The 57671-nt window shown below is 59.5% G+C and carries 51 protein-coding genes; 30 read left to right on the top strand and 21 right to left on the bottom strand.

Going from position 1 to position 57671, the window contains the following annotated elements; genetic code table 11:
• Window positions 1–76: 76 nt before the first annotated feature.
• The 3 genes from GKA01_RS10100 to GKA01_RS10090 all read left to right on the top strand — a co-directional run bounded on the left by GKA01_RS10100 (window position 77) and on the right by GKA01_RS10090 (window position 2284).
• Window positions 77–415: a P-II family nitrogen regulator gene (locus tag GKA01_RS10100; protein ID WP_174694216.1), complete on the top strand. Its 339-nt coding sequence runs from the start codon at window positions 77–79 to the stop codon at window positions 413–415.
• Entirely contained in the window at window positions 415–1689 is a 1275-nt protein-coding gene (locus GKA01_RS10095; RefSeq protein ID WP_146862333.1) for an ammonium transporter, read from the top strand. The genes GKA01_RS10100 and GKA01_RS10095 overlap by 1 nt, the downstream gene beginning before the upstream one ends.
• 73 nt (window positions 1690–1762) lie before the next feature.
• Window positions 1763–2284, top strand: a complete 522-nt coding sequence (locus GKA01_RS10090) for a hypothetical protein (RefSeq protein WP_146862330.1) — start codon at window positions 1763–1765, stop codon at window positions 2282–2284.
• 94 nt (window positions 2285–2378) lie between these two features.
• Here the strand turns inward: GKA01_RS10090 and GKA01_RS10085 are convergent, their stop codons facing one another.
• The 3 genes from GKA01_RS10085 to GKA01_RS10075 all read right to left on the bottom strand — a co-directional run bounded on the left by GKA01_RS10085 (window position 2379) and on the right by GKA01_RS10075 (window position 4830).
• Window positions 2379–2900: a DUF1543 domain-containing protein gene (locus GKA01_RS10085; protein ID WP_228119927.1), complete on the bottom strand. Its 522-nt coding sequence runs from the start codon at window positions 2898–2900 to the stop codon at window positions 2379–2381.
• 62 nt (window positions 2901–2962) lie between these two features.
• Complete coding sequence (locus GKA01_RS10080) at window positions 2963–3880, bottom strand: retroviral-like aspartic protease family protein (protein ID WP_146862327.1); 918 nt, start codon at window positions 3878–3880, stop codon at window positions 2963–2965.
• Window positions 3877–4830 (bottom strand): tyrosine recombinase XerC, encoded by a 954-nt coding sequence (locus tag GKA01_RS10075; protein ID WP_146862397.1) that lies wholly within the window; start codon window positions 4828–4830, stop codon window positions 3877–3879. Before GKA01_RS10075 ends, GKA01_RS10080 begins: the two co-directional genes overlap by 4 nt.
• Before the next feature lie 45 nt (window positions 4831–4875).
• Between GKA01_RS10075 and GKA01_RS10070 the strand changes: the two genes are divergently transcribed.
• Window positions 4876–7116: a primosomal protein N' gene (locus tag GKA01_RS10070; RefSeq protein WP_146862325.1), complete on the top strand. Its 2241-nt coding sequence runs from the start codon at window positions 4876–4878 to the stop codon at window positions 7114–7116.
• A gap of 10 nt (window positions 7117–7126) precedes the next feature.
• On the opposite strand, the gene GKA01_RS10065 is transcribed toward GKA01_RS10070, so the two are convergent.
• The 3 genes from GKA01_RS10065 to ykgO all read right to left on the bottom strand — a co-directional run bounded on the left by GKA01_RS10065 (window position 7127) and on the right by ykgO (window position 8258).
• Entirely contained in the window at window positions 7127–7369 is a 243-nt protein-coding gene (locus tag GKA01_RS10065) for a hypothetical protein (RefSeq protein WP_146862322.1), read from the bottom strand.
• Between the two features lie 92 nt (window positions 7370–7461).
• A complete protein-coding gene (locus tag GKA01_RS10060; protein WP_194265852.1) occupies window positions 7462–8091 on the bottom strand; it encodes a tetratricopeptide repeat protein in 630 nt (209 codons plus the stop codon).
• 41 nt (window positions 8092–8132) lie between these two features.
• Window positions 8133–8258, bottom strand: coding sequence for a type B 50S ribosomal protein L36 (gene ykgO, locus GKA01_RS10055; protein WP_007281615.1), 126 nt, complete (start codon window positions 8256–8258; stop codon window positions 8133–8135).
• 135 nt (window positions 8259–8393) lie between these two features.
• Here ykgO and GKA01_RS10050 point away from each other — a divergent pair, with 135 nt between their 5' ends.
• From GKA01_RS10050 to GKA01_RS10035, 4 genes are all read left to right on the top strand, one after another.
• The gene (locus tag GKA01_RS10050) at window positions 8394–8912 is read left to right on the top strand and encodes a hypothetical protein (RefSeq protein WP_228119926.1); all 519 of its coding nucleotides are present in this window, start codon (window positions 8394–8396) and stop codon (window positions 8910–8912) included.
• Window positions 8913–9080: 168 nt separating this feature from the next.
• A complete protein-coding gene (locus GKA01_RS10045) occupies window positions 9081–11090 on the top strand; it encodes an FUSC family protein (RefSeq protein WP_146862317.1) in 2010 nt (669 codons plus the stop codon).
• On the top strand, window positions 11084–11284 hold the full coding sequence (locus GKA01_RS10040) for a DUF1656 domain-containing protein (protein ID WP_141350505.1): 201 nt from the start codon (window positions 11084–11086) through the stop codon (window positions 11282–11284). The genes GKA01_RS10045 and GKA01_RS10040 overlap by 7 nt, the downstream gene beginning before the upstream one ends.
• Window positions 11285–11322: 38 nt before the next feature.
• Window positions 11323–12273, top strand: a complete 951-nt coding sequence (locus tag GKA01_RS10035; protein ID WP_146862313.1) for an efflux RND transporter periplasmic adaptor subunit — start codon at window positions 11323–11325, stop codon at window positions 12271–12273.
• A gap of 108 nt (window positions 12274–12381) precedes the next feature.
• On the opposite strand, the gene GKA01_RS10025 is transcribed toward GKA01_RS10035, so the two are convergent.
• Window positions 12382–14493, bottom strand: coding sequence for a S9 family peptidase (locus GKA01_RS10025; protein ID WP_146862391.1), 2112 nt, complete (start codon window positions 14491–14493; stop codon window positions 12382–12384).
• A 265-nt stretch (window positions 14494–14758) separates the two neighbouring features.
• Here GKA01_RS10025 and GKA01_RS10020 point away from each other — a divergent pair, with 265 nt between their 5' ends.
• Window positions 14759–15271: a DUF2501 domain-containing protein gene (locus GKA01_RS10020; protein WP_146862307.1), complete on the top strand. Its 513-nt coding sequence runs from the start codon at window positions 14759–14761 to the stop codon at window positions 15269–15271.
• Between the two features lie 167 nt (window positions 15272–15438).
• Here the strand turns inward: GKA01_RS10020 and GKA01_RS13630 are convergent, their stop codons facing one another.
• The 8 genes from GKA01_RS13630 to GKA01_RS09985 all read right to left on the bottom strand — a co-directional run bounded on the left by GKA01_RS13630 (window position 15439) and on the right by GKA01_RS09985 (window position 24109).
• On the bottom strand, window positions 15439–15603 hold the full coding sequence (locus GKA01_RS13630; RefSeq protein ID WP_167506355.1) for a hypothetical protein: 165 nt from the start codon (window positions 15601–15603) through the stop codon (window positions 15439–15441).
• Window positions 15604–15696: 93 nt separating this feature from the next.
• A complete protein-coding gene (gene mdoH, locus GKA01_RS10015) occupies window positions 15697–17883 on the bottom strand; it encodes a glucans biosynthesis glucosyltransferase MdoH (RefSeq protein ID WP_146862305.1) in 2187 nt (728 codons plus the stop codon).
• Window positions 17859–19412: a glucan biosynthesis protein gene (locus tag GKA01_RS10010; protein WP_146862302.1), complete on the bottom strand. Its 1554-nt coding sequence runs from the start codon at window positions 19410–19412 to the stop codon at window positions 17859–17861. The genes mdoH and GKA01_RS10010 overlap by 25 nt, the downstream gene beginning before the upstream one ends.
• 163 nt (window positions 19413–19575) lie before the next feature.
• Window positions 19576–20241 carry a dethiobiotin synthase gene (bioD, locus tag GKA01_RS10005; RefSeq protein WP_146862299.1) on the bottom strand — a complete coding sequence of 222 codons (666 nt, stop codon included), beginning with the start codon at window positions 20239–20241 and terminating at the stop codon, window positions 19576–19578.
• A complete protein-coding gene (locus GKA01_RS10000) occupies window positions 20238–21029 on the bottom strand; it encodes a methyltransferase domain-containing protein (protein WP_146862296.1) in 792 nt (263 codons plus the stop codon). Before GKA01_RS10000 ends, bioD begins: the two co-directional genes overlap by 4 nt.
• Window positions 21016–21642 carry an alpha/beta hydrolase family protein gene (locus GKA01_RS09995; protein WP_146862293.1) on the bottom strand — a complete coding sequence of 209 codons (627 nt, stop codon included), beginning with the start codon at window positions 21640–21642 and terminating at the stop codon, window positions 21016–21018. Before GKA01_RS09995 ends, GKA01_RS10000 begins: the two co-directional genes overlap by 14 nt.
• A complete protein-coding gene (locus GKA01_RS09990) occupies window positions 21639–22817 on the bottom strand; it encodes an aminotransferase class I/II-fold pyridoxal phosphate-dependent enzyme (RefSeq protein WP_146862290.1) in 1179 nt (392 codons plus the stop codon). The genes GKA01_RS09995 and GKA01_RS09990 overlap by 4 nt, the downstream gene beginning before the upstream one ends.
• Window positions 22814–24109: an adenosylmethionine--8-amino-7-oxononanoate transaminase gene (locus GKA01_RS09985; protein WP_146862287.1), complete on the bottom strand. Its 1296-nt coding sequence runs from the start codon at window positions 24107–24109 to the stop codon at window positions 22814–22816. The genes GKA01_RS09990 and GKA01_RS09985 overlap by 4 nt, the downstream gene beginning before the upstream one ends.
• A gap of 297 nt (window positions 24110–24406) precedes the next feature.
• On the opposite strand from GKA01_RS09985, the gene GKA01_RS09980 reads away from it, so the two are divergent.
• Complete coding sequence (locus GKA01_RS09980; protein WP_146862284.1) at window positions 24407–24613, top strand: hypothetical protein; 207 nt, start codon at window positions 24407–24409, stop codon at window positions 24611–24613.
• Between the two features lie 28 nt (window positions 24614–24641).
• Here GKA01_RS09980 and GKA01_RS09975 read toward each other — a convergent pair whose 3' ends face one another.
• On the bottom strand, window positions 24642–26096 hold the full coding sequence (locus GKA01_RS09975; protein ID WP_146862281.1) for a protein adenylyltransferase SelO: 1455 nt from the start codon (window positions 26094–26096) through the stop codon (window positions 24642–24644).
• Between the two features lie 402 nt (window positions 26097–26498).
• On the opposite strand from GKA01_RS09975, the gene GKA01_RS13985 reads away from it, so the two are divergent.
• The 7 genes from GKA01_RS13985 (at window position 26499) to GKA01_RS09940 (ending at window position 38099) form a co-directional block, all read left to right on the top strand.
• Window positions 26499–26633 carry a hypothetical protein gene (locus GKA01_RS13985; protein ID WP_264789655.1) on the top strand — a complete coding sequence of 45 codons (135 nt, stop codon included), beginning with the start codon at window positions 26499–26501 and terminating at the stop codon, window positions 26631–26633.
• 419 nt (window positions 26634–27052) lie between these two features.
• On the top strand, window positions 27053–29203 hold the full coding sequence (locus GKA01_RS09965; protein WP_146862388.1) for a peptidase domain-containing ABC transporter: 2151 nt from the start codon (window positions 27053–27055) through the stop codon (window positions 29201–29203).
• A gap of 2 nt (window positions 29204–29205) precedes the next feature.
• Window positions 29206–30666 (top strand): HlyD family type I secretion periplasmic adaptor subunit, encoded by a 1461-nt coding sequence (locus GKA01_RS09960; RefSeq protein ID WP_194265851.1) that lies wholly within the window; start codon window positions 29206–29208, stop codon window positions 30664–30666.
• 106 nt (window positions 30667–30772) lie between these two features.
• The gene (locus tag GKA01_RS09955) at window positions 30773–32545 is read left to right on the top strand and encodes a tetratricopeptide repeat protein (RefSeq protein ID WP_146862278.1); all 1773 of its coding nucleotides are present in this window, start codon (window positions 30773–30775) and stop codon (window positions 32543–32545) included.
• Between the two features lie 110 nt (window positions 32546–32655).
• Entirely contained in the window at window positions 32656–35514 is a 2859-nt protein-coding gene (locus tag GKA01_RS09950; RefSeq protein WP_146862275.1) for a glycosyltransferase, read from the top strand.
• Window positions 35515–35697: 183 nt separating this feature from the next.
• Window positions 35698–36732, top strand: a complete 1035-nt coding sequence (locus GKA01_RS09945) for a hypothetical protein (protein WP_146862272.1) — start codon at window positions 35698–35700, stop codon at window positions 36730–36732.
• Window positions 36733–36866: 134 nt separating this feature from the next.
• A complete protein-coding gene (locus GKA01_RS09940; protein WP_146862382.1) occupies window positions 36867–38099 on the top strand; it encodes a glycosyltransferase family 4 protein in 1233 nt (410 codons plus the stop codon).
• 34 nt (window positions 38100–38133) lie between these two features.
• On the opposite strand, the gene GKA01_RS09935 is transcribed toward GKA01_RS09940, so the two are convergent.
• A complete protein-coding gene (locus tag GKA01_RS09935) occupies window positions 38134–39279 on the bottom strand; it encodes a glycosyltransferase family 32 protein (RefSeq protein ID WP_146862269.1) in 1146 nt (381 codons plus the stop codon).
• A 191-nt stretch (window positions 39280–39470) separates the two neighbouring features.
• Between GKA01_RS09935 and GKA01_RS09930 the strand changes: the two genes are divergently transcribed.
• Window positions 39471–39920 (top strand): hypothetical protein, encoded by a 450-nt coding sequence (locus GKA01_RS09930; protein ID WP_146862266.1) that lies wholly within the window; start codon window positions 39471–39473, stop codon window positions 39918–39920.
• Between the two features lie 65 nt (window positions 39921–39985).
• Here GKA01_RS09930 and dps read toward each other — a convergent pair whose 3' ends face one another.
• Window positions 39986–40525, bottom strand: a complete 540-nt coding sequence (gene dps / locus GKA01_RS09925; RefSeq protein WP_146862264.1) for a DNA starvation/stationary phase protection protein Dps — start codon at window positions 40523–40525, stop codon at window positions 39986–39988.
• A 356-nt stretch (window positions 40526–40881) separates the two neighbouring features.
• On the opposite strand from dps, the gene pstC reads away from it, so the two are divergent.
• Genes pstC through GKA01_RS09890 form a run of 7 tightly spaced genes read left to right on the top strand, consistent with a single transcriptional unit; the run spans window position 40882 to window position 48462 of the window.
• Window positions 40882–41862 carry a phosphate ABC transporter permease subunit PstC gene (gene pstC / locus GKA01_RS09920; protein WP_146862261.1) on the top strand — a complete coding sequence of 327 codons (981 nt, stop codon included), beginning with the start codon at window positions 40882–40884 and terminating at the stop codon, window positions 41860–41862.
• Window positions 41859–42731, top strand: coding sequence for a phosphate ABC transporter permease PstA (gene pstA / locus GKA01_RS09915; RefSeq protein WP_146862258.1), 873 nt, complete (start codon window positions 41859–41861; stop codon window positions 42729–42731). The genes pstC and pstA overlap by 4 nt, the downstream gene beginning before the upstream one ends.
• A 38-nt stretch (window positions 42732–42769) precedes the next feature.
• Window positions 42770–43558, top strand: a complete 789-nt coding sequence (gene pstB / locus GKA01_RS09910; protein WP_146862379.1) for a phosphate ABC transporter ATP-binding protein PstB — start codon at window positions 42770–42772, stop codon at window positions 43556–43558.
• 6 nt (window positions 43559–43564) lie between these two features.
• Window positions 43565–44299, top strand: a complete 735-nt coding sequence (gene phoU / locus GKA01_RS09905; protein WP_146862255.1) for a phosphate signaling complex protein PhoU — start codon at window positions 43565–43567, stop codon at window positions 44297–44299.
• Complete coding sequence (locus GKA01_RS09900) at window positions 44296–45018, top strand: response regulator (protein WP_146862252.1); 723 nt, start codon at window positions 44296–44298, stop codon at window positions 45016–45018. Before phoU ends, GKA01_RS09900 begins: the two co-directional genes overlap by 4 nt.
• A gap of 3 nt (window positions 45019–45021) precedes the next feature.
• The gene (locus GKA01_RS09895; protein WP_244289197.1) at window positions 45022–46323 is read left to right on the top strand and encodes a sensor histidine kinase; all 1302 of its coding nucleotides are present in this window, start codon (window positions 45022–45024) and stop codon (window positions 46321–46323) included.
• A 36-nt stretch (window positions 46324–46359) separates the two neighbouring features.
• Complete coding sequence (locus GKA01_RS09890; protein WP_228119925.1) at window positions 46360–48462, top strand: prolyl oligopeptidase family serine peptidase; 2103 nt, start codon at window positions 46360–46362, stop codon at window positions 48460–48462.
• A 71-nt stretch (window positions 48463–48533) separates the two neighbouring features.
• On the opposite strand, the gene GKA01_RS09885 is transcribed toward GKA01_RS09890, so the two are convergent.
• Together GKA01_RS09885 and GKA01_RS09880 are read right to left on the bottom strand one after the other, a co-directional pair.
• Window positions 48534–49949, bottom strand: a complete 1416-nt coding sequence (locus GKA01_RS09885; protein WP_146862249.1) for an amino acid permease — start codon at window positions 49947–49949, stop codon at window positions 48534–48536.
• A gap of 187 nt (window positions 49950–50136) precedes the next feature.
• Window positions 50137–51354 carry a transglycosylase SLT domain-containing protein gene (locus GKA01_RS09880; protein WP_146862246.1) on the bottom strand — a complete coding sequence of 406 codons (1218 nt, stop codon included), beginning with the start codon at window positions 51352–51354 and terminating at the stop codon, window positions 50137–50139.
• A gap of 63 nt (window positions 51355–51417) precedes the next feature.
• Between GKA01_RS09880 and GKA01_RS09875 the strand changes: the two genes are divergently transcribed.
• From GKA01_RS09875 to GKA01_RS09855, 5 genes are all read left to right on the top strand, one after another.
• On the top strand, window positions 51418–51891 hold the full coding sequence (locus GKA01_RS09875; RefSeq protein ID WP_146862243.1) for a flagellar basal body-associated FliL family protein: 474 nt from the start codon (window positions 51418–51420) through the stop codon (window positions 51889–51891).
• The gene (gene fliM, locus GKA01_RS09870; protein ID WP_244289196.1) at window positions 51888–53006 is read left to right on the top strand and encodes a flagellar motor switch protein FliM; all 1119 of its coding nucleotides are present in this window, start codon (window positions 51888–51890) and stop codon (window positions 53004–53006) included. Before GKA01_RS09875 ends, fliM begins: the two co-directional genes overlap by 4 nt.
• 14 nt (window positions 53007–53020) lie before the next feature.
• Window positions 53021–53518, top strand: a complete 498-nt coding sequence (locus GKA01_RS09865; RefSeq protein WP_146862240.1) for a DUF6468 domain-containing protein — start codon at window positions 53021–53023, stop codon at window positions 53516–53518.
• A 5-nt stretch (window positions 53519–53523) separates the two neighbouring features.
• Window positions 53524–54234 (top strand): MotE family protein, encoded by a 711-nt coding sequence (locus GKA01_RS09860; protein ID WP_146862238.1) that lies wholly within the window; start codon window positions 53524–53526, stop codon window positions 54232–54234.
• 683 nt (window positions 54235–54917) lie between these two features.
• Entirely contained in the window at window positions 54918–56780 is a 1863-nt protein-coding gene (locus tag GKA01_RS09855) for a tetratricopeptide repeat protein (protein WP_146862235.1), read from the top strand.
• A 6-nt stretch (window positions 56781–56786) separates the two neighbouring features.
• Here GKA01_RS09855 and GKA01_RS09850 read toward each other — a convergent pair whose 3' ends face one another.
• Window positions 56787–57395, bottom strand: coding sequence for a TetR/AcrR family transcriptional regulator (locus GKA01_RS09850; RefSeq protein WP_228119938.1), 609 nt, complete (start codon window positions 57393–57395; stop codon window positions 56787–56789).
• Window positions 57396–57671 lie beyond the last annotated feature (276 nt).

The raw sequence follows: 57671 nt of genomic DNA, 5'->3' as shown, positions 1-57671 counted from the left end.
ATATCATTATGAGACTGGCATGATCTGGGGCATACTCTGACAAAGATTACCCGATCGCAACGAGGATATGCCGTTCGTGAAGCTCGTTACTGCCATCATCAAACCGTTTAAGCTTGATGACGTCCGCGAAGCCCTGACACCTCTGGGTGTGCAGGGCCTGACTGTTACGGAGGTCAAGGGATTCGGTCGCCAGAAAGGACAGACCGAAATCTATCGTGGCGCCGAGTATCACGTCAGCTTCCTGCCCAAGCTCAAGATCGAGGTCGCCGTTTCCAACGCGATCGTCGAAGACGTGATTGAAGCCATCATGACCGCGGCCCGGACGGGCAAGATCGGTGACGGCAAGATCATGGTCTCCAGCCTCGATCAGCTCATCCGGATCCGTACGGGAGAAACCGGCGAGGGCGCACTGTAATGCGGACGCCCATCGATACGGGCGATACGGCCTGGATGCTCGTTAGCACGGCTTTCGTGCTGATGATGACCATTCCCGGCCTCGCGCTGTTCTATGGCGGCATGGTCCGCAAAAAGAACGTGCTGGCCACGCTGATCCAGTCTTTCATGATCTGCTGCATCGGTAGTCTCGTCTGGATGGTCGCGGGTTATAGCCTGGCCTTCTCGACGGGGTCGCCGTGGATCGGGGATTTGTCCCGTGTCATGCTGCACGGGGTTGCGGACAACTTCCGTGACGGCGTGGACTCAGCCTTCACGCTCGGTGCGGGTACGGCTGCCGCCGTGCCGATGACGATTCCCGAGAGCGTCTATATGATGTTCCAGATGACGTTTGCCGTCATCACCCCGGCGCTCATCACAGGCGCCTATGCCGAACGCATGAAGTTTTCCTCCATGTGCCTCTTCACGGTGGCTTGGCTGCTGCTGGTTTATGCCCCGGTCGCACACTGGGTCTGGAGCCCTACTGGATGGGTTGCGGGGCTCGGCGCGGTGGACTTCGCCGGCGGTACGGTCGTGCACATCAACTCCGGCGTGGCGGGTCTGGTCTGTGCGATCATTCTGGGCCGTCGCAAGGGCGTGGGTACGGAAGACTTGTCTCCCTTCAACCTGACCTACGCCATCATTGGCGCGTCCCTGCTCTGGGTCGGCTGGTTCGGCTTCAACGCGGGCTCCGCGCTGGGCGCCAATGGCCGCGCAGGGATGGCGATGCTGACGACGCAGGTCGCGGCCGCCGCGGGCGGCGTGGCATGGATGATCGTCGAATGGGCGCGGACGGGCAAGCCGACGGCTCTGGGCATCATTTCGGGTGCGGTGGCCGGTCTGGTTGCCATCACCCCTGCGGCGGGGTTCGTACTGCCGGGAAGCGCGGTCGTCATCGGCCTGATCGCCGGAGCAGGGTGCTTCTGGAGCGCCACATGGCTCAAGCACCGCTTCGGTTATGACGACAGCCTCGATGCGTTCGGTGTTCACGGTACGGGCGGTATCATCGGCGCGATCCTGACCGGGGCGTTCGCCTATGGTCCGCTGTCGGCCACGTCCTCCAATCCGGTCGGGACAGTCGCAAGTGTCCATCAGGTGTTGGCACAGATCGAAGCAGTCGGCGTCACCGTCGTCTGGTGTGTGATCATGACGACGGTGATCCTCAAGGTTCTGGATCTGGCGATGGGCCTGCGGGTCTCACCGGAAGAGGAACTTGAAGGTCTCGACATGGTTCTGCATGGTGAGCGCATCAACTGATTGCGCTTCTCCAGCGGTCAGGTAGCGGGAGGCCGTCCTTTCCCGCTGGTTTCAGAATGAAGGTTCTTTCTGCATGACGTTTACAAAAACCCTTTCCGGCCTCTCCCTCGCAGCCCTTCTGGCCGCAGGTCTGAACGTCGCTCCTGCCCATGCGATGACGGCCAAGGAATGCCATGCCGCATTCAAGACGGCCAAGCAGAACGGCACTTTGAACGGCCAGTCCTACAAGGCCTTCAAGGCCGCGTCCTGTGGTGATACGGCCAAGGCCGCCGCTACCACCACGCCTGCTGCGACTGCCCCCGCTGCGGCTCCAGCCACGACAGCGCCGGTAAGCGCCGCGCCTGCGGATTCGTCTCCGGCTGGTACGAAAGCCCCGATCGCTCCCAAGGCGTCTACGGCGTCCTCTGGCAATGTCGTGTTCCCGACCACCATTTCTCCGGAATTCAGCAAGCTCTCTGCTGGCCGCGCCCGCCAGAAGACCTGCGTCGCACAGTACAACGCCAACAAGGCGAATGGCGGCAACGGTTCCCTGAAATGGATCCAGAAGGGCGGTGGCTACTGGTCGCAGTGCAACGCACGTCTCAAGGGCGAATAAGGTTCGTTTTTAAACAAAAGGTGCTTTCTCTCATGGAAGCGCCTTTTTTAAACTCCCATTCCAAAGTTGTTGGAATGATGGTTTCGCGAAATCATCAGATTTTCCTATATCCTTGCCATTCTGCTGTCACGGATTCACCGTGTTCCTCATGGGTCAAATGGATATAAAATCCTCCGATCTGCTCTAAGGGGATACAGTCATCGACTTCCATGAGGTTGTCTTTGTGACGGTGAGAATGATCGGGCAAAAGAGTATTCTTGGCCTTTGATTTTGCTTGATCGGCTGTTTCAGCTACCAAGAATGCAAATTCATGCTCTTCCCTTAGGTCGCCTTTTTTGTAACCACCCATATTTATGAAATACAGTTTCTCTTTATGGGCTGGTTTTTCTTTTTCCAACGTCACCCTGAAGCCGTCAGCCCATTCCACCACGCCATAGGCATCAATGTGGAGAGAATCTCGTGTGCCGAACCAGCGTGCGGCGAGAGCGGGATAAGCGTCTTCTGTTTGTCTGGCGACGGCAAACTGGACGTCATGGACCTCGATGTTCGCTCCGGGCACTGAACCGCCGAGATAGAATATGAATAATTTCATATCGTTCCTGTAAAAAGAGAGCATGGCTCTGTCGCCTGTATTTTTAGAGCAGCGACCAGCTTAACCTTTATTGCCGCATCCGTCGTTCAGCGGAAAAACAACCACCCGCTGGCATAGGAGAGCCAGATGTCGTGATGGGCGAACCAGTCCGAGCCTAGCAGCATGTCGGCCTGATCGTGGACCGGGGCGACGGTCAGGACGGGGCGGGTCCAGACGGTGCCGCCCAGTTCGAAGCGTCTGAAATGGTGCCAGTGATACGCGCGTTCGTGCAGATCCACGCCCGAGGTCATGCCGCCTGGATCAAGGGCGAGCTGGTCGTCCGTCAGGCCGAGACGATGGGCGAAATCCGTGCTGACGATATGCGAGCGCGCGCCACTGTCCAGCAGGGCCGTTCCGCTTAGTCCGTCCAGTGTGAAAGGGAGCAGCAGGCGGTCGGAGATCCGACGGACGGGCACGCTCGTCCAGTGGCCGCTCCAGACGGGTGGGGGCTGGCAGGCATGGGAGGCCAGATGGACGCGCCATAATGTCAGGCGCTGGTGCGGGACGTCGAATTCCAGATCGTAATCCGCCAGCACATCCGCGCCGAGCAGCCCGAAAACGGGCGGTGTGATCATGGGAGAGCCGGGAAGGGTGCCGACCGCCATCGTTCCGGCCCCGAGCGCGAGTTCTCCCGAATGGGGTGTGCCGAGTTTCAAATCCTGTATCCGGACATTCGGCACGACGCGCGGGGCACCGTTCGGACCCTGCATCATTGTCCGATGCTGGGGATCGGGCGGCAGATGGAAGGCCGCAACACCTCCCGGAGTCATGAGGCTGCCTTCGGAGCCCGTATCGACGATCATCGAGGCACTGTGGCCGTTCACTGTCACCGGGACGCTCAGATAGCCGCCATCATCGCGCAGTGGTAGCACGACGGCACGTGCCATCTCGCAGACTGGAGCCGCATGCGCTGTCGTCATGCACAGGCCCAGAATCAGCGCCGTTATGGAAAGACCGCGTTTCATGCGCCGCCATCCGCACGGGGATGGGCTTTGCGCCACACGTCCAGAAGGTGTTTTTCGTCCGCCAGCGTATAGGCCTGCGTCGTGGAGAGGCTGGCGTGGCCCATGAGTTCCTGAATGGTGCGCAGGTCCGCTCCGCCCTCCATCAGATGCGTGGCGAAGGAATGGCGCAGGGCGTGGGGCGTTGCGGAATCCGGCAGCCCCTCGCCTTTGCGCCAGTTCCGCATGGCGCGCTGGGCCACACCGGGATTGAGGCGGCCGCCCCGGACGCCACAGAACAGGGGCGCATCGGGCGCGGGCGTGGGATGGGCAGCTTTCCAGTTTTCCAGTGCCTCGATCACCGCCGGAAGTAGGGGTACGAGCCGTTCCTTGCCGCCCTTTCCAACCACGCGAAGCATGTTCTGCCCCGCATTCGTCATGTCCCGGATGTCGAGCGACAGCGCCTCGCCGATCCGCAGCCCCGTGCCGTAAAGCAGTGTGAACAATGCCCGGTCGCGCAGGGCGGCCTGACTGGTCTCGGCATCGTCGGAAATACCTTCCGGGGCCGCTAGAGCCGCCTCCTGTCCCAGCGGACGTGGCAGGCGTTTTTTCGTTCGCGGCGTAGCGAGCAAAGATGGCGCAGGGTTGGAGAGATCGTGCCGCACGGCCAGATACCGGAAAAAGGACCGTAGGGCTGAGACATGCCGTGCCCGCGAGCGTGCCCGCGAGTCGGCGCTGGTAACGCGACGGGTCGGTTTTTCGCTGCGGGCCGTTTCATGCGCGAGCCAGGCGCGCAGGTCGGCAAGGGACAGCTTCCTCAGATCGGTCAGTGTCACATCCCCGCCCAGATGCTGCTGAAAAAACGTCAGCGCCAGCAGGATGTCGTGGCGATAGGCCTCGACCGTGCGCGGGCTGGAGCGCTTTTCATGCGTCAGCCATTCGGTCCAATCGCGCAGAGCATCGAGCGCCATCAGGGATGCGGTCATGGCATTTCGGAGCGGGGGAGGTTAGACACGGTCATGGCATCCAGCAGCCTATCCAAGCCTGATCTCCGGCGAAAGCCACCTTCCACCGGAACGCGCGTTTCGGTACTCGTGCCGCTGCCGTTTCCGGGGCCGCTCGACTATCTTGCACCCATGCCGCTTGAGCCGGGAGACCTCGTGACGGTCCCTTTGGGACGTCGTGAAACCGTGGGCTGCGTTTGGGAAACCGATCGTACCCTGCCTGCCGATTTCGCCTTGCCGGTGGGACGTGAACTTCCGCTCGAACGTCTGCGGCCGGTTGTTGGGAAGCTGGATGTGCGCCCGCTTCCGCAGAGCCTGCGCCGTTTTATCGACTGGGTGGCGGCCTATACGCTCACGCCGCCCGGGCTGGTTCTGGCGATGGCGACGCGCATTCATCTGAAAGATGCACCCAAACCCACTTTGGGCTGGGTGCGGACGGAAGCGCCGGAAGGCGATCTGCGCATTACGCCCGCGCGCCGGTCCGTGCTGAATTTTGCGTCTTCCATACCCATGAGCACTGCCGAACTGGGGGATCGCAGCGGGGCGAGTGCGGCCGTCATTCGCGGTCTCGCTACGGCTGGTCTGCTGCGGGAAGCCGTCATCGCTCCGGCTGCTCCGTTCGGTCTGCCGGACCCGGCGCATGGCGCGCCGAAACTTTCCGAAGAACAGGCTGAGGTCGCGCAGGAATTATGCAGCCCCGTCGAGGCTGGGCGGTTTCAGGTCACGCTGCTGGAGGGGGTGACCGGATCGGGCAAGACGGAGGTTTATTTCGAGGCTGTGGCCGCCTGTCTGGCCAAGGGAAAGCAGGTTCTGGTCCTGCTGCCGGAAATCGCGCTGTCCGCTCAGTGGACGGACCGTTTCATCCGGCGTTTTGGGGCCGAACCTGCCATCTGGCACTCCGATCTCGGGGCCAAGCGCCGGCGCGAGACATGGCGCGCCGTGGCGGAAGGCAATGCCCGCGTTGTGGTGGGGGCCCGTTCAGCACTCTTCCTGCCGTTTGCTGATCTGGGCCTCGTCGTGGTGGACGAGGAGCATGAGAGCGCTTTTAAGCAGGAAGAGGGCGTCATGTATCATGGGCGGGACATGGCGGTTGTTCGCGCCCGTCTGGCGGATGCACCGGCCATTCTCGTCTCCGCCACGCCATCGCTCGAAACGCTTGCGAATGTGGAGAGCGGACGCTACCGGCACGAACTTCTGACCGCACGGCATGGTGGGGCGACCCTACCGGATGTGTCGTTGGTGGATATGCGGGCAGACCCGCCCGAACGCGGCCTGTTTCTGTCGCCCAAGCTCTGCACTGCCATTGATGAAACGCTGGAGAAGGGGGAGCAGGCCATGCTGTTTCTCAACCGGCGCGGCTATGCGCCCCTGACGCTGTGCCGGGCCTGCGGGCACCGGATGCAGTGTCCGAACTGTTCAGCCTGGCTGGTGGAGCATAGGGCGCGGGGCATTCTGACCTGCCATCATTGCGGGCATAACGAGCGGATTCCGAAGGACTGCCCGGAATGTCACGCCGAGAATTCGCTCGTGCCCATCGGGCCGGGAATTGAGCGCATCACGGAAGAGGCCAAGCTGCGGTTTCCGGAAGCGAAACTGCTGGTGATGTCCTCTGATACGCTTGGCTCCCCGGCAGCCACGGCGGAGGCGGTTCGGAAGATTTCGGACGGGGAGGTCAATCTCATCATCGGCACGCAGATCGTCGCTAAGGGCTGGCATTTTCCAAAGCTGACGCTCGTGGGCGTCGTGGATGCCGATCTGGGGCTTGGAGGCGGGGATCTGAGGGCGGCGGAGCGGACCGTGCAGCTTCTGCATCAGGTCGCGGGCCGTGCAGGGCGTGCGGAGCACCGCGGGCGCGTGCTGCTCCAGAGTTATGTCGGCGAGCATCCGGTCATGACGGCTCTGGTCTCCAACGATTTCCAGACTTTCATGGAACAGGAAGCCGAGCAGAGACGGCCTTCGTTCTGGCCGCCTTATGGACGGCTAGCCGCGCTGATCGTGAGCGCGCCCAATGCGGATGCGGCCGACGCGTTGGCGCGTGAGATTGCGCTCTCCGCGCCGGAGCGGGAAGGGGTGCAGGTTCTGGGACCAGCGCCGGCCCCGCTCGCTGTCCTGCGCGGACGACACCGGCGCAGGCTGTTGTTACGGACGATGCGGGGCATTGCCGTACAGCCGATCCTGCGTCAGTGGCTTGGGGATATCAAACCTACGGGCGGAGCCAGGGTCGATATTGATATCGACCCCATTTCCTTCCTCTAGGGCTGGAAAATCAGCCCTTGCGCTTGCGGAAAAACTCGACCGAAGCGGTCACGACCGCGATTACGGCCAGAATCTGCTGGAAATACGGGCGGAAGCGCTTGGGTCCGAATGTCGCCATGGCGGTCATGCCGGCGAGGCCGATTTCCCGGGCGCGCGTGGCCTTCTGACAGCAGGCCTTCATTTTGGAGCAGCAGCCCTTCTTGGAGCTGACGTCTGCGATGGTGGTTTCGGGGGCGGGGGATGACTTGGTCATGGGGGATCTCCTGAAAAATGGAATCAGGGGATCAACACGCGACATTACAAGGGGTTGCCAGAGCAGTACGTGCAAGCCATGGCGCAGAGACGTCAGTCCTGCTGGCCGTCGCGGGCCTTTTCCAGTGTTTTGAGCTGTGTGTCGGAATCGGGGGATTTCGGGTTCAGAAGCAGCATCTGGTGGAACGCCCTCAAGGCGGCTTCGGGCTCGTGCCGGTCATGTTCGGCTTCCGCGAGCATGCCCCATGCGGTGGGATCGCCGGGGTCGGCCTGAAGAACGACGCCCAGATCGGTGATCGCGCCGTTATTGTCCCCTGCTGCCAGACGGATAGCTGCACGCTGACGGTAGAGGATGGGCTGGTCGGGCTGGATGGTGATGGCGGCGGTCAGGTCGTCCTGTGCCTGCTGGAAATCATGTTTTTCCAGCGCATCATGCGAATCGCTGATGAGCATCTGCACGCTGCCGGTCAGGGCGCGGCTGCGGAGGCCTTCTGCGCGTTCGGAAATTTCGCCAGCCTGTTTTTCGTTCCCGGCCATGGCGAGCGCTTTTTCCGCATCCATGAGGCGGTCATGGAGCGTCTTGCGTGGCGGGCGGGGAGAGGGGGCGGGTGTTTTGGCAGCCGGAGATGCTGCGGGGCCGGGCGCGGCAGAATGTGCGGCGGGTGCGGCGTGAACTGGCAGAAAAGTCAGGGCCGGGCTACAAAGCAGAACGGCGCCAGCCATCAGCCAGCGCCGCCTGTCCGTCATCCGGCAGACCAAGGGGTTCAGCCCTGGCGAGCCTTCATGCGCGGGTTCTTCTTGTTGATGATGTAAACGCGACCGCGGCGGCGGACAACGCGGCAGTCCTTGTCGCGGACCTTGGCGGACTTCAGGCTGTTGCGGATCTTCATGGTTGCAGGCTCTCGACGGGTAAGGCCCTTGCGGACCGGACAGCGGGCCGGAACGCCCGCGAAAGAATGGCCCCGATTACCCATCCCACCCTGTAGAGTCAAGCTAACACGCCATCCGGGTGGCGGAATTCCTTGATGCTGCCGATTTGCAACAACCTGCAACAGCCTCGTTCAGGGTCTTTGTCCGGCCCGCGTTTTCTCCTAACCTCCATTCTCATGATCAAGCGCCATTCCCGCCCCGCCCTGCTGCTGGCCCTTCTTCCTCTCGCCGTCGCCCTTGCCGCGCCCGTGGCCGCAAGAGCGGATGACGGGGACGCCAAGACTAATGACGACGATCCCACGATCAACCAGCAGGGATTCGCCATCAACAAGATTCTTCGTGTGCTCCAGACCAATCCGGATGCCGCGGGCGACTCCTGCATCAACGCGCTCAAGGAAATGCATCAGGCCCAGACGGCCCTGGGCAAGGAAGAAGGCATCGATCCCGAGCATAATCAGGATATCGGTGTGGCGCGTGACGTTCTGTCGTCGGAAATGGAAGATGTCACGAATATGTGTGGTGCTGATGCCCGCACATATTGCCGAAAGTCTGCCTCTCATGCTGATCCCAAGCTGAGCGCGGCCTGCAAGGTCCTTCCCGAGGAAGAAGACTGACACTGCCGTCGCTCGGCTGAGGCCTGAAACTTCCTTTCAAAACATGTCCGGAGAACGCGAGGGCTAACTTTTCCGCGAGAGCGCTCCTAAGGTTACCTGTCTGATTCTGGTAATGAGAGCCGTGGAACTGTTTCCGGTGATGTCTGTGCAGGGTGGGGAGCATGGCTCTTGACTGCGGCACTACAATCAGTTTTCCGCCCCGGCTGGCTCCAGTTCAGTCTCAGGACATGGTGTGCACTTGTCCTGGCGCTTGGAACGGCGTTCTGGTCCCAGCTTGACTCCCCCGCTAGTGCCGGCGTGACAGTCATGATCCTGGCCCAGCCCCTGCGTGGTCAGGCTCTCTCCAAGGCCTTCTACCGCCTGGCGGGGACCGTGCTCGGTGTCAGTGTTTCCATCATTCTCGTTGCCCTGTTCAATCAGGAACGCGCCCTGTCGCTCGGGGGTGCTGCCCTGTGGATCGCGGCCTGTGCGTTTGTAGGTTCGCTGGAGCGAGATTTCCGCTCCTACGGCGCGCTGCTGGCGGGATATACTGTTGCTCTCGTCGCCATCCCCACGATGGACGATCCGCAGAATATCTACCCTGTCAGCATCGCCCGTGCCTCTGATATTGCCATTGGCGTGGCCTCGATCGCGGTCGTCAATATCCTGTCCGGATCACCCGAGGCCTGGCGACGTCTGTCCAAGGCCATGGAGACGCTGTCGCATCGCGTGCGGCAGACCGGAAAATCCGCCATCATGGGCGAGCCGATTGCGACTCCCGAGCAGATGATCGGTTTGAGTGGCGAAATTCTTGCGCTCATGACCCAGATTTCCTACGCCCGGACCGAAGTCGAGCGCGGGCGTCTGCGGATGGCGGGAGCAAGGCTGGGCATTATTGGTATGCTGACCGTCCTGACCACGAGCCGTGCGATCGCGTGGCTTTTGGAAACGGGCGGTATTTCCGACATCCTGATCCGTCATGTCCGGGCCTGGCATGAACGGTCCGAGGACGGCACGACCCGGCTTGAGACCATGGACACGATTCTGGATGACATCCGCGCGGAAGATCCGGACTTTGTTCCCTCCGCGCGTGAAGCCTGGTTTCTGGAACGGTGCTCCACGCTTCTCAGCAACCGTCTGCATATCCGCACGGGCATGAACACGCTCCTGCGTGCTACCCCGGCGGGCGATGCACTCAAGCTGGCCCATCTCGAGAGCAATCCGGATTATGTGACGGCGTTCATCAACGCGATTCGCGTGCTTCTGGGTTTCAGTGTTGCCGCAGCGCTGTGTCTGGCGACGAGTATCCCTGCTTCTGTCACGGCCCTGTCCCAGACCGCACTCGTGCTGACGCTGGCTTCCACGGCCATCGATACGGCGGAGTTCGGCAAGGGGGCCATTATCGGAATGCCCGCGGGCATTCTCGTTGCGGCATGGCTGGACTTCATGATTCTGCCACATGTGGGCAGCATGCTGAGCCTTGCCCTCGTACTCCTGCCGCAGACCATCATCTCCTGCCTGCTGCTGATGAACCCGAAAACCAGCGCCATTGGCTTTAATTACGGCGTCTTCTTTCTGGTCTTCATCGGGCTGGGAAATCATCACAACTACGATCCGATGGCCTTCATTACACGCAACACGTTCTATGCGATGGCTGCCGTTCTGTCTTTCGTGTTGCTGGTTCTGCTGTGGCCTCCTACGGCGCGGCGGCACCGTTTCAGGCTGGCGGTGTCCATCGCCTACGATCTGGAAACCCAGCTCGCCGGACATGGCGAGAGGATGGGGCCGCCGTTGCTCAGCCGGAAATATGAGCGTCTCAGCCAGTTCCTGATGTGGACGGAGCGGATGAAGGAGCCTGGCCTGCGCTCTCGGCGTGTGTTCAACCGTTTCGTGGCGCTGGAGGATTTTTCCAGCACGATTGCGCGCGTGCGACATTATCTGGATCAGGCGGGGCATCTCCATGGCCTCAAACCAATGGTCCGCCATGTCCGGCGGCTGCTGGCCCATGATCGGCTTGGCCTTCTGGAAGCCGAGATCCCGGAACTTCAGGCCATGTTCTTCGAACGGCTGTCCGATGGAATCCGCGAGGAACAGTCCATGATCATCAACTGTATCGGTGGTCTTGAAGCCGTCCGGACCATGGTGCGTCTGAACCGCTCCGCCGTGCATCACTACGGGATAGGACGCAAACGATGGTGATGACACAGGTTGTCGATCTCGATGGCGTGCTGGTCTCGGCTTTCGTGATCAATCTGGCGCTGGCGCTTCTGACGCTGGCCATCCTGCGCTGGATCATGGGCTGGTTCGATCTGTGGCGTTTCGTCTGGGATCCGCCCCTGGCCCAGTTCGGCATCCTGATCTGCCTGATCGGCCTTTACACCCTGATCCTCTGATCCTCTTTTGTTTTGAATAAAACCAAGGTGACCGTCCCGTGCTTTCCAGTGCCCATCGCCTGATCCGCTTTACCATCACGCTATGCATTCTCGTGGTGGCGGCGCTCGTGGTCGTCATCCTGTGGGACTACTACACGGCCTCTCCCTGGACTCGGAACGGACAGGTCCGTGTGCAGGTCGCCAATATCGCACCACGTGTTTCGGGACAGATTCTTGATGTACGGGTGAAGGACAACCAGTTCGTCCACAAAGGTGACGTGCTTTACGTCATTGATCCGTTCGACTTCAAGGTGGCGCTCGATACTGCTAAAGCACGTGTGGCCGAACGCAAGGCCGACTTGGAGTTCCGTGTTGTTCAGGCCCAGTGGCGTAAAGCCATCCCCGGCACGGCCGTCTCGGTCGAGGAAAAGAGGCAGTTTGAGGCTCTGTCCCAGCAGATGCAGGCCCAGTACGATGCGGCGCAGGCTGCAGAACGTCAGGCAGCGATCAATCTGGAGCGAACGGAAGTCCGCAGTTCCATCGACGGCATCGTGACCAACCTCATCATGCGTCCAGGCGATTTCGCAACCGCTGGTGTGGTCAACATCCATATTATCGACACTAGTTCCTATTGGGTGGACGGCTATTTCGAGGAAACCAAGGTCCATGACCTCGACGAGGGGGATCTCGTCCGTATGGATCTGATGGGCTATCACGATCCGCTCTTCGGCCATGTCGAGAGCATCACCCGCGGCATCGCCACCAACAATGCTCTCGTGAACAAGCAGGGTCTGCCGACCATCGATCCGGTTTATACTTGGGTGCGTCTGGCGCAGCGTATCCCGGTGCGCGTGAAGATCGACAAGATCCCCGATGATCTGACCCTGGCCGCCGGCATGACCGCCACCGTGACCGTCGTGTCAGAGGAAGGCAACCGCCGTCACCGCTCCACCCACGCCGCCTTCCAGCATTTTGGCGACGACATCCGGCATCTGTTCGGACATAGGTAAGCGCTCTGGAATAAAAGTTTTTGGTGAAGCTTTTTTCAAAAAGCTTCGATGCTCTCCGCCTTTTTTGAAAAAAGGCGGAACCCAAAAACTTTTATTCGTCTGGTCTTTTCAGGCCCGGTTGATGGCCCAGATGGCGAAGGCCTGAACGAGGGCGACTTCTTCCAGACGTTTGAAACGGCCAGACGAGCCGCCGTGGCCGGCTTCCATGTTGATGCGGCACAGGAACGGGCCGCCGGACGTGACTTCGCGCAGTTTGGCGATCCATTTCGCGGGTTCCCAGTACGTCACGCGCGGATCGGACAGACCACCCATCGCCAGAACCGGCGGATAGGCCTTGGCGGCGATGTTGTCATAGGGCGAATAGCTGGCGATCAGGTCATACGCGGCCGGGTCTTCCAGTGGGTTGCCCCATTCCGGCCATTCCGGCGGCGTGAGCGGCAGAGAGACGTCGGACATGGTGTTGAGCATGTCCACGAACGGTACCTGCGCGGCAATGCCAGCGAAAAGCTCGGGCGCCATGTTCGTGATGGCACCCATCAGCAGACCACCCGCCGAGCCACCCTGCGCCACGATGCGTCCGGCTGAGCCGTAGCCTTCCGAGACGAGATGCCGGGCGCAGGCAATGAAGTCGATGAAGGTGTTGGGCTTCTTCGTCCCGCGACCGTCCAGAAACCAGTTCCAGCCCTTTTCGGAGCCGCCGCGGACATGGGCGATGGCGTGAATCCAGCCCCGGTCCACTAAGCTGAACACGGTTGTGGAGAAATCTGCGTCCATGGCGATGCCGTAGGAGCCATATCCATACAGAAGCAGGGGCGCTGAACCGTCCAGAACCTGACCTTTGCGCATCAGGACGGTAATCGGAACCTGCGCTCCGTCGGGCGATGTTGAGAACAGGCGACGTGTCTCGTAGCGGCTCGCATCATGGCCGGACGGAACCTCGCGGATTTTTCGGAGGGTGCGCTCGCCGCTGGCCATGTCGTAATCGTACCAGTGCGCCGGATTGGTGGGGGACTGATAGATGTAGCGCAGGATCGGGGCGTCATATTCCAGCGTGCCCAGCATCGTCAGGTCATAAGCGGCCTCGTCCATGCCGATGGCTTTCGCCTGCGCCCGGACATCGCCCTGCGTGCCTTCGGGCACTACAAGAATATGGATGTTTCCGTCCCGCCGCTCGGCCCAGGCGAGATGCCCGCGTGAGGCACTGGCGCCCAGTAGATAGTGGCCCTCACGGTAGGGCACGAAGGGCGTCCAGTTCTCGCGTCCCGTGGCCGTATCAGGCGTCTGCATGAACTGGAAGTCCACGGCGCCACCGGCGTTGGTCAGGATGATGAAGCGGTCATTCCAGTGTGTCAGGGAATAGCGCTCGCCCCGCACCAGCGGTGCTGCCACGACGGGCAGGGCCGTCGGGTCGGAAGCCGGGATGAGCAGCGTTTCGTTCGTATCATGATCGCCGCGCTCGATGACGATCCATTTGCGGGAAGCGCTGACGCCGATGCTCAGGAAAAACCCCGGATCGGTTTCGTCGAACACCAGAACATCTTCGCCCCCCGTTAGCCGGCGGCGATAGATCTTCGAAGGGCGGCCATTATCGTCGCGGTAAATCCAGAACAGCCACTGGCTGTCGGGGGAAATGGCGAAGCTGCCTGTGGTGCTGGGGACGGGTTCGGCACAGAGTGTGCCTGTTTCCAGATCCTCGACCTGAATGCGATAGACCTCGGAGCCCTGAACGTCCTCGGCATAGACGAAATAGCGGTGGTCGGGGGAATGGTCGGTCTGCGAGAGCGCGTAATAGTCATGCTGTTTGGCCAGCGCATCGGCATCGAGCAGAACCTGCTCCGCTCCGCCACCGCGTGGGGAACGCACCCTTAGCGGATGTTGGGCGCCGTCTTCGAAGCGCACGGAATACTCCCACGGGCCGTCGGGAACCGGTACCGAGGATTCCGCGGGTGGAATACGGCCGATCATTTCCTGAAGTAGCGTCTCGCGTAGTGGCTCCATCCCGGCCAGCACCGCTTCCGCATAAGCGTTCTCCGCCTTCAGATGGGTGGCGATGTCTTCGCGCAGAACGGATGGATCTCGCAGGACCTGCTGCCAGTTTTCGTCCTTCATCCACGCATAGGAATCCGTGCGCGTGCGGCCAAGCTGCGTGGTGCTCAGTGGCTCACAACGGGCGACGGGAGGAACGGGTGTGGCGGAGGGGGCATCGGGGTGCTGGGACATGGGGTGACTGTGACGCAGAAACCATGCCTGTTCAATCCGGCCTGGCATGCGAAAACAGGCTTTCCTTCAGGATAGGTAAAACCGAATCTGGAAAAAGTTCCCGCATGACGGCCATGAGGAAAAAGACTCTCTGGAGAGAAACTACTGGTGTTTTCGAATGTTACTGAAGCACGGGAGCATCCTTCAAGATGTTCCAGGCTGGATTAATTGTCGTTTTCTTTTGAAAGAAACGCCAACTAGTCCTGTATACGGAAAGAAGAGTGCCATGATTTTCAATAAATATTTCGCTGTTCTTGCTGCTGCCGGTCTGACCATTTCGGGCGTAGCCGTCGCCCAGACGGTGCCGCCCATTCCGCAGAGCAGTCCCGTCCCGACAGTCGTGCCCGGAACACAGACAACCCTGCCGTCCGCCAATCTGCAGGCTGTTTCAGGGGGCAAGAACATTCTGACGGCTGCCTCGCCTGGTACGCTGGGCGCAGATGGTTTGCCGACGATCGAGAATGCGCAGGCAGGTAACGTTGCCGGACTGGGCTATTATTGCGTGAAGCACAAGCTGGTGCTCGGAACGTCTCCGATTGTCGCCGCTCGAACCCTGGCCAAGCGTCCAGACGTTCAGAATGATCAGTTCTATTCCCTTGGCGGCAAGGGGCTGCTCCAGACGGCGGGTGGCAATGTCTTCGACATCAGCACCCTGCCCAAAGACAAGCGTGTCACGACGTGTAATGACATCGTCAAGAAAGCCCAGTCCTTCGGAAGCTCGGCTGTCGTCGGACACTGATCGCTTCTCTGACACGTTGTGTCAGAACAAGCCCCGGTCCTTACAGGCCGGGGTTATTTGTGCTGTCTCAGGTTTCTAGGCGGTATTTCTGGAGCGAGGGCGGAAAAGAAACTGTTGGGGTATGGCGAGAATCAGCGCCGCGCAGGCTCTGTCCGGATCGTAGATTGTCAGGCTCGTGCCTTTGTATCGCGGGCTTGCAACAAGCGATGAAAGAATTCTGACGACCCAGTCCCGTTCTCCGTTTCTTGGTACATCAGGTCGGTGACCTTGCCCTCAAGCTCTTCTGGACCAATGTCCAGCGCGTTGAAAATATCGATCCGGTTGCACGCCATGTGCCTGGGATGTGGCCTTTATGAGGCGGGTTTAGTCCGAGGTTCGAGGGCGCAAGGATCAGATGCATCGAACGCCTCCGGATTTTTTTTACCTCAGCCTGTGAGCCGCTCCATGAGGGCCAGCCCTTCCGCATTGCCCAGAACCGCTGCTTTTTCCTGACGGGACAGGCGTTCCAGTGCGACCTCAAGCGAGGGCGCTTCTCGAAGTTTGACTAATCCAACAAGAAGGTTGGCGTCGATCGGGGCGCCCGGCTTTCGGGGCGGGGGCAGGGCGCCTTCATGCGCGGCAAGAAGCGGCGCGCTCTGGCGCAGAGCGGCAAAGGCTTCTTCGGGAGGGGCGTCGGGAGCATGGGCCGCGCGTTCCCGCGCCGCATCGTTTGCGGCTGCGAGCTGAAGGATCGGCGGTGGTGCGGTTTCCTCTTCGATCAGCAGCAGACCAGCACGACGCAGACCCAGCCCGACATCGCGGCTGGCCGTTAGTGCGGCAAGCGGAATGGCGAGCACCAGTCCGAGCAGCACGGGCGTCATCCACAGGAACAGAGCCTGAGACACGGACCATGCTGCAATGGCCAGAAGTAGGCCAAACGCGGTGTAGATCCAGTAACCGTGCGCCACTTCTTTCAGCGAAACCCGGCCATCGTCACGGTTCTGCGCGTTCCAGCCGGAATCCCGTCCCAGCAGGATCGAAATGACGCCAGATGTCTGGATCAGCATAGCGACCGGCGCGATCAGGCCCCCGATCAGGGTTTCCAGTACGATAGAGACCGCGAGCCTGAAGACGCCGCCAGACCCCTTGAGCGCCGCGCGATCGAACATCATGGCGATGAAGGCCAGAGCCTTCGGGGCGAGTAGAATGCCCATCGTTCCGATAAAAACGAGCTTGGCTTGAACGGGATCGACCCGAGGCCAGTGCGGATAGAGCGTGGGGGTCGAGCCAAAATATTCTGGATGGTAGAAATGCGATTGGAGCGAAATCAGAATGCCGAACAGCAGGAACAGCAACCACAGAGGCGACATGACATAGGAGCCGATACCCGTCAGCATATGGACGCGGCTGACCCAGTGCATGCCCTTTGTGCCGAGGATCTTGCTGTGCTGCAGATTGCCCTGGCACCAGCGACGGTCGCGGATGGCGACATCTGTCAATGATGGCGGGCTTTCCTCATAGGAACCGAACAGGCCTGGAACCATGTGAATGGCCCAGCCTCCACGACGCATGAGCGCGGCTTCCACGAAGTCATGGCTCAGGATATGGCCGCCAAAGGGGGCTTTGCCCTTCAGATGCGGCAGGCCGGCTTGTTCGGCGAAGGCCTGCGTGCGGATGACGGCGTTATGACCCCAGTAATTGCCTTCCGATCCGTGCCACCATGCAATGCCATGCGCGATCAGCGGTCCGTAAACGCGGCCCGCGAACTGCTGCATCCGGGCAAAAAGCGTGCGACCGCCTACGATGACCGGAAGTGTCTGGATCAGGCCCACGCCCTCATGCTGTTCCATGGCCGCCGTGATCCGGACGATCAGGCTGCCATCCATGACGCTGTCCGCATCGAGGGTGAGCATCTGCTGGTAGGATGCACCGAACCGTGTGACCCAGTCCCCGAGATTGCCTGCCTTGCGGTCCGTATTCTTGTGACGCCGCCGATAAAAGATCCGCTTTTCGCCGCTCGTGGCCTGCCGGAACGCGAGGAAGGCACGCTCTTCCTGCACCCAGACGTCTGGATTGGTCGTGTCGGACAGGATGAAGAAATCGAAAGCGTCGATCTGCCCGGTTGCGAGAATACTGTCATGAATGGCCCGCAGACCCGCGAGAACGCGCGTTGGGTCCTCGTTATAGGTCGGCATCAGGACAGCCGTGCGGCTTTTAAGTTCCGGCAATGGGCCGGTGCGGTGAATGCCAAGTCCCAGACCGCCACGACGGATCAGGGAGATGAATCCCCCAAGGCAGGAGGTGAAGGACAGTGCGATCCAGAAGGCCAGAATGGCGAACAGGACCAGAATAATGATTCCGAGCGTCGAAACGCCCAGCGAGTTGAAGACCTGATTGATGCGGTAGATGCCGTATCCCGTTAGCACAAACGCACCGCCGAAAACCATCAGGCGACGCAGCCATAGCAGGGATGGCGTGGTCGGCAGGATGCTGAACGGTCTGCCATGACGGTCCGGCTGCTGATGAAGGTTCTGGGCCTTCATGGCAAGCGGTGCCTCGGGTGGCAGGAATGGGGCGGAAGCCGGCGTGGCGGAGGAGGAAAACTCGGTCACGGGGTCCAATGGTACATCCATTTTTCTGAAATTGGTCCCTGATCGTTGGCGAGCTGGGCCTGAAGCTCGCATATCTTTGCATCTCCCGGCACGAACTCGAACGTCGTGCGCCATCCCTGGATTGAAGGATTGGGTTCGATCACCACGTTGCGGATCGTCCCTGGGGAGGCCTGTGAGATCAGATGAAAATTCGTACCCTGCGGAACGTTCTGGAACGGCGCGCCCGTGAAGTCGATCACAAAGAAGCGGGCATCCGCATGATCCGTCACGCTCCCGATCCGTGTAGCTGCAACCCGTGCAAGCTGCGTGGGCCACGGCGTGTCCCAGCCCCAGTACATCCGGTAGATGTAGCTGTATTCCTGTCCGCCCTTCATAGGCTGCTTCGGGCGCCAGAAGGAAACGATATTGTCGTTCACTTCATTGGGGGTCGGGATTTCCACAAGGTCCACCGCGCCGTCGCCCCAGTTCCCGATCGGCTCGATCCACAGGGACGGACGCTTCTCGTAATTCAGGGCAAGATCTTCATAATCGTGAAACGCCCTCTTACGCTGCATGAGGCCGAATCCGTGAGGGCTGCTGTCGGCGAAGGCCGAGAACTGAAGATCCGTCGGATTGATCAGCGGCCGGTAAAGCTGCTGTCCGGCGCCTGTCCAGATCTGAAGGGCTTCACTGTCATGCGCGGCCGGACGCCAGTCATCGACATGATTGTGCTGGTTGACGTCGAAATAGAACATGCCCGTAAGAGGAGCGATGCCGGATTCGGTGATGTCCTGACGTGGGAACAGCGAGGACTGCACGTCGAAAACGGTCGTATCGCCCGGACGGATCGTGAAGCGGAACGCCCCTGTCAGAGACGGGCTGTCGAGCAGCGCGTGAATGACGACGGATTCCACTCCGGGCTCCGGCTTTTCCAGCCAGAACTCTCGGAACAGCGCGAATTCTTCCCCCTTTGGGTTGCCGGTTCCGTCTGCGAATGCACGCGCCGACAGGCCGTAATTCTGCCCTTTGGCCACAGCGCGGAAATAGGATGCGCCGAGGAAAACCGCGCATTCTTCCATGACGCCCGGCGTGTTGATCGCATAGCGCAGACGCAGGCCGGAAAAGCCCAGATCATCGGTGACGCGCAGGACGGGATTGGAATAGGTGAAGAGATCCGGGTCGTAGGGAATGGGCGTGGACTGCCCGCCCGTAACCTCGTTCATGCCGATCCGCGGCCTGTACAGGAACCCGCGCGGGAAGAACTCCACGTCGAACGCAAGGTTCTGTCCGTGCCACAGGGCCTTATCGGGATTGAAGGCGATGCTGCGGAACTGGTCGAAGTCCATGTTCGCGATGGCATTGGGGAGTGTCGGCGACGGCGGAGAATAAGGCTTCTTCGACAGGCGCTGCGCTATGAGGCGGACGGTTCCGTCGTCAAAGGGCGTTGACTGTGTGGCGGGTGTCGCAGGCGAAGGGGCGGCGGTGGACTGGGCGTGGGCCATACGGCTGGCTGTTCCCAGAAGGGTCAGTCCGGCCCCAAGCTTGACCAGATCACGGCGCAGGATACTCATACTTTTCCTAATATCCCAGTTTCTCTCGGCGTCTTCCGAAACGAAGTCCGATATCCCAGCGATACGCCGGAAGTGTTTCGTTGCGAAGGGCTCTTCTATGATGAGGGTGCCATTTCACAAGGTCTGGTACGGCCTTTTTATGGCATGCGCTCTGAATGACACATTATTGTGAAATCTGTTGCTGCAAGACATCAAGTAACGGAACGTTACATGCTAATCCGGATACGGATGTTTCTGTTATCGCATCGAGATGCGGAACCTGGAACAGGATGTGCGTTTTTCCAAACTGCACGATATCGCGTTCATTGCCGGAATTCAGCGGCCCGACCGGCACCACGCCAGCTACCGGAATGCCCCGTCGCTGCATGGCTTCAAGGCTAAGAAGTGTATGGTTGATCGTTCCCAGTCCGCTGCGCGTCACCAGAACAACCGGCAGGCCCAGACTTTCAATCAGATCCACGATCATCATGTCCTCACGTACCGGGACCATCAGGCCGCCCGCGCCTTCTACGACGAGTGGTCCCGGCACCTGAGGCAGGACGAGCCGCCCCGGATTGACTGTCACGTTTTCCAGATCGCCTGCCGCCAGCGGAGCGAGCGGGGCCTGAAACGCATAGGCCGGGGGAATGATGCGGGAAGGGTCCAGACCGGCCAGATCCCGCACGGTCGGTGTGTCGCCGTCTTCGTCCGCAAGGCCGGTCTGGAGCGGTTTCCAGTAAGTGGCGTTCCAGGCGCGGCACAGAATGGCGCTGACGAGGGTCTTGCCGATGCCGGTATCCGTTCCCGTGACGAAGACGCCGCGTTGCCAGTTCGTCGATATGTCTTTCATGGCGCTGTTCCTTCCGTCTTCATAAATGTCCCGATGCCGATCTGGTAGGCTACGTCGGAACTTGTACGGTCAAACTGCCGCATAGCCCGGCGCAGGGCCGCGATGCTAGCTGGAGTACTGTCCTGACGCGGCAGGGAGGCCCCGATCTGCCGCAGACCGCGCAGGAACTCCCGCGCGCTACTGACAGGATCACGCAGGGTCAGCACCTCCCAAGATCCGATACCGCTACCGGGCCATTCGGCTTGTACGGTGGATACGGACGGATAATCCGGCACGCCGCACGGTGCGCTTTCCGCCAGACAGGCCTGTTTCCACTCGTTCAGACTGCCTTGCAGCAGCGTCGTGACCATCAGCCGCCCCTGTGGCGCGAGCAGGTCGCAGAGCCTGCGTAACCCCTCTGCCCTGTTGGAGAACCATTGCAGGCAAAGGCTGGAGGCGATCAGGTCGAACGGCCCCGAAACGTCCGGATGTTCGGCGTCCATGACGTGAAAGCGGATGTTCGTGTTTGCGAGATGCTGGTGTGCCCGTGCGATCATGCCGGGAGCCAGATCGCTCGCCAGCAGGCTGGCCTGTGGGAAAAGTCCGGCAAGCTGGGTCGTTAGGAAACCCGTTCCACAGCCGAATTCCAGTATGGAGGGGGAGGCGTGTCCCGCCATTTCTGCCCGGATGCGCTCTATCAACGCCGTGACGCAGCGGCGCTGGATATGGGCAGAGGCGTCATAGCTCTCGGCGGCATCAAATCGCGCGGCGATACTGGCGCGGCGCAGGATGTCGTCAGCCTGCGTCATGGAGCCTCCGTCGCACGAACTCCGCGCAGAGTCTGGGGTGGGTGAGGGGTAGGAGATGTCCGCCCGCGACCCGTTCGCCCGGCGATGCAAACCCCGCCTGCGCGGCCCCGAACGGATCATCTGTGCCGGTCATCCAGTGCAGCCTGTTTCCCCAGTCGGCTGCCTGCGTCTGATGGTCCTGCTGCTGAAGCGCCTCAAGCCCGTGATCTAGTGCGTCTACATTCGGCGTATGGGGCAGGGGCGCTTCCGTTCCGCAGAGGGCCCGGAAATCGTGCAGCACAGCAGCCGGATCACGCTTCAGGCGTGCGCGCATCCGCGTCAGAACCCGTTCGGGGGTGCCGTTCGGGAAGTCTGGTGCGGTAGTAAAGCGCGGGAAACCGTTGAAAAATACCAGTCCGTCACATCCCGGCAGATCCTGCTTCAGCAGCGCCAGAGACCCGGCAGAATGTCCGATCGCCAGATAAGGCGTTTCGGGCAATGCAGGACGATGTTCGGAGCCGAAATATCCGCAGTCCACGGCTTGCGCGCTCACATCCGGCAGATGCGCCAGCAGCGGCTCCCAGAAGGACGCATCGAAGCCCCAGCCGTGAACGAGATAGAGCGCGCGTGTCATGCAACGTCTCTTGTCAGAGCGATGACGGCCTGTCCGAGGCGTTCGATTGCGGCATCGTCCAGCCCGGCATGGAGCGCCAGCCGCAGCCGCGCGGTTCCCGCGGGGACCGTCGGCGGCCGGATGGCCACGGTCAGGAATCCGGCGTCTTCAAGCTGGGCGGCGACCGTCATGGCGCGTTCGGACTCTCCAATCAGCACGGGCACGATCTGTGTTGTGGAGTCCGCTGTGGACAGCCCAGCGCCGTTCAGCATGGTCCGAAGCCGTTTCGCCTGTCCGAGCAGCCGGGCGCGCTCTGCGTCCAGACCGGGCACGACATCCAGCGCCGCATCAATCGCGCCCAGAACCGCAGGCGGCAGGGCCGTGCTGTAAATGAAGCCCGAGGCATGGTTTGCCAGATAGTCGCAGAGCGGTTTCGAGCCTGCGACATAGGCGCCCATGCCGCCCAGCGCCTTGCTGCACGTTCCCATCGTCAGATCGGCCATTCCACAGGACAGGCCGCGCCCCTTGGGGCCCAGAACGCCTGTCGCATGGGCCTCGTCTATATAAAGGAACGCGCCCGCCCGGTCCGCCAGCGCGCGCAGGGCCGGAACATCCGCCCGGTCTCCGTCCATGGAGAATACGCTCTCCGTCACGATCATCCGCAGGCCGGGCTTTTCAGCCTCGCGGGTCAGTAGGCTCTCCAGATGGGACAGGTCGTTATGCCGGAAGCGGATCTGTCGCACGCCTGCCGCTGCACAGCCATGATGCAGGCTGGCATGGTTCAGACGGTCCGAAAACACCAGCATCGGCGCGCCTGTTCGGGTGACAGAGAGTGCACACAAAGCGGGCATGACGGACGCATTGGCCTGCCAGCCGGACGCGAACAGGATCGCGTCCTCACAGCCTTTGAAGGCGGCCATTTTCGTCTCAACTTGCCGGTGCAGGTCCAGCGTTCCGCTGACCAGTCGGGAGGCGCGGGCGCCTGTCCCGAAGCGCAGCGCCCAGTCAGCCGCGCGTTCACGCAGCCGCGGGTGATCTGCCAGCCCGAGATAGTCGTTGGACGACACATCCAGCATCCGTTGCCCGTTTCGGACGATCATGCCGTCCTGTCGGACCAGCGGGCGCAGGGTCCGGCGTGTTCCGGCGGTTTCGCGTTCGGTCAGGGCGGCTGTGAAATGGCTGTCGAACAGGCTCATGTGCCCTCTCGCAACACGTCTATGATGGCTGCCGTCAGGCGTGTGAGCTCTTCAGGCGTGATCGTGAAAGCTGGCGTCAGATAGACGATGTTCCGGAAGGGCCGGATCCACACACCACGCTCTACAAAGGCGCGGCGCAGGGCATCGGGATTCTCCAGTGACTCAAGTTCCACCACGCCGATTGCGCCAAGCACGCGCACATCTTTCATGCCGGGTAGTGTGCGGCATGGCTCCAGTTCCCGCGTAAGCTGGGCCGAGATCGCTGCAATCTGCTCCAGTCGCGGCTCGGACTCGAACAGGTCCAGCGAGGCGTTGGCGACCGCGCAGGCCAGCGGATTGGCCATGAAGGTCGGTCCGTGCATCAAGGCGTGCCCGGCGCTGTCGGACAGGAACGCCTCGAAGACATGCCGCCGGGCTACGGTGGCCGCCAGTGCCATGGTTCCGCCCGTCAGAGCCTTCGAAAGGGCTACGATATCCGGTACGATCCCGGCTTGTTCGCAGGCGAACATTGTCCCTGTGCGGCCGAAGCCGGTGAAAATTTCATCGAGGATCAGCAGGATGCCATGCCTGTCGCACAGTTCGCGCAGACGTTGCAGAACCTCCGGGTCATGGAACAGCATCCCGCCCGCGCCCTGAACCAGCGGTTCCGTGACCATGGCCGCGATGCTGTCGCCGCGTTCCGCCAGCAGGGCTTCAAGTCGCGCCAGACTGTCTGCATCCACGGGCAGATCGGCCAGAACCTGGTTGGGCAGGACGCCGGCGAACAGGCTGTGCATACCTTCTTCTGGGTCACAGATGGACATCATGCCCAGCGTGTCCCCGTGATATCCGCCGCGGAAGGAGAGGATCTTCGTCCGGCCGGTGGTTCCGAGGTTGATGTGGTACTGCACGGCCATCTTGATTGCGACTTCCATCGCGACCGATCCGGAATCGGTGAAGAATACGCGCTCCAGATCTCCTGGCAGCATCGCCGCCAGACGCGCGGCCAAACGGATGGCCGGTTCATGCACCATGCCGCCGAACATCACATGGGGCATCCGTTCCGCCTGCCGGATCAGGGCCTCGTGAATATGCGGATGGCTGTAGCCGTGACAGGCCGTCCACCAGGCTGCAACCCCGTCCACAAGCTCGCGTCCGTCCGCAAGTGTGATCCGGCTGCAGGAGGTGCGGACCGCTTCCACGGGGAAGGGGGCAGTCTGCATCTGGGTATAGGGCAGCCACAGATGGGGCAGGTCAGCGGCCGTCCGGCTTGCAGCGGTCAGGTCAGGGGCGGAAGAAGTGCTGGAAGACATGATCTGCGTTTTCCCGCATGGCCGGGACCAAGTCCATCCCCTGATCTTTCTCCCTGCTTCCGAGGAGGTCGAGCGGAGGGCAAGAGATCGTTCCGCAGGCGGCATGCCGTATCATAAAAAGGTCACGCTTTGTCAGGCAACGATGTGGCATCACCCCCGTTAGTGCAGCGTTCCAGACTATCGGACCTGCCTGAGGATGGCATCATCCTGAGGCAGGCCCGATGGGGAACGTGGAGAAGATACTGCGCTCCGGACCGGAGTTTTCGGTCAAGGGCGCCATTATGAGGTTGAAGGCCAATGTTAAGTTCCAGGGTCATTCATGTCGACGGCGTCTTTCTGGGAACGGCCATTATGAGTGGCGGTCTGAATGCTCTGCGCTTTTACGCGACCCACGAAAGCGTCCGCGCGCTGCATAATGCCTGCATGCCTGATTTCGGCGTGTTGTACGATCAGGTGAAAAAACTCTTCAATCGCAACCGTCTGCTGAGCCCGAAAGCTGCCTGACCAGAGGCTCTGGAAGTCTCCTGACCCTTCATGTGCCGCAGAATGTGTTTCTGACAGCCTCATGAGGCGAGGGCGGTGCGTCCAGTCCCTCGCTCCCGTCATCAAAGGGATGCGCCAGCGCCGTATTCAGGCGCTGGAAAGGCGCATAATTGCCCATCAGAGCTGACTGTATCGCCTCTTCGATTCGATGATTGCGAGGAATGAGGCGGGGATTCGTGGCCTGCATGTCGGCATAGCAGGCTTCCGCAGAGCGCTCTTCCCGATCCAGCCGCGCCTGCCAGTCCCTGAGCCAGTTTTCGATTTTCGCATTCCCCCCGAACAACGTCACAAAGTCTTCGGTTCGCCCTGAACGAACGGCGTCTCCAAGTCTGCGGAACGTGAGCGTGAAATCCGCCTCGCCACGCTGCATGGCCGTCAACAGACGACCCGCCAGCCGGGCATCTCCGTCTTGTTCCAGAGCCAGCCCCAGCTTCCTGCGCCACCCATCAAGATAGACCGTGTTGAACCTGCCATCAAAGCGCATCAGCAGGCTTCTGGCCTTCTCAACCGCCCGCTCACGGTCGGAATCCAGCAGGGGCAGGAGTGCCTCGGCCAGTCTGCCGAGGTTCCACAGGGCCATGTCAGGCTGGTTTCCATAGGCGTAACGGCCATTTTGGTCGATGAAGCTGAAAACCTTGGCCGGATCATAGGCGTCAAGGAAGGCGCAAGGGCCGAAATCGATGGTTTCACCCGCAATGGACATGTTGTCCGTATTCATGACGCCGTGAATGAACCCGATCAGCATCCAGCGCGCCACCAGTTCAGCCTGTCGTGCCGTGACTGCCTCCAGCAGCCCCAGGTAAGGATTTTCGGCCTCTTTTAACTCTGGATACAGACGCCCGATAACGTGATCCGCGAGCGTGCGGACGCTTTGTGTGTCACCCTGCGCTGCAAAATACTGGAATGTCCCAACCCGGACGTGGCTGGAAGCAACTCTCACGATGACGCCGCCGGGCTGAACCGTTTCCCGGGTCACGTTTTCGCCTGTCGTCAGGGCTGCCAGGGCGCGTGTTGTCGGGATGCCCAGCGCGTGCATGGCCTCGCTCACGATGTATTCGCGCAGAACGGGCCCCAGAGCCGCCCGTCCGTCTCCCCGTCGTGAAAATGGTGTCGGCCCCGAGCCCTTGAGGTGAATGTCCCTCAGTCGTCCGCTCCGATCCGTCACCTCGCCAACAAGCATGGCCCGGCCATCGCCAAGGCTTGGAACGAAATGTCCAAACTGGTGTCCAGCATAGGCCATCGCCACCGGAGCAACACCGTCGGGGCGCGCGCCGTAGCTTAGAAACGCCAGTCCAGCCGGGCTGCGCAGCCAGTCCGGGTCCAGTCCGAGTTCCAGGGCCAGAGGTTCATTCAGGGCCACGATTTTCGGATTGTGGAGGGGGGCTGGGGACAGAGGTGCGAAAAACTGCGATGGCAGGGACGCGTAGATACTGGAAAGCTGCATCGTGGTTCCAGTCAGGACGGGCAGAGACCCTCTTCAGATGGACGATCGTCCTTCACAAAGGAAGGGTGTCCGTCGCAAAATAGTGGAAATTCAGCAGCGCCGTCAGCCAGTCCGTAAAGACGTCCAGCCGTCGCAAGAGATGCCTGCGATAAGGATAGAGCTGTGGTCATGGGAAGGGCGGCGTCCGCCATTCCGGCGGGTCGTTCGGCGTATACGGCAGCCCGTGTTTCGCCAGATAGGCCGAGCTGGTGACATTGAGCATCGGAAGCATCCCGAGTTTGTGTCCGATCAGTCATGCCGGGTTCGATTTCCATGCCTGGAGAACGTTCCAAAAAATCAGGCAGGGCAGGCGCCACGATCAGCCGTCCGACCCGCCCGGAAGATTGACCTTCACATGCCCGCGTGTCTCTTTCCGACGAAGACGGACCGGCTTTCGGCGTCCTCAAAATCCGCCAGAAGACGAAGGGCACCGTGATGGAATGGGCCGCCGTCGTCGGTCAGACCGTTCTCTTCAACGGCGGCTATACGATGAAGTAATGCCTTCGAAGTAACGGATTTTTCCGGATACCCTCGTCATGGGGGAGGAGAGGAAAATCCAGTCTCTTAATACAGAATGAGGGAGAGCCTATTTTCTGGTCAATTCCCGTATTTTATCCATATTTTCAATAGAACCCCCTCACGGGGGAGGTCTCTATGCTTAAGAGTGTTAATGAGTTTTTGATCTCTCGGGGCTATGCTGGCGCCAGGTATTTTTCCTTTCCTGCCCGCAGGGGTGGTGACGGAAAAGAGAGTCTTCTCTATTCATGAGAAAATGAACTGGCTTTCCGCCTTTGGTGTTGCCCTTAGGTCTGCCCTGGGCGCGACAACAGCATAGAGGACATTTCGTGGAGCATACCCAGAGCTTGTCAGGTCCCGGCGGAAGAGTCAGTCCGACCGTCATCCGGCTTTACGCGGTTCTGGCCGCAGCCCGCTATCACGGTCTTGAACTGGATATCCGCGATTTCGCAGCGGAACCGGGTGAGGATTCTCCGTCTCCCGCCACGCTGGCGCGGTGGTTGAACGAGCAGGGTGCGGTTGCCAAAGGCATGCGTCTGCGCTGGCGCTATCTCGTCAAGATCCGCAACTCCCCTCCCGTCGTCCTGATGTTCAAGGACGGCTCGGCCGGACTGATGGTTCGCGCCGATGCCGAAAAGGGCGTCGTGTGGCTGCGTGATCCCATGGGGGGAGAAGGGGATGCGCCCGTTCCGGTGGACGAGCTACGTCTCATGCAGGTCTGGACCGGTGATGTCCTGCTGGTCAAACGCCGCCGCGATGAATCCGAAGCGGACGCCAAGTTTGATCTGCTCTGGTTCTCGAAGATGGTGCTTCGCGAGAAAAAGGTGATGCGTGACATCGCTTTCGCGTCGATGATCCTCAGCATCCTTCAGGTCTTTCCCGCCCTGATCGTGATGCAGGTCGTGGACCGTGTGGTGAACTATCACTCCATGGCGACCCTGATTTCCCTGAGCGGCTTTGTCATCATTCTTTCGCTTTACGAAATCCTGCTAACCTATGCGCGGCGCGAACTGTCTCTGATCCTGTCAACCCGGCTGGATGCGCGTATATCTCTACATGCCTTCAACCGGCTGCTGGCTCTGCCGCTGGAATTCTACGAACGCGAGCAGACAGGCGAAATACTTGGCCGCTTCATGGCCGTATTTAAGGTGCGTGACTTCCTGACCGGTCAGCTCATGAGTACACTGCTGGATCTGTTTACGCTCATTGTGGTGCTGCCGGTCCTCTTCGTGATCAGCGCGACGCTGGCCTGGATGACGCTGGCCGCTGCCGGATGTATCGGACTGATCGTGGTGCTGTTCCTGCCACCGGTCACGCGTGTCATCGGCAAGCAGGTTCTCGCGGAAATGAAGCGCGGCTCCATCCTGTATGAAACGGTCGCTGGTATCCGTACTGTCAAGACGCTCGCTCTCGAGGCCACGCGCCGCGAATTGTGGGATGAGCGGACGGCTGACGTCGTACGTTGGAAACTGGCGGCAGGCCGGATGGCGAGCTGGCCGCAGACGCTGGTCCAGCCCTTCGAAATTTTCATCAATCGTGGCATCATTTTGATCGGGGCCTACCTGATCCTGACCAATTCAAGCTCCATGCAGTCTGGCGCCCTTATGGGCTTCATGATGCTGGGTGGACGTGTGGCCAGTCCGCTCGTTAATCTTGCCAAGCTGATGGAAGCCTTCAATGAGGTCAGCGTCTCCCTCGGTGAGGCGGGAATGGTCCTGAACCAACCGACCGAAACCAAGGCTCTGACTACAGGTATGCGTCCTGTCATCAAAGGCGCCCTGTCTTTCGTGAATGTGGACTTTTCCTATCCGGGATCGACGGCCAAGGCGCTTAATAACGTCACGTTCGAGATCCCGGCAGGCACTATGCTGGGTCTTGTGGGGCGGTCCGGCTCCGGTAAATCGACGATCACCCGTCTTTTGCAGGGTGTAAGCCGGAATTATACGGGCTATCTGCGCCTTGATGGCGTGGATCTGCGTGAGATCAACCTGACGCATCTGCGCCGCTCTTTCGGTGTTGTTCTGCAGGACAACTTCCTTTTCCGCGGCACCATCCGGGACAATATCACGGCCGGTCGCCCTGGGCTTACGATTGACGATGCCATCCGTGCCGCGCGTCTGGCCGGTGCTGAGGAATTCATCGAGCGCATGCCCGCCGGATATGACACGTGGATTGAGGAAGGCTCGACCAACATTTCCGGTGGCCAGCGTCAGCGGCTCGCGATTGCACGTGCCGTCATCAGTGATCCCAAGCTGATGATCCTGGATGAGGCGACGTCTGCGCTTGATCCGGAATCCGAGGCCCTCGTCAACGCCAACCTGCAGCGGATTGGCAAGGGACGTACGATGGTGATCGTCTCCCACCGCCTGTCCTCACTTGTGAACTGTCATCAGATCGCGGTCATGGATCAGGGTAAGCTGGTTGATATCGCGCCGCACCGGGTTCTTCTGGAGCGTTGCGAAATCTATCGTATGCTCTGGTTGCAGCAGAACCGGCACATGACAGATAATGATGTTCCCGGTTCCACCGGGCAACTGACGGAAGGAGAGTGATCATGAGCTCTTCCGGCATGATCCCGAAGGACGATCGGACACCCCATCAGTCCGACGAGGACTTCAACCAGCACGTCCCACGCACGGCAACGGATCCGTTTGCTCCCGACGATATGCCGCTGGCGCTGCTCGAGTTTCATTCGCCGACGGCAGGCCTCGTCAATCTGCCGGCCACCCCGGCAGCCCGATATATCATCCTGCTGATCGGCGGCCTGTTTCTGGCCTGTCTTGCCGCTATGGCGCTGTTCCCGATCAATCGCGTCGTCTCGACACCGGGCCGGCTGATCTCGACGCAGCCAACCATCGTCGTGCAGCCTCTCGAAACTGCGATCATCCGCTCCATCGACGTCCGTGTCGGCGACTTCGTAAAGAAGGGTGACGTTCTTGCCCATCTGGATCCGACCGTTACCGAAGCCGACATCACGAACATGCGTCAGCAGCGGGATGCCTATCAGGCGGAATATGATCGCCTCAAGGCTGAAGCGGCAGGTCAGGATTATCACGTCAACCTGAATGATCCGGCTTCGGTGGAGCAGGGGGCCGCTTTCCTGCGTCGCAAGAGCGAATATCAGGGGCATGTCGAGAATTACGCTCAGCAGATCGCGAGCCTCGAGAGTGATATCCAGGGGTATCGGGCCAATGCCGCCATGTATGGCAGCAAGATGCGTGTTGCCTCAGAAGTTCTTCAGATGCGTCAGCGCGAGCAGGCCGATCAGGTCGGTTCGCGCCTGTCGACCCTTGGCGCGCAGACCGAATTGATGGAAGCGGAGCGCGCAGAGATTGCCGCCCAGCAGAGTGCGAATTCCGCCGAAAAGAAGCTGGCGGCCATGAAAGCGGAGCGTGACGGCTATATCGGAAACTGGCAGGCCAAGATCTATTCGGATCTTACCGAAGCAGGTCATCATCTTTCCGAGTATCAGAGTTCATTCGAGAAGGCGCGTCTGCGTCAGGATCTTGTTCTCCTTCGTGCTCCGGAAGACGGGATCGTCCTGACGATTGGCCAAGGCTCGGTAGGATCGGTTCTGCAGTCCGCCGGACAGTTCATTACGCTTGTTCCAACCGGGTTCGGACTGGAAATGGAAGCGGTCATGCGCTCGCAGGACGTGGGCTTCGTTCAGGTCGGCGATCATGCGCTCCTGAAATTCGCGACATTCCCGTATGATCAGTATGGCGGCGCGGAAGCAACGGTGCGCGTCATCAGTGCGGACGCCTTCACGCCGTCCTCGCAGAATGGCGGCGGGGGAGCCAACGGCAATGCAGCGGCGGATGATTCCGCGTCATCAGGTGTCTATCGTGTCCGCCTGCGGATTGACCGCTATACGCTTCACGGTCAGCCGTCGTTCTTCCATCCGATGCCCGGAATGTCTCTGACAGCCGATATCGATGTCGGTAAGCGGACCGTCCTGCAGTACCTGTTCAACAAGCTGACGCCTGCGTTGACGAACGGTATGAGAGAGCCATAACAGGAACCCGTCGATCAAACATGGAGCGTCCCTAGAAGCGCTCGAAGGAACGCCCGGCAAGATCCGGGCGTTTCCATATGATAGTCATTCAGGACCTGTGCCTTACATGTCGATCAAACATCGTTTTGGTTCTCTTCTGTCATCGAAGGGAAAGCTGGAATACGCAATCCACCTCACGGAAACAGGGCAGGCCGTTCAGGGCTTTGCTCTTCTCAGCCGCCTTGCCGCCGCGGGAGATGCAGAGGCATCTTTCCGTGTCGGTCGTGCCTATCTGGACGGAATCGGGGTTCCTCCCAGCCTTGAGGATGGGGCCCGCTGGATCTATCAGGCTGCGCAGGCAGGCCACACCGAAGCTGCCTTTGTTCTTGCGACGCTCTATACGGTCGGTTTGCCCGAAGGGTTCGAAATCCAGACGTCCCGCGAAGCACTGGATCTGTCGCACACGCCTGAAGCCGGACCGAGACATCCGGATTTCCATCTCGGGCTGCGCTGGGCCAGAGTCGCGGCTGAAGCCGGTTCTCCGGATGCGCAGGCCCTGCTCGGATATATCCTGACGAGCGGTCCGGAGGATCTTCGCGACTTGCCGCAGGCCCGCACCTGGTATGAGCGTTCGGCTCAGGCTGGATGTTCACAGGGACATCTGGGGATGGCGCTGTGTATTCTGCAAGACGCCTCAACAGACGAGGATCTGGCAGCCGCTGCGGAGCATCTTCGGGAAGCCAGCAAGGGCGGTCTTGGAACCGCATTCGACATTCTTGGGCGCATGTATGAATCCGGCTCTGGCGTCCCGCGGGATCTCGGCCGGGCGGCCGAATATTTCCGGGAAGCAGCGGAACGCAATATTGTGGCTGCCCAGGCGAAATACGGGCTGATGCTGCTCGAAGGGATCGGCACGCCAAGGCATTTCGGGCGTGCGGAAACCTGGTTGAAACGCGCCGCGATGAACGGTGACACACAGTCCGCGGCGCTACTGGGGGATCTGTGTGCCAATGGGGGAGATCTTCCGCCTAATCTGATGGAAGCCTCCAAATGGTACCGGCTTGCCGCTGAACAAAAACACGCCGGAGCCGCACGGGCGCTGGGTCTTCTCTATCTTACGGGGAATGGTGTCCATCAGGATCCCGATGTGGCGACTCACTGGTTCCGTATTGCTTCTGAAGCGGGAGACGTCCATGCGGATGCGGATTTCGGAAACTTGATTCTCGCTGGTGCGTCCGCGACAGCCGATGAGAGACGGGCTCTTCAGTCGCGCTTCGAGAAAGCGGCGGAGAAGGGCGATCTGGTCGGTGCTTTCAATCTGGGCGTCTGTTTTTCTGAAGGTGTGACCGGGACCCAGGATGGGCGGGAGGCGGCGCGGTGGATGCAGAAGGCCGCTGATGGCGTCGTCAATGCACAGTACTGGTATGGTAGAATGTTGCTTGAGGGACGGGGCGTGCAGCCCGATCCGACACAGGCACTTTACTGGATGGAAAAGGCGGCGGATGCCGGTATGGCCGAGGCGCAGGTCACTGTTGCGGCTCTTCTTGTGAACGGTAGCATCAATGGACGCCGCGATCACGATAAGGCTCTGACATTCTACCGGCATGCCGCGGAAAGCGGAAATGTCGATGCGATGTTCTCGCTGGCGGCGATGTATGGTGGCGGTCACGACGTCCCCGAAAACCGTCCCCAGGCCCAGCTCTGGTTCCGCAAGGCGGCACAGCGCGGCAATGGTCTGGCGCAGATGATGCTTGGCCGCTACCTCGTGCGGGGCCTGGCGGGAGTGACGGATCCTGTCGAGGGCCGGGTCTGGCTGGAGCGCGCGAAAGCCCAGAACATCCGTGACGCCGAAGCGGAACTCGTGCTTCTGGATGAGGCTCAGCCGGATGATGATGACTGATTTCCGTGTCGGCTGACCGTTCCGTTTCGCGCCGCAGGACCTCTGGTGCCGCTTTTGCGGGCTTTGGCCGGACGGTCAGCGAAAAAGAGCGGGCCCTTTGGCGGGAGGCAATGAGCCGTCGCGCACAGGAGGCTTTTTCCAGAGGGCAGGCTGCGCTTCAGGGTGGAAACATTTCTCTCGGGCTGTTCTGGCTGGAGCGCGCCGAGCGGATGTCCCGTACAAATCCCAATCTGAAATGGGCTGTCGGGCTGGCCTGTCTGTCGGCGGGCCGGCTCGCAGACTGTTTGCTTCGCATGCGGGAATTGCGGGAAACATACGCCCTGCGTGAAGCCGCTTTTCTGGAAGTCCTCTGCCTTGTGCGGCTGGAGCGTCTGGACGAAGCCGGCTGCCGGATGCAGGACGCGCTTTCACGCTTTCATGCCACCCCCGAAACCCATCCCATCGCGGATCAGATTGCCGCCGCCGGAGGGCGCCTCGGCTGGATGACTGCGTCCAATAATGGGACGCTCCTGATCCGTGCCGCCCGACCTGTTCGCCTGCTTCTGGATGGACAGGAGGTGGCGACGGGACTGAAGGACGGCGTGCACGTTCTGTCCGAGGGCTGGCGGTTGGCTCGCCAGCTGGAAGTCCGCTCAGGCCGGCGGCATGTTCTGGGCAGTCCGCTCGATATTGCGGCCCTGACCCGCTGCGAGTCTTTTGTCGAGGCGGATATCGACGGTTTGACGGGCTGGATTTGGACACCCGCCGAGCCTGAACATGTTCCGCAAGTCACATTGTGGGACGGTTCCCATCTCCGCGCTGAAGCTTTCGCCCAGGATGTGGACAGCGATATCCCGCTGGCCCGCAACCGTATCTTTCACGTCCCCGCGGCACTCTTGCCTCCAGGAGATCCGGGACCGCTGGAGCTGAGAGATGCAAACGGACATCTTCTGACGGGTGCGCCTGTCGATCCTCTGACTGGCAGGCTTGTCACAGGCCAGACAGGGGGACTGGCCGCCCGGTTTCAGCCTGTCGCCGTTAGATCCGGAATGCCCCGGGCGTCCGGTCTGCGTGCGTCTCCGGGCTGCGCGGTTGTCATTCCCGTTTATGCCGCCTGTTCAACCACGATGGCCTGCCTGCGGACCGTCCTCGTGACCTGCCCGGCGGACGTCCCAGTGATCGTGGTCGATGACGCTAGTCCCGAGCCCGCGCTGGCTTCTGCACTCGACCGGTTTGCGGAAGAAGGGCGGATCCTGCTGATCCGGCATGACCGGAACAGGGGTTTTCCGATTTCGGCCAATGACGGCATCCGCGCCGCCGAGGGGCGGGATATCCTGCTGCTCAATAGCGATACCCTGGTTCCGGCAGGTTGGGTCGAACGGCTGCGGGCAAGGCTCATCCAGTCGGATACCGGAACGGTGACTCCGTTTTCCAATGACGCGACTATTATGTCCTATCCGTCGGTCGACCGATCAAATCCCGTCCCTTCCCTGAGGGAGATGCGGGCAATGGACCGGTTGTGCCGCGACGTCTGTGGTGACGGCGCCGGAACTGGCGGGGACAGGATCGAACTGCCCACGGCCCATGGCTTCTGCATGGCGATTTCCGCAGACTGCCTGTTGGAAGTCGGTCTCTTTCGCGAAGATATTTTTGCGCAGGGATATGGCGAAGAGAACGATTTCTGCCTGCGGGCCTCGGCAAAGGGATTTCGTCATCTGGCGGCTCCCGAGCTCTTCGTGGCGCATGTCGGGTCGGCCTCGTTCGGGGGAGCCCGCAAAGCACTCGGCGCGCGGAACCTCCAGATCCTCAATGCTCTCCATCCCGGCTACAATCAGCTTGTCAAGTGCTTCATCAAAGCCGATCCATTGCATGAAACACGGCGCAGACTGGACGCAGCGGCACTGCTGCGTCTGGCCGCGGGCCGGCCAGCCGTTCTGATGGTGCAGCACGATGCCGGCGGCGGGGTGGGTCGCGTCGTACGCGAGCGCTCCGCAGCTTTTGAGGCTGCGGGCGAACTTGCTCTTGCCCTGCGGCCGCACGCAACCGGCTGTCTTCTCGAGCATGTTTCTGAAGAGAAGAGGTTTCCCAATCTGAAATTCTCCCTTCCCCGAGAACTCCCCGGGTTACTGGATTTGCTGCGGTCTCTGAGGGTGAGGGTGGTCGAATGGCATCATCTGATCGGCCATGCGCCTGCCATCCGGACGCTCCACGAGGCACTGGACATCCCCTGTGATATCTTCATCCATGACCATATCTGGTTCTGTCCGCGCATTTCTCTTTGTGACGGAGAAGGGCGTTACTGCGGCGAACCCGATCAGGCGGGATGCGAGAAATGTGTCTCACGCTGGGGAGGATATCTGGGAGAAGATATCTCGATTTCCGGGCTTCTTGCCCGATCCGCACACGAACTGTCATCGGCGCGTGCGCTCATGGCGCCGACTGACGATACGGTCCGGCGGATTACCCGGCACTTTCCGGGTCTGACGATCCAGACCATTCCCCTTGAAGATGATGCAGAGTTGCAGGCGGATATCCGGGCTGCGCGTCCTGGGTTGTCCGGGCAGCCTCTTAGAGTGTGTGTGGTGGGGGGAATCAGTCAGTGGAAAGGCTATGACGTTCTTTTGGATCTTGCGAGGGAGATCCGGGCCCACCGGCTTCCCATCGAACTGTCCCTGGTAGGGCATACGCATGATGACGACGCTCTGATCGCATTGGGCGTGAGGGTGACAGGCGAATACCGCGAGAACGAAGTTCAGGATCTTATCCGTCAGCAGAAACCCGATGTCGGGCTGATACCCTCCATTGCGCCTGAGACATGGTGCTATGCACTGGGGCAAGTGTGGCGCAGCGGTCTGGAGGCGGTCTGCTTTGATCTTGGGGCACAGGGAGAACGGGTTCGCAAAAGCGGAGCAGGTCTCGCCATACCTCTCGGAATCCCGGCATTTCAGCTCGCGGCGATCCTGATGCGGAAATGGGGATCGTCCCGGTGAGGAGCGGTTTACCTTTTCTATCGAAATAGGCCACTATAACGCCGAAACAGAAGCCGGTACTTATAGAAGGCTGCCGTAACACATCGTCGGGATGCTGTTCATAACTGTAAGAACCACGCGTGACAGTTCATGAAACATACCGGTATTATTGCCTGCAAGAACGGACGCAATTGGGAGTAGGGAATGTCTAACGCCGCCGAAGCACCGCGACAGAACCGGGTCATTGACCTCAAGGCCGGGGCGCACATGATGGTGCTGGATGCAGGAATTTTCTGCATCTTTCATGCCGCCGGTCAGGCTCCCGCCGGAGCTGCCGGTCTCCCGGGAGTTCGGATTTCCCGCGCACCTGGCACGCCACCGGGGATCGTGACGGTCAGCACCTTCGAGGAGGATGGCTGGATCGGAGGATCGAACGGCGCGGCTCTGGTCCGAGTCATGCGCGGACCAGCAGCGGTTCTGGTTACCACCTATCAGGAACCTGACAGCCCCCATCCCGCACCCAGGCTGCAGGTCGCGCAACTCGCGGGTCCGGTGACACCGGCTTCCGCGGCCCCGGCAGTATCCGCACCTCCCGCCGCTGCGTCCGCAGGTAGCGAAGCCGCTACATCTGCCGAGACGGTGGCTGAGAAAGTCTCCAGTGATATTTCCGCCCATATCCAGCGTCGCGGGGATGTTTCTACGGGCATTGGACACTGGATGGGCGTTCCGGGTAGCCAGAGCTGGATCGAAGGCTTCAGTATTGCACCGGAAGAAGGCGTTCCCGCTGCGGATGTCGAATATCAAGCTGTTCTCGGAAAGGGGTGGCTCTCTCCCTGGGCTGAAGGCGGTCAGTACTGTGGCTCGCGCGGTATGGCTCTGCCCATTCTCGGGCTTAGGGTGCGTCTGAAGGGTCAATCCGCCGAAACGCTCAAGGTCCGTCTGACGGCCACCTTCACGGATGGCACGCGGCTTGGTCCGGTGGATGGCTCCGAAGCGCTCGAGGCGGAAAGTCTTGCACCGCTGGAAGCCTTCTTGCTCGAATTCGTGACCGGGGAAGAAGAAGCGACATCTGCTCCGAAGGCTTCGACAAAGTCCGCGTCCGGCAAGCCTGCTGCTGCCAAGTCCGCCGCCAAGGCTGCCCCGGGCAAAGCCGCTGCCAAGGCGCGCCCTGTGAAAGCTGCCGAAGCCCTGGCGAAGCCGGCGGCGCCCAAAAAGCGCAAGACCACCCCGTCATCCTGATGGATTGACGATTTCCGACGCTGTAACCGGAGGCATGTCAGGCGTCTCCGGTTCTTGTGAAACTGCTGCCATCTGCTGTCCTCTCCGCGCGCGAACAGGAAGCCGCAGAGGCGTCCTGTCTTTCCGGAGAAGATGTGCGTTATCTATTCGTCCACCAGAATTTTCCTGGGCAGTTTCTGCACTTCGTCCGTCATCTTCAGGCGCGGGGTCATGAGATCGTTTTCATTTCCGAGGCGAATAACGGTCATATTCCCGGCGTCAGGCGGGCTATCTATCGTGTCCCGCGTCTTCCTTCCATGGAAACCCATCCGCATCTGAGGGAGTTCGAGTACGGTCTTCTCCGTGCCGAAGCCGTGGCCACGGCTGCCAGAACGCTCAAGGGCTTGGGATACGAACCGGATATCATCATTGGTCATCACGGCTGGGGCGAACTGCTTAATCTGGGCGATGTCTTTCCGGGCTGCCCGATCCTCGGATATTTCGAATTCTTCTATCATGCCGATCGGAACGATGTCGGCTTCGACCCTGAATTTCCGCCCTCCCCGGAATTGGCGGCGGCCGTTCGGGTCAAGAATTCGATCAATCTCCAGGCCCTGTGTCTGGCGAATGGTTACGGTCAAAGCCCTACCCAGTTTCAGTGGGGTACCTATCCAAGCTGGGCGCAGGAGAAAATTTCCCTGCTCCGTGAAGGGGTCAATCTGGAGCTTTGCTGCCCGGAGCCTCAGGCAAGACGGCGTAATCTCGTCATCAATGGTGTCAAAATCACCCCCAAAGACTCTCTCGTGACCTATGTCGCGCGGGACCTTGAACCTTATCGCGGCTTTCATGTGGTGATGCGGGCGCTTCCGCGTATTCTGGCTGAACGCCCGGATGCCCACGTCATTCTTGTTGGTGGGGACAAGGTCAGCTATGGGACGCTCCCGCCCGGAGGCGGTAGCTGGCGCGAAATCATGCTGCGCGAGGTCGGTGCACGTCTTGATCTTGAGCGCGTTCATTTCGTCGGCAAGGTCGAATACGATGATTTCCGCGCTCTTCTGAGGCGTTCAGACGCCCATCTCTATCTGACATATCCTTTCGTCGCATCCTGGTCCCTTCGTGAAGCCATGGCTACGGGATGCCCTATTATCGGTAGTGATACCGCGCCCGTACGGGAATTCATTACCGAGAATGTGACCGGGCGACTGGTGCCGTTTCTGGAGCCTGACAGAATTGCCGAGGCCACCTTGGTCATGTTGGATGACCGACGAAGTGCCCGTCGCCTAGGTCAGGAAGCCCGGCGATATGCCGAAGCCGAACTTTGTTTGAAGAGCTATCTGGAGCGTTATGACGGCTTGGTTGACCAGATCGTCAGCACGCATCGTTCATAAGGACGCCAGAACAGGGGGCGCTGTTTTTAATCGTCTATGCGCTGTGCCAGGAGGAACTGACGTGCTTGTAGGTGACGTCGTATTCCTCCACGAAATCGTTGAAGCCGTTTTGGTCATTGATCTGAAGGTCTGAAATTGGCTGTTTGCTCTGTAAAGCGGTGTGGATCGCCCGGCTGATAGCGCGGTTCAGCACACCCGGGCCGGTCTTGAACGCGATGTAGAGATCGGGATAACTGAATGTGTTGACCAATGCCGTCATGGCGGCATTGGCGACATAGGAACTTCCCGGTGCCGCACCGAAGAAGTCGTTATGCAGCACATAATTATGCGTCGTGAAAAGACGGCAGCTTCTGCGGGTGGTTGTCGCAAGACGGTCCCAGGCGTCTTTTGAACGGATCCGAAGGTCGGCATCTAGCCACCAGCCACCATTTGCGAGAATGACGTAGAGGCGAAGAAGGTCGGCGCCTTCGGCCGGATGGCGGACTTTCCGGAAAATTTCGCAGATTTCCCGGCCGTAATGATCGTAAAGCCATTTACTGGCAGATTCACGATCAAAAAACAGAAAGTCCGCGCCGAGCAGTTCCTGATGATACTGGACGTTTCTAAGGATTTCGTCAGGCGGATTGCTGTCCCAGTACATGTAAAGTCGGGCTGGCACATGGGGCAATCCGTCGTTTTCTTCATGAGCCTCCAAACCGGCCGGCGGATGTCGCAGGGCCAGTTCCAGATAAAGCCGGTCTATTTCTTCTCCGGAATGAAAGCTTTCGAAGGCATTTCCAACCAGTTCGAGGCCTTCCGCCGTTCTGCCATGATGCCAGGCAGCCTGGATTCCACGAATATAGTTGGCGAGGCCCGGCGAATAGCCTTCCAGCTCCTCAAGTTCTTCCGGCGGGGGTGTATTGGACGATTTCAGAAGACAGAGCAGCCTGACCTGGAGCAATGACTGCGGAAGAGGAAATTCCGTCTGCTGCTTGCTGTGCATGTCGAAAGCCACCCTGTAAAAAAAGGAGGCCTCAAGAACCTTGCTATGGATGTGAAGGATGTTGGCGATGGCGAAAGCATGCTCTACTGTTTCCGCGCCATGCTTTTGATAATAGGTGATGGCCTGATGGTCGTGGCAGGAATTCAGTATATTGATGTATGTAGATGAAGGGTTGCTAATAGCATCAGATTTAATCATTGGTTAACCAATTCGGTTATAAAAATCGATAAGTCTCGTTCCCCTTATCTTAAGGTAAGATTTTTGTACTGATCAATGGTTTTGGTGTTCTTTATAATAATTCCGGCCTTTTCAGGATTTTTCTCTCCCTGCGGGCAGGTGCTGGATCATTTCCAGATCGGGAATCGGACGGGATGATGGCGAGGCCAGAAATGACACATGAAATAGTTTCCGTTCTGAAGAACGCTCTCGGGCGATGGGTCTGCTGGAAAGATACGTCTGCCCATCCCGCGCTGCTGGCGGTATCGGATTTTCATGACCTTGCTGTTGCGGCGCAGGCGGGGCGGTCTGAAACGGCGTTGCCGGATGGGGAACGTGAATGGGGTGACCTGCGAGCCCTGACGAAGAGCTGGCTTGTTCAGAAAGATCTGGGCGTTGCGCCCGAGCCGTTGCAGACTAGTGATTTTGAGCAGCTTGCGGCTCTTATTTCCCCATCCTTGTCGGAAAACTCTCCTGTGCAGCCTGCAATGGATGAAAGCGAGATAGATGTTTCGGGAGTGCATGGCAGGGAAGGGGACGCAGCTCCGCCGCACGTAGCATTATGGACACGTGAGGCGCCGGAACTCTCCTTTGCCCGCGAACATCTCGAACGTTGTCTCTGATATGGAAAAACCCCGCAACAGCATTGCGGGGCTTTTTTAGAGGGTCAAGATAACAGAAAGATTACTCAGCTCCGGCTGCCCTTGTGGTCACCGTCCCGCATCTCGCCAGTGGGTTCCTGAACATGGGCCTCAAGGAACCAGAGATGTTTGTCGAGGCCGCGTGACACCTCGGTGAACACATCTGCTGTATCGTCGTCACCAGCCTCATCCGTAACCTTGATGGATTCACGCATGTTGTTGGCGACTGTTGCATAACGGTCGATCAGCGCGGCAAGGTGGTCGGCGACGCGGTAGATATTGTTCGGGTATGGGGTGCAGGCGCTGTTTTTGGAGACGTCCTGCACCGTGCCGAGGGCTGTCCCACCAAGCTGTACGGCGCGCTCTGCGACCGTATCGGAGAACCCGTCGATGCTTGAGCGAAACCCGTCAAGCATTTCGTGAACACCGATGAACTGGGGGCCCTTGAGGTTCCAGTGTGCCTGTTTGGTGATCAGGGCGAGATCGATCAGGTCGGAGAGCCGGGCATTCAGCGTCTCGATCGAAACGTTCTTGGTGTTGTCGGCCGTGTTGTTCTGCGTCACGTGACGGTCTGCTCTGGAAGCCATGGAAATCTCCTGAGTATCGGAATGCGACCCGTCCAAGAATGTCAGGTCGGCAGAATATCCCAGCACCTGCATGGTTGCGGCGCTGCTGCCTTCTAAACGTGTTACATGTGCCACAGTTCCTGCTTAAACCTGTTTGCCCATCTGACAATTCCGTTTGCAACGTGATCCGCAAGGTGTGCTTCGCCTCAGGTAATCGCAGGGCGCTTTGCATTGGCGCTTTTGACCGATTGACATAAATCTTTCATCCGTGGGGGAAGCTCTTCTGGTTGTCCTTCCATGATAGGACGGCTAATGCACAGGGATGGCGGCTGCGGTCGCTGGATAATGCCCGTTTTTCAAGTCAGAGCTTCCCACGCATGACCCTTGCCACAGCCACGCAGCCTACCGAGGACCGCGACAGGGCCGGAGCTTCCCGGAGTGGAAACCGTCGCAGCGGGCCTGATACCGCATTCCACCTGCTGGTTGCGGCCTCGGCGCTTCTGGTGCTGGTCGTTCTTGGCGGCCTCGTACTCCTTATGGGTGTGGGGGGGAGTCAGGCTTTCAGGGTCTTCGGTCCCGGTTTTGCGTTTCGCGATGTCTGGAACCCGGTGTCCGACGATTACGGCGCCTGGGCCCCTCTGTTCGGGACGATCCTAAGTACCCTGATTGGCGTCGTGATTGCACTACCCCTGGCGTTCGGAACAGCATTCTGGCTGACGGCGATGGCCCCTCCTCGGATTGCAGCAATCGTCGGAACCGCCGTGCAGCTTCTAGCGGCCGTCCCCTCCATCATTTTCGGCATGTGGGGATTTTTTACGATCGTCCCGTTCATGGCGCGGACGGTCCAGCCTTTTCTGACGCATCATTTCCGGCACACGCCGGGTCTCCGTTTCATCATCCATGGCGCTCCGTTCGGCACTGGACTGATGACCGCAGGGCTGGTTCTGGCCGTAATGATTGCGCCTTTCATGACGGCCGTGATGCGGGATGTGTTTGCTGCTATGCCCAACATGCTGCGTGAGAGTGCCTACGGACTGGGCGCTACACGCTGGGACGTAATGTGGAAAGTCGTGGTGCCGTGGTCCCGTTCGGGCATGATCGGTGCGATCGTGCTGGGCATGGGGCGTGCGCTGGGCGAGACTATGGCCGTAACCTTCGTAATCGGAAACGTGACGGCTGTCGGTTGGTCGCTGTTTGCGCCGCGGAGTACGGTTGCGTCTCTGATTGCCCTTCAGTTCCCGGAAAGTCCGGCGGGATCTCTTCGGCTTTCGGCGCTTCTGGCGCTGGGCTTCATCCTGATGCTGCTGTCCTTCGCCAGTCTGGCTCTGGCGCGGATGCTGCGGAGAGATACGAAATGAGCGATACCGCCGTCTCCTCCACCGGCTGGAAACCTAATCCCCGGGCCGCCCGTCGCCGGAGCGCCGATCATCTGGCGACCGCTTTCGGGATGGTCATGGCCGGCATTCTCGTTCTGGTGCTGGCGTCCATCCTGTGGACGCTGCTGTCCCGCGGGTTGGCCGGACTGTCGGCCGCGACCATCATGAAGCCGATGGGCCCTCCGGGCTCTTCTTCCGGGCTTGCAAATGCCATCATGGGCAGTCTGATCCAGACCTTTATTGCCCTGCTTATGGCGACGCCGCTTGGTCTGGGCTGCGGTATCTATCTTTCCGAATATGGTTCGGACACCAACAAATTCGCATCCTGCGTTCGGTTCGTCTCGGATGTTCTGATGTCGGTACCGTCCATTCTGGTCGGTTTGTTCGTCTATCAGGTTATGGTGGCGCCGTTCGGTCATTTCTCTGCGCTGGCCGGCTCCGTTGCACTGGCCATTCTGGCTGTGCCGATCATTGTCCGCACGACCGAAGACATGCTGCGTCTTGTCCCGACTGCCATGCGCGAAGCGGGTGCAGCTCTTGGCGCAACACGCTGGCGGGTCACGTTGTCGCTGTGTCTGCGTTCGGCCAAGACAGGCGTGTTGACGGGCATTCTTCTGGCTCTGGCCCGGGTGAGTGGTGAGACGGCCCCGTTGCTGTTCACTTCGCTTGGGAACCAGAACTGGTCTTTCAGCCTCAATCGCCCGATGGCCAGTCTGCCCGTCACCATCTACCAGTATGCTGGTGCATCCTATGAAGACTGGGTGCAGCTTGCCTGGGCCGGCGCGCTTCTGGTGACGATGGGTGTGCTGGCCATCAATATTGCCGTCCGCGTCTCGGCGCGACGCGGATGACCCCTCAGACATCTCCGGGGATGACACAGGATTTCATGATGACCGAGACCGATCCGCAGACGGTGAAAAGCCCTGAAGTGGCACTGGCTGTCCGCAATCTGAATTTCTATTACGGCGAAAACCACGCCCTGCATGACATCTCGGTCAATTTTCCGGCGCGCCGGGTAACGGCTATGATTGGGCCGAGCGGCTGTGGTAAATCGACGCTGCTGCGGATTTTCAACCGTATGTATGACCTGTATCCCGGTCAGCGCGCCACGGGTGAAGTCATGTTTGATGGTCGTAATATTCTCGATCACGATTTGGATCTGAACATCCTGCGCGCCCGCGTGGGCATGGTGTTCCAGAAGCCGACGCCGTTTCCGATGTCCATCTATGACAACATCGCTTTTGGTGTGCGTCTCCATGAGAAGCTGAACAAGGCGGATATGGACGCGCGTGTTCAGGACGTGTTGACACGCGTTGCACTGTGGAACGAAGTCCGGGATCGCCTCAACGCACCGGCCGCGGGTCTGTCCGGTGGGCAGCAGCAGCGTCTGTGCATTGCGCGTTCCATTGCGACGCGTCCTGAAGTCTTGCTGCTCGACGAACCGACGTCTGCCCTGGATCCGATCTCCACGGCGCGTATCGAAGAACTGCTGGACGAACTCAAGGAAGAATTCACGATTGCGATCGTGACCCACAACATGCAGCAGGCTGCACGCTGTGCGGATCAGGTGGCGTTCTTCTACATGGGGCGTCTGATCGAAGTGGACAGTGCGGACCGGATGTTCACCAATCCGAAGCAGCAGCAGACCCAGGACTACATCACTGGCAGGTTTGGATAACGCGTCATGGCTGACAGATCTCATATCGTCAAAAGCTACGAACAGGAGCTGGGCCAGCTCCGGTCCATGATGGCGCAGATGGGCGGCATCGTGGAAAATCAGGTTGCTCTCGCGCTGTCCGCTATTGCGGACCGGAACGAGGAAGCTGCTGATGCGGCTGCGCGTCAGGACCCGGAAGTGGACCAGCTCGAACGTGAGGTCGAGGGTCTTGCGATCCGTCTTCTGGCGCTGCGAAGCCCAATGGCGGGTGATCTGCGCGAGATCGTGGCGGCGCTGAAAATCACGGGGGATCTGGAGCGGATCGGCGATTATGCGTCCTCCATTGCGCGCCGTTCGCTGCGGATCCGGATGCCCGAAAACCAGATTTCGCTCTCGGGTCTGCGCAGCATGGGGCGCCTCGTGCAGGAAAACCTGCGCCGTTCGATTGATGCGATCACACAGCAGGATTCCAACCGGGCCATGGAAGTCTGGCATTCGGACCGTGCGGTAGACGAATACTACACGGCCCTGTTCCGTGAACTCGTCACGTACATGATGGAAGATGCCCGCAACATCCGCGCCTGCACGGAACTGCTGTTCATCGCCAAGAACCTTGAGCGGATCGGCGATCATGCGACCAATGTCGCCGAACGGGTCTTTTACGCGGTAACGGGCGATAACCTCCCGTCCCTGCGTCCACGTGGTGGGCCGGCTTCGGGTCTGACGGGTGCGGAGACGACTCAGGAGCCGGACGTCCGGTGAAGACCGTACCTTCGGCCCGCGCCAAGGGGCTGGTTCTTCTGGTAGAGGATGATCCGGCCCTTCTGCTGATGACCTGCTACAATCTCGAACAGCGCGGCTATCGCGTCGAGAAGGCCGAGGACGGGGAATCGGCTCTTGCGGCGCTGGAAACATCCCGCCCTGATGCGGTTGTTCTGGACTGGATGCTTCCCGGTCTGTCGGGCCTGGACGTCTGTCGTCGCATCCGTGCCAATCCAGCCCTGCGGGACGTGCCGGTTCTTTTGCTCACGGCCCGTTCCGCAGAACAGGATGCGATCCGGGGTCTGGACACGGGTGCGGACGATTATCTGATGAAGCCTTGCAGCATCGATACGCTCGATGCCCGATTGCGGGCTCTTCTGCGGCGGCACCAGTCATCTTATGACCGGTTGTCCTTTGCGGATATCACACTCGATCCAGAGACGCATCGTGTGGAACGTGCCGGACGTATGTTGTCGCTGGGGCCGACGGAGTATCGGCTTCTTGATCTTCTGATCCGCAATCCGCGAAAGGTTTTCTCCCGTGAGGATCTGCTACGGCGGATCTGGGGACAGAACATCCATGTCGAGATCCGTACGATCGACGTCCATATTCGTCGCCTACGCAAGGCTATTAACGCGCCCGGCGAGATCGATCTGGTGCGGACGGTGCGTGCGGCGGGCTATGCCCTGGATGACGGTCCGGCCACGGACGGCGCCTGAGGCGTGCCCACCGCAGCGCTTGCGCCCGCGGCGGATACGCTGCCTCTTCAGGTTGGAATGGTTCTCGTCTGTGTGGCTCTGGCGGGCTGGGTTCTGGCCGTCTGGCTGCTGTTGAGGCAGCCGCGTCTTCCGGCATTTCCGCCTGAAGATTATCTTCGACCCGTGTCTCCGACCGATCTGCCCGTTGATCCTCTTCCAGCCTGTGCCGTCGTTCTGGATGGTTTGGGGGCCATCGTTCAGGTCAATGAGGAGGCGGCATCCCAGTTCGGAGAAACGGTAGGCGCGATCCTGCGGCATCCTGCGGCACGGGCTGCTCTGTCGGCAGCGCTGCGGGTTCCGGTTCTTTCTTCTGCGTATGGCGCTGGCGGCTCGACCGATAGTTCTTCTGCAAACGGCGTTCCGGCGGCCAGCCGGGCCGATCTGCCGCCTGTCTGCTCCACGACGTTTACGCTCGATGTTCCGGTTCCGCGTACGTTTCATCTGATGCTTCGGCGGCTGCCTGGCGGAAAAGGACAGGACAGGCGCGTTCTGGTGATCCTGAACGATCGGAGTGAGGCGCAGGCAGCGGACCGCATGCGCATGGATTTCGTCGCGCATGCTAGTCATGAGCTTCGTACGCCTCTGGCTTCGGTCAGCGGGTTTATTGACGCTCTTCAGGGACCTGCGGGGGAAAATCCCGCCATCCGTCAGCAGTTCCTGGGGGTGATGCGTCAGCAGTCCGAACGTCTGAAGCGTCTGATCGACCGGCTCCTGTATCTGTCTCGCGTTCAGGCGCATGAGCACCAGCGTCCCCGCGATCTTGTGGATGTCGCTGATCTCATGGCTGTGGTTCTGGGCGAAGTCGCCCCCCGTTTTGAAGCAGAAGGGCGGACGCTCAGGCTTCAGATCGAAGATGATCTCGTCATCCGTGCCGACGAGGATGAAATAGTTCAGGTTCTGCTGAACCTGATCGAGAACGCGCTGCGATACGGCGCAGGCGAGGCGGAGCCGCTGACCATCACACTGTCGGCCCGGCGAGCAGTCATCCCTGACGACCGTTGGCCCGCCGATGGAGGCGTTATTCTTGGGGTGGAGGACGATGGGTGCGGGATGGAGGCGCATCATCTGCCGCGCCTGACCGAGCGTTTCTACAGGGCAGGGGCCGGGACAGGGCACGGCACAGGACTGGGGCTCTCCATCGTTCGTCATATTCTGGACCGGCATGGCGGCCGTCTGCGGATTGCGAGTGCTCCTGGAAAAGGCACCACCTGTCTAGTTTGGCTGCCACCTGCGCGGGGCAGTCTTGCAGTTCCAACAGGAGAATGACAGTTTCTTTCCGAAACAATCAGGGGTCTTGTTGCTATGACAGTTTTCCGGAATTTTCGCCGTCTTGGTCTTGCGGCCCTGCTGACGGGCAGCATGTTTACACCCCTGCATGCGGCTGATGCGCCCGATACTATTCCTGCTTGGCTGAACGATATCAACGGCGCTCAGGCTATGGGCTGGGTGAGGGAACAGAATGCCCGCACCCTGCGTTTGCTGGGGCATGGGCCGCTGTATCAGGGGCTGTATGAGAAATCGCTGAAGCTGCTTCAGGCGCATGACCGTCTGGCCTCTCCGATCCAGATCGATGGCATGATCTACAACTTCTGGCGCGACGATCGCCATCTGCGCGGCATTCTGCGCCGGACGACGCCTGATTCCTATGCGACCGAACATCCGGAATGGACGGTGGCGCTGGATCTCGATGCGCTCGCGGCCAAGGAAAAGCGCAACTGGGTCTATAGCGGTGTGGATTGCCTGCACAGTCAGCAGAATCTCTGCCTGCTTCATCTCTCCGACGGGGGCGAGGACGCAAGGACCGTCCGGGAATTCGATCTGCGTACGGGGCAGTTTGTGGAAGGCGGTTTCAGCCTGCCTCATGCCAAGCAGGATTCAAGCTGGCTGGACCGCGATACCCTGCTGGTCAGCTATCCCTGGACGGATGCTGATCTGACGGAATCGTCCTATCCCTATATCGTAAAGCTTCTGAAGCGCGGCCAGTCCCTTGAGCAGGCACAGACGGTTTTCACCGGGAACCGCAAGGACGTCGAGGTTGGTCCTGAGGTGCTGCATGATGGGGCAGGTCATCAGGTGACGCTGATCCGCGAAGGCCTGGATGCCTTTTCGTCGAAGGTTTTCCTGTATCGCGACGGCCAGGTGACGCAGGTCGCCATTCCCCAGAAGGCGGATATCTCGGGGCTGTTCAACGCACGTCTCGTCGTCCAGCTCAAGGAAGACTGGAAAGTCGGGACACAGTCCTTCCCACAGGGCAGCGTGGTTCTTGTCGACCCGGCCGCGGCAACGGTCGCGCCCCAGCTTCTACTTGCGCCGACGGGGCGGCAGATGATTGAAAGTGTCGCCACAAGCCATGGCCACCTGATCGTGACGCTGTACGACAATGTGCGCGGAAAGATTTCGATCTACACCCCGACGGGAACGGCCTTTACGCATCGGGATCTGCCCCTCCCGCAGAATATGTCTGTCGGTCTGGTCAGCACTGACGAGGCCAGTCCGGTTGCCTATGCCGTCTCCAGTGGTTTCCTGAGTCCGAGCACGCTGTGGGAGATCAACAGCGATACGGCCTCGGTCCAGAAACTGCATACCCTGCCTGCCCAGTTTGATGCCTCGGATATGGCGGTGGAGCAGCAGGAGGTCCGTTCGACGGATGGTACGAGCGTTCCTTATTTCATCGTTCATCGTCGGGACATGAAGCTCGATGGCACCAACCCGACGCTGCTTTATGCCTATGGTGGCTTTGAAGTGCCGCTTTTCCCGTCTTATTCGGCCGGAATTGGCAATAACTGGCTGTCGCGTGGCGGTGTCTATGTTCTGGCGAATATCCGCGGCGGCGGTGAGTTCGGGCCAGCCTGGCATGACGCGGGTCTCAAAACGCATCGTCAGCGGATCTATGACGACTTCGCTGCCGTGGCAAAAGACCTGATGGACCGCAAAGTGACGTCGCCCCAGCATCTGGCGATTCAGGGCGGTTCCAATGGGGGCCTGCTGATGGGGGTCGAGTTCACGCAGCATCCGGATTTCTGGAAGGCGGTCGATATTGAGGTCCCGCTGCTGGACATGATGAACTTCGAGCATATGTCAGCAGGCGCATCATGGGTGGGTGAGTATGGAACGGTCTCCATTCCTGAACAGAAGGCGTTCCTGCGCGGAATTTCGCCACTTCAGAACCTGAAACCGGATGTCAAATATCCCGTACCGTTCATCGAGACGACCACGAAGGATGACCGTGTCGGCCCGGTCCATGCCCGTCGGTTTGCGTGGCGGATGAGCGAACTCAAGCTGCCCTATTACTACTGGGAACAGGTTGCGGGCGGTCATGGGTTCGGGGCCAGCCAGAAGGAAATCGCCCAGACGCAGGCGCTCAGCTATGCCTATCTGTGGTCCGAACTGGGCCGGACAAAATAAGACGTCTCTGTATGCAGGCAAAAAAAGGGGCGCTCTGTGGAGCGCCCCTTTTTTGTGCCAGAAGTGGAGGTTCAGCCGTGACGGCGGCTGCGGTCCAGCAGACACCAGCCACCGATCAGGATGGCTCCGATCAGCGGGATGGCACCGATCGTGATCGTGCCGTCAGGATAGTCGAAGGCCATCATGACAAGGACAAAGCCCAGAAAACCAAGGGTCGCCCAGGTCGTATAGGGCGCTCCGGGCATGTTGAAGCCTGTCGGCATGATGTCTCCCCGGTTGATGGCGGCCCGCAGACGGAGCTGGCACAGCAGGATGAAACCCCATGTGCTGATGATGCCGAGGGCTGAGAAATTCAGGACGATTTCAAAGACACGGGACGGAATGAGATAGTTCAGCATCACGCCGACGAGGTAGACCCCGAGCGTCGTGAGAATGCCGACATAGGGAACAGAACTTCTATTCAGCTTGCTCAGTGCCCGGGGGCCGGAGCCACCGAGGGAGAGTGCGCGCAGGACGCGGCCGGTGGAATACAGGCCGGAATTGAGGCTTGAGAGGGCAGCGGTCAGGACCACGATGTTCATGATGGTGCCGATGCCCGGAATGCCCAGTGCTTGAAAGAACGTTACGAACGGGCTCGTGCCGGCATGATATTCCGTCCAGGGGAGCAGACAGACCAGCAGGATGACGGAACCCACATAAAAAAGGGCGATCCGCCAGATCACGCTGTTGACAGCGCGGGGCAGGATTTCACGGGCGTCTTCACATTCTCCCGCCGCTGTTCCCAGGAGTTCGATCCCCGAATAGGCGAACACCACGCCCTGAAGCAGCATGAGAGCCGAAAACAGGCCATGCGGAAAAATGCCGCCATTTTCGGTAATCAGATGAAAACCCGTCATATGGCCTGCCACAGGCATGCGGGTCCCCAGAATGATGGCGCCTGCGACGAGAAAAAGTGCCAGCGCTACCACCTTGATGAGCGAAAACCAGAACTCCATTTCGCCGAAATAGCGCACGCCGATCATGTTCATGGTGCCAACGATCGCCAACGCCACGAGGGCGAAAACCCATTGTGGGACAGGCAGGAAGACCGCCCAGTAATGCATGTACAGAGCAACCGCCGTGATATCGACAATGCCCGTCATGGCCCAGTTCAGGAAAGACAGCCAGCCTGCCATGTAGGCAGCGCGTTCCCCGAGGAATTCACGCGCATAAGTCACGAAGCTGCCGCTGGTCGGGCGGTACATGACGAGTTCGCCCAGCGCACGTAGGATCAGAAAGGAAAAGAGGCCGCAGACGGCATAAATGATCGCAAGAGAAGGGCCCGCGACCTGAAGCCGGGAGCCTGCTCCAAGGAACAGGCCGGTACCAATTGCTCCCCCGATCGCGATCATCTGAACATGACGGCGCCCGAGATCCTTGTGATAGCCTTCCTCGCTGATCGCTCCTGCATGGGGCGGGGTATGATCGTGAGCCCGGCTTGTGGTCATCTGCGCGTCCTGGAAGTCTTAGGGAAAATGATTGGTAAGCTGAAGCGGGCACGCGGAACGAAATTCCCGCGACCCTACGCATCATGCGCGGCTGCTATGTGTCACATGCATGGGAACATAAGCCAAACTTGCCCTGATGCCAACGCGCATTGCTTGCGGGTTCGAAACTGCCTGGCGCCGTGTTGCCTCAATGTCCCGGTGGAACGGCCATACAGGCCATTCCCTGTTTGGAAAGAGTGGAGCAGGCCTGTGCGGCGCCAATGCGGCTGATGCCTGTCAGTCGCGCGCGCCAGACGGTGGCTCCATGACTGGACGTCGGGTGCACCTCGACTCGAGCGGACTGGAGTTGGGTGAATGCGGCCTGACGCGCCATCGTCGTTGCGAATTTGGCCTGTCCGATGCTCCCAAAGGCACCCACCTGAATGGCCCACGGTCCATAGCTGCCCGGTCGGTGATATCCTACGACCACGGTGGTGGAATCCTGGGGCTGAACCGGCGGTGTATGAGGACCGGGAATGACCGGGGATGATGGGAGCAGGGAGGAGGGCATGGGGGCACTTGTGGTATCCTGCCCTTCTGCGGACGGGGGCGGGAGCTTGGATGTTGCAACCGGCTGGACCGCGCAGGGAACATCGGGGTTATAGGCTTCGTCCGGATTGCATGGGAGCGCACTGGGGGCCGCAATCGGAGCCTGTGCCGCAGAGGTAGTAACGTGGCGGCTCGCCCAGACCTGCTGGACGTTACGGGAGGCCGCCATGACAGGGGCGGGGGCCAGATTGGTGGTTGCCCCAGCACCCGAGGCATTGAGCTGATCAGCGCTGGCATACGCAGCTAGAGGCCCCGTCATGGCAATTTCAGTACCGAGATTCGGCGTAATGCTTGCGACGTAATTGACCGTTTCGCTCGGCAGTCGCCGGCCATTGTAAAGATAGTCCTCAAGGCGCTGGGGGCCAGCATTATAGGCTGCAAGAAAGGCGGGAGCTCCGTATTTCCGGGCAAGAATGCTGATGTAGCCTGTTCCGGCCATGATGTTGTCATGAGGCTCGTAAGGGTCTGCACGCAGACCATAGCGTGACTGCATGTCAGCATAGGTCTGAGGCATGAGCTGCATCAGACCCATGGCTCCCGAATGTGACGTGATGGGGCGCCCGTTCAGGAACTGGTGTCCTCCCGACTCCTGATGGATGACCGCCCGGATCCAGGCCTGCGGAATCGAGAAGCGGCTGGCCGCCTGGAGAATGTATGGTCGCCACGGATCGCCGGCTGGCCCGGGTGCACGATAGGCACCGCTTGAAGAATAGTATCGATTGTAGGGCGAGCGCTGACTGGCACAGCCTGCAAGGAAGGCAAAGCTGAGGATTATGGTTCCCGCCTGAAGGAAGACTCGCCTTTTCCTGCGCATCATAAACCCACTGTTAATCTTTTGTGCCGATGATGAACGCTGTCCGAAAGAGAAGGCAGGCAAACGGTGACGACGGAGACTCCGGAAAACGAAACCCCGGTTAAGAAGGGGGGTAAGCGCAAGCTCATCATCCTTGCAGTACTGGCATGCCTGCTTCTGGTAGGTGGTGGAGCCTTTGCATGGAAGCATTTTCATCAAGCCGCAACCCCGGTAGCAAAGGCTGGTCCTCAGCCGGTGAAATGGACGACGATTACCATTCCTACCATTCTTTCGAATCTTGATTCCGGTACGGACCGTACCCGGTATGTCCGGATCGGTGCCCGGCTAGAAGTGGAGGACGGAAAGAACGCGACCAATGTGGCTGCCCTGATGCCGCAGATCCAGGATGCTTTTCAGACCTGTCTGCATGGAATGCAGGCATCGGAGCTGTCCGGAAGTGGCATTTACCGTCTGCGCGAAACAATGTTGGCGCAGATTACCAACATTGTGGCTCCTCTGCGGGTCCGGGATCTCTTCTTTGTCGAGGTGCTTGTTCAGTGAGCGACGACCGACAGGCCGGCACTGCTTTTGCAAGTCATGATATCGATATGCCTGTTGCCGCATTCCCGCTGTCGGGTAATGGGATGGAAGGATTTGATGACAGCGACGGGCGTGATCAGGTTCTCAGCCAGGCCGAAATTGACAGCTTTTTTGGTAAGGATTCCGTGGTCAGTGGGCCTTCTGCGAGCACGGGCATTGAGCGTGTGGTCAGTACCTCTGGCGTGTCGTCTGAGCGTCTACCCATGCTGGAGGTCGTTTTTGACCGATTTACGAGAATTCTAACGACCAGCTTGCGCAATTTCACGAGCGATAATGTCGAAGTCTCGATGGACCGCCTGGGCTCGCAGCGATTCGGCGACTATCTCGAAAATGTGCCTGGACAGGCCATGTTTGCCGTCTTCAAGGCGGAAGAATGGGATAATTATGGCATCCTCGTTCTCAGTTCCCCCCTTATTTATAGCATCGTCGATGCGCTGTTAGGGGGGCATGCCCGAAGCGATCCTCCTGCATATGGTTCTTCAGGCCGCCAGGTGGGCCGGCATCATACGGCGATCGAACGCGCGTTGATCGAGCCCATGATCAGGATCATTCTTGACGATCTCGAAACAAGCTTCAGTCCCCTGTGTGCGGTCAACTTCCATTTTGAGCGGCTGGAAATGAATTCCCGCTTTGCCATGATCAGCCGTGCCGGAAATGGCGTGGTTGCGGCGCGCTTTGGCATTGATATGGAAGGTCGAGGTGGCGACGTGGATGTGGTCCTGCCACATGCCACACTGGAACCTGTAAGAGATATCCTCCTCCAGCAGTTCATGGGCGAAAAGTTTGGTCATGACGGGATGTGGGAGACACATCTTGCTCAGGAACTGTGGCAGACAAATCTGACTCTGGAGGCCGTTCTTGAAGAGCAGACTGTCAATCTGAAAGATATCATGAAGCTTGCACCTGGAGATCAACTGGTGTTGCGGCGAGAGCCGGACGCTTCGGTTCGTCTGCGATGTGGTGAACATGTTCTGTTTACCGGGCGCGTCGGGCGCCGTCAGGGACAGGTTGCCGTCAAGATCGAAGAAATTCTCAATGAAAAACGTGGCACCGGTAGTGCCGCATCATATAGCTGAGCGGAGCATATTGCATGGACAGGTTTCAGCTCTGGATCGAGATTGCCTTATCAGCTTTGTTATTGGTGACGATTTTTTACAGCCTTTATCTTGGTCGTGCCCTCTCCGTGTTGAGACGTGATCGTGGCCAGCTGGATGTCCTGATAGCCAGTCTGCAGTCCAGCAGTGCGCAGGCCCAGTCGGGCATTGATCATCTTCGGCAGACGACCGAGCTTGTTGGACGCGCACTGGGTAAAACCGTTGAATCGGGCAAAAGTCTCAAGCGTGATCTGGCAATGCTGTGTGATCGTTCTGAAACCCTTGCCCAGCAACTTGAGTCTCTTCTCCCCGCAGGTCGTGCTGCAACTGCCACCATAAAGGTCGCGTCCAGAATTGATGAAGATGTGGAAGAGGCTCAGTTCCGCTCCGCGTTCAGAATGAAGCCGGAAGATGTCCGCACGATGAAGTCAGGTGCAAGTAAAAGCGCCGCTGAGCGTGAACTCCTGCGCGCACTTCGGCAGAAGCAGGGATAAGGAATATGTTTTTTCGTATTCTTCACCTCGCATGCGGTTTGATGATCGTTCTTCTGGGGGTAAAGATTTACGCGATTGCCGGAGATCTTCTGGACGATACGAATTCCTCCTCACCCGCTCTGACGGCTGCGGCCATGGCGCAGTCCCAGCCCGAAGCTTCAGCGCAGGTTTCTCCCGCCGTTCAATCTCCTAAGACACAGACTGTATCAGCCACGCCTTCTGTCTCAGTTCCGAAAACGGAAGACCTTTGTGCTCAGGGTGGTTGCAAAGGTCCTTCGCCTGTAGCCTCTCAGCCCAAAGATCCTGGATTGGAAGAGCAGCTTGAAGCTCGAGAAAAAGAGCTCGCTCGCAAGGATGCAGCTTTGAATGACCGTCAGCGCCTTGTCGATGCGGCTGAAGAAGAATTGCAGCGCAGAATGACCGCGCTGGAAAATTCCCGGACGGCTCTTGCAACAAGCGAGCAGCATACGGACCAGCTACGAAACGAAGACGCCGACCGCCTCGTCAAGATTTATCAGGTCATGAAGCCTGAGGATGCCGCCGCAATTTTCAATATTCTTGATCTGCGCGTCGGAGTAGCTCTTCTCAACAGAATGAATCCACGAAAAGCATCCGCCATCATGGAAGCGATGTCTCCCCAGCGGGCTATTCTGGCGACGCAGCTCCTGGTGAATTCCCATGCACGTCCTGCTACCAAGATTGGTGGTAACGGATGAAGCGGGCGTTTCTGATTACTCTTCTGAGCTTCTCGTCACTTGGAGGGGCGGCAGCATCTGTGGGTCTCAAACCGTCGGGTCCGCAACCCGACTCTGCAAAAGTTTCTTTACCGTACTCCAGCGACAAGCAGCTTTTGCCGGCTGGGTGGTCCTTTCTGAATGACCCTTCCCCCCTTTTTCCACATCCTGAAAAAACTTTGGAACAGAAGCCGGGTGTTAAGGGAGCGAACATGGTTGCTGGGAGGCCTCTGACGGAAGACAGATCGGTAGTTACAAAGGCCGTTCCCGCAATTCCTGGAGCAACTGGTCTGTGGTTGCCATTGGGCGAACTGACGCCTGTAGCGGCCTTTCGAAATTCAGGAAACATTCTGATTGTTGCTGCCGGGCGACATGTTCTTGATACCGCAGGTCTGTCGCAGGTTGGGCCTTTCACGTCCGTGTCGAGCCGGTTACTGCCGGATGTGACTGTTATTACGGTGGGGCTTGCTGATGAGCTTATACCTGTGTTGCGGCCTGTAGGAGCGGGATGGACAATATCGGTTGCACCAGACGTAAAACCCCAAGAGGATATGGTTCTTAGGCAGGGCAGAAATACACTGACTTTTACGTCGCCTATCGAAGAGGGGGTGCCACAAGTTGTAGCCTTGGCAGACCCGGCATCAGGGCGAAGACTTCTACTAGGAATGACGCGATCCGGTCGTATTCAGAATAGTATGCGGCGTCTGGGCACGGGTTTTGCCGTTCGAAGCAGTCTGGTTGGTGTCGTGATTGCTGCCGACTCCGATACCATCGAATTAAGACAGGCTGGCGGTAAGCTGGTTCTGGATAGTGCTGGTCCGAACAGCTTTCCATTGATTGCATCTGGTCGCCTCCAACCTTATGGCTCTTCGCTCAGTGGTGTCAGCCTCACGGCGGCTTCACCGGAAGAACTCCGGGAAGCACTTCGACGGGAAACGGTCTCAGCAGCTTTGGCATCGTCAGGGGATCGTTTTGATGCCCGTATGAGAGTCGCGCAGGTGGCGGCGCAGGCCGGTAATGGACCGCTTCTCAGCGAAGTCATGCAAGTGGCCTTACAAGACTGGCCAGAAGGTCTTGAAAAACCGGCCGTGCGCCGTCTGCAGCAGATATCGGCTGTTCTGAATGACCGAGCGGGTTTTTTTTCTCTCGCAGAAGACGGAGGAAACACGCCTGAGGATCAGCTCTGGCGCGGGATGATGCGGATGATTTCATCGCCTACCAGCCGCGCTGGGCAGATGGTGTCCGGGTCTGACGAAAATGACCGTTTGCAGACGGCAGATCTGCTCGCGAAAGGGCTGCCTGTATTGCAGGCTTACGCAGAACCTCTGCGAGACAGACTGATGCCTGTCGCCAGCGAATGGGTCGCACGTTATGGTAGCGATAGCGCTGCAAAGATTCTGGAACAGTTGCCAGATACCGGCCAGACGACCTTGGCAAAAGCGCTTCTTGCAGGACGCCGAAATATGCCTGGTGCCGACAAGAGGCTTTCCGATCTTGCGCATGATCCCTCGCCTCTTGTCTGGCCCGTTGCCCGTGAAGCATTTCTTAAACTGGCCCTCGAAAAAAAGACGCTTCCCGCTCAGGCAGTTGCTGATCAAATCGATGGAATCCTGCCGGCTCTTCGAATTGCGAAGCGTGAGAAAAACGGTCGTCTTCTACGGATTAATGCTCTGATAAAGGCCGGTAACTGGGCCGCCGCCGGAGCAGCCATTCAGGAATGGATTTATCGCTATCCGGATGATGTGGATGCCATTCGTAGTCAGAAAACGACTATCCTGAGGCAGATGGCACAGTCTGCTTCTGGAAACGAGCGGCAAAACAGAGATGAAATCGTATTTCTGAAGGAAGCTTTGTCGCAAAATTCAAAAGATTTTTCTCAGCAGGATATCCTTGAGGCCCTGGCGCATCGTTATGAGGCAATGGGACTGCCGGATCAGGAGCGAGAGACGCTGCGCCGGCTTCTGGTTTCTCAAGATGGCCCAGCGGCTACACAGGTTCGTATCAGGTTGGCTTCTCTCGAGCTGGAGATGGGAGATCTTAAGGCAGCGCGCGATGATCTGGCGGCCTTTATCGAAGGATCACCTGATGCGGCATTGGCTCTTCCTGGTGCACGCAGCGGTCAGACAGTCGATGTTGCGCTATTGAGGGCACGCATTGCCCTTGCAGAGCATCATTCGGATGAAGCTGCAGGAGAACTGGCAACGATCCGCGATCCCCGGGCATGGACTTTCCGGGCACAGATGGCTGAAAAATCGGGGGAGTGGTCTCGTGCCGTAGAAGCTCTCTTGCCGATGCTGGACAGTCTTCCGGAGCCGGGCAAGTCTCAGGATACATCGCTTTCGCCTGATCAGCAGTCGCTTGTCTTGCGCGTGGGTGGAGATGCTTCCAGGGCGCAGGACCAACAGACTCTCGACAAGCTGAGTGCCCGGTTTGGAACGCTGATGAAAAATACCCCTTCGGCAGGCGTTTTTCGTCTGTTGACCGGGTATGAAGATAAGGCTGTGACGCCGTTGTCCGCTGGCGGGTAGTTTTGGTCAGGTCTGAGGGAGGGGGCGATGACCTTCAAGGAAAACCCGAATTCCGTATGCCATGAATTCTTCGAGCTTTTCCTGTGAACGGCTGGGTTTGCAATGGGTGAGTTGTCCCAGCATGGGGCCGCCGAGTGTCATCCCGAAAAGCAGATCCGACGCTTCGGGAACATCGGGAATATCGAGCCTGCCTGCTTCGGACTGGGTCGTTAGCCAGTTCTGGATTGGCAGAGAGCGCCCGGAGAGCTGGAAAAGGTCTGCGACCAGTTGGCGCACGGCCGGGTTTCGACTGGTTTCCGTGACGACAGAGCGCAGTAGGCTGAGACGTTCATCGCAAAATATGCATGCTGCAATGCTGGTCATCAGTCCGAAGAGCTGCTTTTCCATGGAGTCAGTAGACAGTGGAACATATTCTATCGGAGCAAAAAGACGTTCGATGATCAGGGTCTCAAACAAGACCTGTTTGGAATCGAAGAACTGATAGAGGGTTTTTTTGGACATGCCTGAACATGACGCGATGCTATCCATCGAAGTCGCATGATATCCATGTGTTGTCAGTACGGTGCTGGCCGCATCCAGGATCCGAGTCCGTCTTTCGGCTTCATCGAGCTGCAAGGGACGACCACAGCAGGGCTGTTTCCGGTCTTCGGACTGGCTGCTCGACTGACTGTTCAAAATCAACTCCGATATTATTTCACAGACTGAATTGACGTCTGTCAAAGAAACCCGCTAGTTTCCGTTTTCGCAGGAAACTAGCGGGTTTCTGTATCACAGGATAGCGGCCGTATCATGCCTTCTTTTCAGAAAATGACCTTGAATTCTTCTGCCGCCCTGTCGCCGGTCGGTTTCTGGGGCGGGCGGAGAGCCTTTTTGGCACCTGCTCTGCTCCTT

The organism is Gluconobacter kanchanaburiensis NBRC 103587 (assembly GCF_007988905.1).
GTDB lineage: Bacteria > Pseudomonadota > Alphaproteobacteria > Acetobacterales > Acetobacteraceae > Gluconobacter > Gluconobacter kanchanaburiensis.
The sequence above is the reverse complement of the archived record's forward strand: the minus strand, read 5'-3'. Positions and strand labels throughout refer to the sequence as shown.

Excerpts from the sequence above, each read along its gene's own strand:
- GKA01_RS10095 (WP_146862333.1), top strand. The coding sequence starts at position 415 with ATGCGGACGCCCATCGATACGGGCGATACGGCCTGGATGCTCGTTAGC.
- GKA01_RS10090 (WP_146862330.1), top strand. The coding sequence starts at position 1,763 with ATGACGTTTACAAAAACCCTTTCCGGCCTCTCCCTCGCAGCCCTTCTG.
- GKA01_RS10085 (WP_228119927.1), bottom strand. The coding sequence starts at position 2,900 with ATGCTCTCTTTTTACAGGAACGATATGAAATTATTCATATTCTATCTC.
- GKA01_RS10080 (WP_146862327.1), bottom strand. The coding sequence starts at position 3,880 with ATGAAACGCGGTCTTTCCATAACGGCGCTGATTCTGGGCCTGTGCATG.
- GKA01_RS10070 (WP_146862325.1), top strand. The coding sequence starts at position 4,876 with ATGGCATCCAGCAGCCTATCCAAGCCTGATCTCCGGCGAAAGCCACCT.
- GKA01_RS10065 (WP_146862322.1), bottom strand. The coding sequence starts at position 7,369 with ATGACCAAGTCATCCCCCGCCCCCGAAACCACCATCGCAGACGTCAGC.
- GKA01_RS10060 (WP_194265852.1), bottom strand. The coding sequence starts at position 8,091 with ATGGCTGGCGCCGTTCTGCTTTGTAGCCCGGCCCTGACTTTTCTGCCA.
- ykgO (WP_007281615.1), bottom strand. The coding sequence starts at position 8,258 with ATGAAGATCCGCAACAGCCTGAAGTCCGCCAAGGTCCGCGACAAGGAC.
- GKA01_RS10050 (WP_228119926.1), top strand. The coding sequence starts at position 8,394 with ATGCTGCCGATTTGCAACAACCTGCAACAGCCTCGTTCAGGGTCTTTG.
- GKA01_RS10040 (WP_141350505.1), top strand. The coding sequence starts at position 11,084 with ATGGTGATGACACAGGTTGTCGATCTCGATGGCGTGCTGGTCTCGGCT.
- GKA01_RS10025 (WP_146862391.1), bottom strand. The coding sequence starts at position 14,493 with ATGTCCCAGCACCCCGATGCCCCCTCCGCCACACCCGTTCCTCCCGTC.
- GKA01_RS10020 (WP_146862307.1), top strand. The coding sequence starts at position 14,759 with ATGATTTTCAATAAATATTTCGCTGTTCTTGCTGCTGCCGGTCTGACC.
- GKA01_RS13630 (WP_167506355.1), bottom strand. The coding sequence starts at position 15,603 with ATGGCGTGCAACCGGATCGATATTTTCAACGCGCTGGACATTGGTCCA.
- mdoH (WP_146862305.1), bottom strand. The coding sequence starts at position 17,883 with ATGGATGTACCATTGGACCCCGTGACCGAGTTTTCCTCCTCCGCCACG.
- GKA01_RS10010 (WP_146862302.1), bottom strand. The coding sequence starts at position 19,412 with ATGAGTATCCTGCGCCGTGATCTGGTCAAGCTTGGGGCCGGACTGACC.
- bioD (WP_146862299.1), bottom strand. The coding sequence starts at position 20,241 with ATGAAAGACATATCGACGAACTGGCAACGCGGCGTCTTCGTCACGGGA.
- GKA01_RS10000 (WP_146862296.1), bottom strand. The coding sequence starts at position 21,029 with ATGACGCAGGCTGACGACATCCTGCGCCGCGCCAGTATCGCCGCGCGA.
- GKA01_RS09995 (WP_146862293.1), bottom strand. The coding sequence starts at position 21,642 with ATGACACGCGCGCTCTATCTCGTTCACGGCTGGGGCTTCGATGCGTCC.
- GKA01_RS09990 (WP_146862290.1), bottom strand. The coding sequence starts at position 22,817 with ATGAGCCTGTTCGACAGCCATTTCACAGCCGCCCTGACCGAACGCGAA.
- GKA01_RS09985 (WP_146862287.1), bottom strand. The coding sequence starts at position 24,109 with ATGTCTTCCAGCACTTCTTCCGCCCCTGACCTGACCGCTGCAAGCCGG.
- GKA01_RS09980 (WP_146862284.1), top strand. The coding sequence starts at position 24,407 with ATGTTAAGTTCCAGGGTCATTCATGTCGACGGCGTCTTTCTGGGAACG.
- GKA01_RS09975 (WP_146862281.1), bottom strand. The coding sequence starts at position 26,096 with ATGCAGCTTTCCAGTATCTACGCGTCCCTGCCATCGCAGTTTTTCGCA.
- GKA01_RS09960 (WP_194265851.1), top strand. The coding sequence starts at position 29,206 with ATGAGCTCTTCCGGCATGATCCCGAAGGACGATCGGACACCCCATCAG.
- GKA01_RS09955 (WP_146862278.1), top strand. The coding sequence starts at position 30,773 with ATGTCGATCAAACATCGTTTTGGTTCTCTTCTGTCATCGAAGGGAAAG.
- GKA01_RS09950 (WP_146862275.1), top strand. The coding sequence starts at position 32,656 with ATGAGCCGTCGCGCACAGGAGGCTTTTTCCAGAGGGCAGGCTGCGCTT.
- GKA01_RS09945 (WP_146862272.1), top strand. The coding sequence starts at position 35,698 with ATGTCTAACGCCGCCGAAGCACCGCGACAGAACCGGGTCATTGACCTC.
- GKA01_RS09935 (WP_146862269.1), bottom strand. The coding sequence starts at position 39,279 with ATGATTAAATCTGATGCTATTAGCAACCCTTCATCTACATACATCAAT.
- GKA01_RS09930 (WP_146862266.1), top strand. The coding sequence starts at position 39,471 with ATGACACATGAAATAGTTTCCGTTCTGAAGAACGCTCTCGGGCGATGG.
- dps (WP_146862264.1), bottom strand. The coding sequence starts at position 40,525 with ATGGCTTCCAGAGCAGACCGTCACGTGACGCAGAACAACACGGCCGAC.
- pstC (WP_146862261.1), top strand. The coding sequence starts at position 40,882 with ATGACCCTTGCCACAGCCACGCAGCCTACCGAGGACCGCGACAGGGCC.
- pstA (WP_146862258.1), top strand. The coding sequence starts at position 41,859 with ATGAGCGATACCGCCGTCTCCTCCACCGGCTGGAAACCTAATCCCCGG.
- pstB (WP_146862379.1), top strand. The coding sequence starts at position 42,770 with ATGACCGAGACCGATCCGCAGACGGTGAAAAGCCCTGAAGTGGCACTG.
- phoU (WP_146862255.1), top strand. The coding sequence starts at position 43,565 with ATGGCTGACAGATCTCATATCGTCAAAAGCTACGAACAGGAGCTGGGC.
- GKA01_RS09890 (WP_228119925.1), top strand. The coding sequence starts at position 46,360 with ATGACAGTTTTCCGGAATTTTCGCCGTCTTGGTCTTGCGGCCCTGCTG.
- GKA01_RS09885 (WP_146862249.1), bottom strand. The coding sequence starts at position 49,949 with ATGACCACAAGCCGGGCTCACGATCATACCCCGCCCCATGCAGGAGCG.
- GKA01_RS09880 (WP_146862246.1), bottom strand. The coding sequence starts at position 51,354 with ATGATGCGCAGGAAAAGGCGAGTCTTCCTTCAGGCGGGAACCATAATC.
- GKA01_RS09865 (WP_146862240.1), top strand. The coding sequence starts at position 53,021 with ATGGACAGGTTTCAGCTCTGGATCGAGATTGCCTTATCAGCTTTGTTA.
- GKA01_RS09860 (WP_146862238.1), top strand. The coding sequence starts at position 53,524 with ATGTTTTTTCGTATTCTTCACCTCGCATGCGGTTTGATGATCGTTCTT.
- GKA01_RS09855 (WP_146862235.1), top strand. The coding sequence starts at position 54,918 with ATGACGCGATCCGGTCGTATTCAGAATAGTATGCGGCGTCTGGGCACG.